Consider the following 57,372-nt stretch of genomic DNA (forward strand, 5'->3'; position numbering starts at 1 on the left):
CGCCGATGGTACTGCACCCGACAGGGTGTGGGAGAGTAGGACACCGCCGAACATCCGTTACCGAAAGCCCCCCAACCACGTTGGGGGGCTTTCGGCATTCCCAGGGACTTTCGCCGACCGCAACTTGATAACGCTGCGGTAACGTCCCCTCGGTTCCCCTATGGCAGGTCCTTCGCCTGCGTAACGTGGCCCGGGCAGATCCGTTGGGATCGTGCCGTGCGGTGCGCGTCCTCCCGGATCACCCGAGGTGACGAAGGGAATCTGTGGTGACGAGCACGATGTCGAAACAACGTCCGGCGGTCAGAGCGGCTGTCGCCTTCGCAGGCATGATGGTGGCCGCCGGCTCCCTGGCGGGGTGCACGAAGACCGACACGACCAGCGGCGGATCGCTCCTCCAGCAACTGCAGGACAGCGGAACGGTGACCGTCGGCTTCGCCGGCGAGGCGCCGTACAGCTTCGAGCAGGACGGCCAGTTGACCGGCGCCACCGTGGCCCTGCACCGCGAGATCTTCAAGAACCTGGGCATCGACAACGTCGAGGGTGTGAGTACCGACTTCGGAGCGCTCATACCCGGACTGCAGGCCCGCCGCTTCGACGTCGTCAGCGCGGGTATGTCGATCCTGCCGCAGCGGTGCGAGCAGGCAGCGTTCAGTGAGCCGGAGTTCAACTACACGACCGCGCTGATGGTGCCCAAGGGCAATCCCGCGAACCTCACCGACATGCAGTCGGTGCAGCAGAGCGGGGTGCGGATGGCCGCGATGACCGGGGCGATCGAATCGGACTACGCGCAGCAGCTCGGGATCGATGCAATGCAGGTGGCGTCGCCGCAAGATGGAATGGACGCCGTCGCCAACGGGCGAGCCGATGTCTTTGCGCTCACCGGGATCTCGCTGAACTGGCTGGCGAAAAACAACCCACAGGCCCCGGTGGAGGTGACCAGCTCCTTCGTCGCCGAGATCGACGGGGTACCCCAGGTCGGTGCCGGCGGCACGGTCTTCCGTAAGGAGGACACCGAGTTGCGCGACGCCTACAACGCCGAGCTCGCCAAGATCACCTCCGACAAGGACAAGTACCTGTCCATCGTCGGACCGTTCGGATTCACCGCGGAGGAACTGCCCGATCCGAACCTGACCACCGCCAAACTCTGCGGAGGGGCCGGCTGATCGCCGTAGAGGTCTGCTGCCTGTGAAGGAGAACATCGATGCCTTCCTGGATGCGTGGCCGAGCATCCAGGAAGGCATCGTCGTCACGCTCCAACTGACGGCGGGAGGTGCCCTCCTCGCGTTCGTCCTCGCGCTCGCGCTCGGGTTGGCAGCCCGTGCGCACAACATCGTGATCAGAGGATCGGCTCGCGCGTTCATCGAATTCTTCCGGGGCACTTCGTTGTTGGTGCAGCTTTTCTGGTTGTTCTACGTGGTTCCGCTGTTCGGCTATCTCATCGACCCGGTGCTCTGCGGAATCCTTGCGCTCGGGCTGAACTACGGCGCCTACGGAGCCGAGGTGGTGCGCGGCGCGATCAACTCGGTGCCGCAATCACAATGGGAGGCGGCGACGGCACTGGACTTCAGTCACTGGCAGCGGTTGCGCCGGGTGGTATTCCCGCAGGCCTGGGCCGAGATGATTCCTCCGTTGACGAACCTCCTGATCCAGCTCCTCAAGGGCACGGCGCTCGCGAGTTATATCCTTCTGCAGGACCTGACCTTCGAGATCGACCAGCTCCGGCAGACGACCGGGAACACCCTCTTCGCGTTCGGCGTCGGGCTCGTCATCTACTTCGTCATCGGCTACGTGCTGACACTGGTGATGAACGCGCTGGAGGTGCGGGCGAAGAATCGCCTCGGCACAGGGCCGTCCCTGCGTGAGATCTTCAGCCTCGCGCCCTCCGATCCACGGGGACTGGAGGCCGCGAAGCAATGAGCGTCCAGTGGAGTTGGGACCGAGCGTTCGAGGCGTTGCCCGTGCTGCTCGAGGGTTTCAAGATCACCCTCATCGCCACCGTTCTCGGTTTCCTGATCTCTGTCGTTCTCGGACTCGTCATCGCATTGATCCGGCAGGCCGCGCCGCGATGGGTGAGTGTCCCGGTCCGCGCGATCAGTGAATTCATCCGGCTGACCCCGCTCGTCGTGCAACTTCTGTTCGTGTACTACACGTTCACCGGACTGTCGCCGCTGCAGATCGGTGTCGTCGTACTCGGAGTCCACTATTCGACGTACATGGCCGAGGTGTACCGGGCGGGTATCGAAGCAGTGCCCGTCGGCCAGTGGGAGGCCGCGCGGGCGCTGTCCATCGCGCCCACTCGGACGTGGCGGGCGATCATCCTGCCGCAGGCCATCCGTCGCGTCGTCCCCGCGCTGGGCAACTATGCGGTGTCGATGTTCAAGGACACCCCGTTCCTGTTCGCCATCACGGTGGTGGAGATGGTGACGGCTGCGCAACAGTTCGGTGCCCGGCATTTCCAATACCTCGAACCGTTGACGCTGGCGGGTGTGATCTTCCTCGTCGCCAGCTACCCGACGTCCCTGCTCATACGGCGATTGGAGAGACGTCTTGCCCGATGACGCGAGCGCAGCAACCCCGATGATCCGATTCGACGACGTCGTGAAGCAGTTCGGCGACCACGTCGTGCTCGACCACCTGGATTTTCAGGTCGCGCGCGGCGACCGGGTGACCCTGATCGGTCCGAGCGGATCGGGGAAGACGACGATCCTGCGGCTGCTCATGACGCTGGAGAAGGTGAACGAGGGTGTCATCTGGGTCGACGGGACACCGTTGACGCACGAGGAGAAGGGAAGCAAACTCGTGCCGGCGTCGGAGAAGTACGTGCGCCGGATACGACGCCGGATCGGCATGGTCTTCCAACAGTTCAACCTGTTCCCCAACATGAACGTGATCGAGAACATCACCGAAGCGCCGATCCACGTTCTCGGACTCGACAAGGCCGCGGCCGTGAAGCGGGCTCGCGAGTTGCTGGAGACGGTCGGGCTCTCGGACAAGGAGACCGCGCATCCGACGCAACTGTCCGGTGGCCAGCAGCAGCGGGTCGCGATCGCGAGGGCACTGGCCATGGACCCCGACATTCTGCTGCTCGACGAGGTCACGTCGGCGCTGGATCCGGAGTTGGTGGCGGACGTCCTCGACGTGCTGAGGAACGTCGCGCGCACCACGGACATCACGATGCTGATCGTCACGCATGAGATGCAGTTCGCGCGGGACGTGTCGAACCGGGTGATGATGTTCGACGCCGGGCGGATCGTGGAGGAAGGCGACCCGGCGACGATCTTCACCGCGCCGAAGAACGAGCGCACCAAGACCTTCCTGAAGGCCGTGCTGGCCGACTGATTCCGGGCTAGCTCGAACTGGTCGCGAGTTCCGTCTCCTCGGCTGCGGCGCGTCGGGCCAGCCGGCCCGCCATCCACGCGCACACCAGCAACTGCAGTTGGTGGAACAGCATGAGCGGCAGCACGATCAGGCCGATCGGCTGGCTGGCGAAGAGGACGGTGGCCATCGGAAGACCGGTGGCGAGGCTCTTCTTCGACCCGCAGAACGTGATCGTGATCTGATCGGCCCGGTCGAAACCGAGTCGCTTCGACCCGAACCAGGTGACGGACAGGATGATCGCGAGCAGCACCGCGCACACCGCGAGCAGAGCCAGGAGCCGGCCGGCGGACAGCGTGCCCCAGATCCCCTCGTTCATTCCCTCACTGAATGCGACGTAGACGACCAGCAGGATCGATCCCCGGTCGACGAGCTTGAGCGGTGCGCCGTGCTTCTTCACCCAGGGACCGATCCACCGCCGCACTGCCTGGCCGGCGATGAACGGGAGCAGGAGCATGACGAGGATGCCGATCGCGGAGGACGCGTCGAAGCCTGCCCCCTCGCTCGTCATCAGCAATGCGACGAGGAGTGGGGTGACGAAGATGCCGAGGATGTTGGAGAACGAGGCGCTGACGATGGCGCCGGGCACGTTGCCTCGGGCGATCGACACGAAGGCGATCGACGACTGGACGGTCGACGGCAGCAGGCAGACGTAGAGGAGGCCCAGGTACAGCGGTTGGGTCAGGATCGTCGGGACCAGCACGCGCGCAGCGATTCCGAGCAGCGGGAAGATCACGAACGTCGCCGCGAGGATGGTGACGTGCAGACGCCAGTGACGCAGACCGTGCAGCGCCTCCTGCGTGGAGAGTCGGGCGCCGTAGAGGAAGAACAGAATTCCGACGGCCACCTTCGTGGCCCAGGTGAACGCGGTCAGGGCCGTGCCGTCCGCGGGGACCAGGCTGGCGATCCCGACGGTGATCAGGATGCCGAGAATGAACGGATCGAGTCTTCTGAGCAGCGGAATCTTCGTCAGCATGGTTCGACCGTAAGGAACACGCGGATATTTCGAAAGACGATAGTTACGTTTACTGTAATGCTGAACCGTGATAACAATGGGTGATGTTCGATCCCGTTCATCTGCGGAGCTTTCTCGCGGTCGCGCGCACCCGGAGTTTCACCGCCGCGGCCCGGCGACTGAACCTGCGGCAGTCGACGGTCAGCCAGCACGTCGGAAAGCTCGAACTGGCCGCCGGGCGCCGCCTGTTTCTGCGGGACACGCATTCGGTCGAGCTGACCGCGGACGGCTCGGTGATGGTGGGTTTCGCGACGTCGATACTCGAGCGGCAGTCGGACGCCGAGCGCTACTTCACGCAATCCGGTGTGCGAGGACGCGTCCGGTTCGGGGCGTCCGAAGATCTGGTTCTGCACGAGCTTCCTCGGATTCTGGGTGAATTCCGCCGCAGCCATCCGCTCGTGGATCTCGAACTCACGGTGGCGTTGAGCGAAGTGTTGTTCCGGCAACTGCACGAAGGCCGGCTGGACCTGGTCTTCGGGAAGCGTCGCAGAGGAGACCGGCACGGCGAACTGGTGTGGACCGACCGGCTGGCGTTCTTCGCGGCACCCGACTTCGTTCCGGATGTAGAGGGGCCGGTGCCGCTGGTGACGTATCCGCCGCCGTCGATCACGAGGGAAGCGGCGCTCGACGTCCTGGAGAAATCCGGGCGCGGCGCGCGGGTGGCCTGTGTGACGGACAGTTTGAACGGGTTGCGGGCTGCCTGCCTTGCGGGTCTCGGCGTCGTGTTCCATGCGGAGACGCTGCCGCCGGCGGGGCTGGTGCCGGTGCGGATGCGCTCGCGCGACGAATGGGGGCCCAACGTCGACGTCGAATTCGTGCTGGAGGCCCGCCGGAGCGTTCTCAGCGAACCGGAGCAGGCGCTGCGTGCCGCCATCCTCGAGAATGCGGATCGACTGCGCGCGTGACCTCGGCGGGGAAACCGCCCCACCGAGGCCGCCGAGCTGTCAGAAGATGAGCACGGACAGCGCGGTGGACAGCACCAGGCCGGACACCACGGGCACGAAACACTTCCGGGCGAGTTCGAGGACGGGCACACGGGCGAAGCCGGCCACCGCGATCAACGACGACCAGGCGACGAGCGTTCCGCCGCCGGACCAGATGTTCCCCATCTGACCGATCGCCGCCAGGGTTGCGGGGTCCATCCCGACAGCAGGCCCGAGCGCGCCCGCGAGTGAACCGGTGAGCGGCAGCCCGGTGAATCCGGAGCCCTCGAGACCCGCGATCATTCCGATGGCGAGAATGCCGAACGACGTGACGAACGCGTTCTGCGGCAGGTGGGACTGCGCGGCGTTCACCAGGTCGAAGAGCAGCGTCGGTCCGGTCGCGTCCGCGGGAAGTCCCAGAATGGCGGCGGAGAAATCACCGTTGCCGATGAAGAAGAATCCGGCGATCGGGATCACGATGCCCATGGCCTTGAACGCGAAGACCAGGCCGTCGATCAGATGCTCGGACGTCGTCTCGAGGAAGCCCTTCTTGTCGTTGGTCGCGGCCGCGGCGAACAGGATGAGCGCGGCGATGCCGCCGACCATCGCCGCCGCGTCGCCGCCCTTGAGGTCGGGCACCAGATCGGTGAACTTGCCGACCATGAGGTAGACGATGAACGCCAGATACGCGGTGGGCACGAGTACTGCGAAAGTCTTTGCGGCACGGATGCTCTTGAACGTGTCGTCGATGACCTGCCGGGCGGAGGCCGTGACGGGTTCGGCGAGGACGGCCGTCGTCGTCGGGGGAGCGGCACTCGTCGCCGCTTCGGCCGGTGCACGATCGATCGCACCGCCGCCGGTGGGGGTCGCACCGCCCTCGGGGGCGTCGCCGCCGGGCTTGCCGAAGTCGCTCTCCGCGCGTGACTCCCAGTCGGTGAGCAGTTCCGGTGCGGGGCGGCGCATGTGCCTGCGCTGCGTGAAGTAGGCGATGAGAAGCGCGGTGAGACCGACGATCAGGGACATCACCAGGGCGCGGTCCGCGACGACGTCCGGATCGACTCCTGCCGACTTCGCGGACAGACCCGGCGCCACCTTGATGATGTAGTCGGACGACAGCGCCATGCCCTGCCCGCAGATGGCGATCGCCATGCCGACCGCCATCGGGGGAAGGCCGGCGCGGATGGCGACGGGGATGAGGACGGCTCCGATCAACGGAACCGCGGGGGTGGGCCAGAAGAACAGCGAGATCGTGTAGGTGACGACGGCCAGGACGATGAAGCTGCTGGTACCGCCGCGCATGACGCGCCGGAACGGGGCGACCATCAACCGGTCGGCTCCCATCTGCCGGAGGGCGCCGAGCATCGCCGTCACCAACGAGATGATGAGGAAGATGTTGAACAGCTCGCGGGCGGCGACGAGGCTCGCGTTGAAAATCGACGCGAGACCGGTGACGAGGCTGTCGGAGAACACGAAGGCGGTCAGGAACGTGCCGATGACGGCGGGGACGACGATGTTCTTCCGCATGAGCATCGTCCCGAGGATGACGATGATTCCTCCGAGATACACCCAATGTGCGGCGGTGAGACTTACATCCACGGTGCGCCCCTTCGAAATAGGTACAGACTAGTGGCACTAGTCACAGTGCAGTGATACTGCGCGGGGCGTTTTCCAGGGTCAACGTCCAGAGTGCACATCGATAACCAGCGTATTTGTGCATTGTGCCCGGCATTTTTCGCCGGGATTGCTTGTTGTCACGCGCAAGTAAAGGAATGCTCGGCAGAGGCCGTTTCACGGAATCCTGTGTTCATAATTAGGCTTGCCTAACCAAATTTGGCGAGCGGGGTGCGGCAAGGGATCCCGGCGAGAACTGGCATCGCCGGAACGCGAATTCTCGAATGAAAGTGGACTCTATGAACACGGCGGTCGGTCAGGCTCAGAGTGCAACCGCGGGTGACGAACGCGGACCCGGCACGTCGCCCGCGCTGGCGGCGCTGCTCGCCGGAACGTTCGTCGGCACGGTCAGCAACAACATCGTCAACGTCCCGTTGAACTCGATCCTCACGGACTTCGACGCCGGTCTGGGCAGCGGCATCTTCGTCGTCGTCGGATTCCTCCTGACGTTCGCGGCGACGATGCCGCTGGCCGGGTGGGTCGGGGACCGGTTCGGTCGCCGGCGCGTGTACTGCGCCGCCTTGCTGGGAACCGCGGTCTGCTCGCTCGGCGCGGCGTTCGCGCCGTCCCTGCCCGTGCTCGTGATCTGGCGGTCGCTCGGCGGGATCGCCGCGGCCGCGTTCGCGCCCGCTGTCATGGGCCTGATCGCGTGGCTGTTCGGGCCCGCACGTCGGGCGCGTGCGGTCGGCGCCTGGGCGGCGGTGAACGGGATCGGTCAGGCCGTCGGTCCGTCGATGGGCGGAATCGTCAGCGACTGGTGGGGCTGGCGGTGGGCGTTCGTGCCACTGGTGCCGGTGGCGCTGATCGGGTTCGCCGCGACCCTCCGCTACATCCCGCGCTACCCCGGCAAGAAGATGCGGCTCGACGTGATCGGGGCGTTCACCGTCACGCTCGGCGCGGTTCTGCTGATCCTCGGCCTCACGACCGTCTCGATGGAGCAGGTTCCCGTCTGGGTCAGCATCGCGACGATCGGCGGCGGAGCGGTCGTCACGGCCGGGTTCGTGGTCCATTGCCGGCGGGCGGCGAACCCGTTCGTGCCCATCGACCTGGTGATCGAATCACGGTTCCTGCGTAGCGCTCTCGCCGCCTTCACCCAGATGTTCGCGCTGGGCGCGCTGTTGCTCGCGCTTCCGCTCTACCTGACGGGCTCGGGCAGTTCGACCACACAGGCGGGGCTGATGCTCTTCGTGCTGCCGGTCGTCATGACGTGCGTGGCGCCGGTCGTCGGGCGTCTCGTCGACAGGATCGGGGCCCGGGTGGTGATGCGGTCCGGTCTGGCGGTCTTGATCAGTAGTCAAGCCGCACTGGCGATCACGTTGTCCGTCGATGTCCGGAACCCGATCGCCGTCGGCGCCGTGCTCGTCGTCGCCGGAGTGGGGATCGGCATGGTCCAGACGCCCGCCGCGGCCGGTTCGACCCGATCGCCCGCGGGGGCCGTCGGAACGGGTCTGGGACTGTTCAACCTCATCCGCTTCGGCGGCTCCGCCGTGGGCGCCGCCTGGGTGGGCGTGGCCGCACACCTGGCGGCCGATCCGTACGGACTGCTGTTCGCCGTGGCGGCACTCGTCGTGCTCGCCGGATTGGCCGGGACGTTCGCCGGCGAGAACCCGGTGGCCGTCTGAGGGTTAGTGGGTCACGATCTCGTGGTTGACGGTGTCCTGCACCTGGGAGAGCAGATCGAGACGGAGAGCCAGCCACAGGGTGAACTGGTTCTCGGGTTCCCGGATGTCCATGCCGATGAGCCGCGACGTGCGATCGAGCTTGGCGATCATCGTGTTCCGGTGGATCCGGAGGCGCCGTGCGGCCGCGTTGATGTTGCCGCCCTCTTCGAGGTAGGCGAAAAGCAACTCCTCGGTGTCGGCGTGCGAACTCGACGCCCGGAGGGGGCCGAGGACGTCACGGATGAGCCGTCGGCTCTCGTCGGTGTCGGTCGCGCGGGCGAGCACACTGAACCCGCGCAGGTCGTTGTACGCCACCGAACCGGACAGCCCGAGCCGCTGGGCGATGCCCAGAGTGATGCGGGCTTCGCGGTAGCTTTCCCCGATATCGCGGGCGCCCGCCGCGGGACGTCCGTGGGCCACCGGGATCCGCTGACCCAAACGGGTTTCGAGATCGAGCGACATGGCGTGCGCGTACTCGCTGATCTCGGATTCGACGCCGGGTGTGTCGACGGAACTCAACGAACGGATCACCACGAGCACGTCGCCGATGACGGTGACGTGAGAACGTACGCCCGGACGTGGGAGGACGCCGGCGGCGTACCGTGCCAGCCGGACCATGCTCGCGCCGGGACGTCCCGACGCCCGGTCGACGAGGCCGGGCGCGACGAACACGATGTAGTGCAGGTCCAGATCGATCTCGTGCAGCGCCGCCCGGGTGCGCAGGTCGTGGTCGTTGGCGAAGTTGCCGTGCACCAGAGCCTGGACGAAGTCGCCGCGCGCCCGCTCCTCGGCCTCGTCCACGCTCCGCTGCCGGAGCATCTCGGTGCCGATGATCGTCCCGGCCTGTTCGACGACCACCCGGTGCTGTGCGATGTCGTGCCTGCGGGGGTTCGCCCCGGGCACGACGACCACGATCCAGCCCTCGTAGCGACCGGCGAGTTGCATGGCCCCGGCGACTGCCGTCGTGGGCGCGAACAGTCCCTCCGGATGCTCCAGGCGGAACACGTGAACGTTGTGCATCCGTGCCGGTGGTGATTCCTCGAGCCGCGGCAGGGCGTCCGCGAGAGCCTCCAGCAGGGCGACGGTGCCCGTGTCCTCGGCGTCCGGGAGACCCGCATGGGCGAGGAGCCGCCCCCGGACGTCCAGAGCGACGGCGACGTCCGAGGTCAGCGTCGCCACCTCGCGGATCAGCATCGGCAGGCCCGCTCCGCGGTGCAGCAACCCCGCGAGCGACTGGTGCACCGTGAGGGCATAGCGCATCACGTGCGCTTCCTGGGTGAGTGCGCGCTCGGCGAGGAGCCGGTTGAGTGCGGTGAAACCGACGGGAAATCCCAGCTCCACGACCGTGAGTCCGGTCGGCCAGACCGTGCCCGCGGGCGCCGACCCGTCGACGAGAAGGACCCCGGCTCCCCGTGCCACCAGCGATTCGAGTTCGCGTCCGTGCGCGGACAGGGTTTCCGGCCGGGTGTACACAGCGACCTCGGCGAGGGAGTCGGGCCGGCTCATCACCTCACCCCACGGCAGGCACCACGTCACCGGGCCGCTCTGGGCGTCCGTGCCGGACAGCAGCCGGGCCGACGCGAGCAGGGGCTCTTCCAGGAGGCCGCGTAACGACAGTCGTTCGTCCTCCGCGTTCGGTGTCGTGGTGTCGTCCACTGCGGACCCTCCTCGGGTGGCATCGAAAAGTGCAGTATGGCGGAGCGCGCGCCTGCACTGCCTATGCACTATGCCCTGATTTCGCCGAGATTGCCGGATATTGTGACCATGGTTCCTCCGGCGATGCCGGTGATAGAAATCGGTGCATCACTTCCTCCCGAATACGCAACGGAGAAGACAATGCATCAGGTTCACCGAATCACGCTCGACGACGCACTCCCACTGCTCGCAGCGGGACGCGCGAAGGCAGAGGAAATCGGCGTCAAGCAGACCCTGTGCGTCTGCGACGACGGCGGTAACGTGCTCGCCCTGCACCGACTGCCGGGAGCGCGCCTCACCGGCGTCGACATCGCGATCGCCAAAGCGTTCACCGCTGCCGGCCACGAACGGGCGACGCACCTGTTCAACGAGGCTCCCGACGGTCCGGCGTTGCCCGGGAACGAAGCATTCGGCATCAGCCAGATGCTGCCGGGCAAGTTCGCGGTGTTCGTCGGCGGATTTCCCCTCGTCTTCGACGGCCAGATCGTCGGCGGCGTAGGTATCAGCGGCGGAAACGGCAAGCAGGACAAGGCAGTCGGAGCGGCGATGCTGGCCGAGTTCGAAGCCCTCGCCGCAGTACCCGGCTGAATGGCCACGATGTGCCGACAACGTGCACATCGAAACCCTTCCAACGCAGTCACTTCGACCGTGGTCGGGCAGGCCGCGAGTCGATAACGTCGAATTCACTCCAGTCGGAGCATCCCCAACCATTCTCATACTCGAGGAAGACGAGGCACATCATGACCGAACTTCTAGGCAGGGACGATTTCCGCGCAGCTCTGGAGAACGCCATCAAGGGCCGCGAGGCGAAGAACGCCTCGTTCAGCAAGGCGTGGGCCGAGGGCAAGCTCGAGAAGCACCATTTCGCGCGGTGGGCGGAGAACCACTACCACTACGTCGGCCCCTTCGCCGACTACCTCGCGAACATCTACTCGAACACCCCCGACACCTTTACCAATGCAAAGGATTTCACCCTCCAGAACATGTACGAGGAGGAACTGGCCGACATCCGGCACACCGACCTCCTCATCAAGTTCGCCGAGGCGTGCGGCACCACGAAGGAACGTGTCGAGGATCCGTCGAACATGAACGCGATCACCCGCGGTCTGCAGTCCTGGTGCTACGCGGTGTCGCAGCGTGAGCACTTCGTCGTGGCCACCGCCGCGCTCGTCGTCGGACTCGAGTCGCAGGTACCGAGCATCTACAAGAAGCAGATCATCCCTCTGCGCGAGGTGTACGGGTTCACCGAGGACGAGATCGAATTCTTCGACCTGCACATCACGTCGGACGTCGTGCACGGTGAGCGTGGATACCAGATCGTGCTCGACCACGCGGATACCCCGCAGCTGCAGCAGCGCTGCCTGCAACTCGTGCAGTGGGGAGCCGAGATGCGCTTCTCGTACACGAAGGGGCTCTACGACACGTACGTGGCAACCGACCTCGAGCTCGCGACCGCCTGACCGTGTGAAGGGAGGGGCCCGCATCGGGCCCCTCCGGACGCAGGCAACTCGCCCGACAGGAGAGAACGATGGAGACGAACTGGACCCGGCTGGTCACCGTGCGTGAGCTCGGCCGCCGCCGGAAGCTTCGCGTCGAGGTCGGGGACACCGCGGTCGCCCTGTTCCAGGCCGACGACCGGATCTACGCCTTTCGTGATCTGTGCATCCATCAGGATCGGTCACTGGCGAAAGGCACCCTGCTGCACGGGCGGGTCATCTGTCCGGGCCACCAGTGGGCGTTCGACCTCGACACCGGCTACGAGGAAGACCAGGACCTGTGCCAGCCGACCTACGCGGTGAAGGTCGAGGACGACGTCGTCTACGTGGATCTCACCCGCAGCCCCGATTACGCCGAGACCGCGACTTCGCCCGCCGAAGTCGACTGAGAGAGCGAGTGACCCCATGACGTTGAACACCATCGTCACCATCGGCGCCGGCCAGACCGCTGCCGTCGCGGCGCGCACCCTGCGGCGCCGAGGGTTCGACGGCAGGATCCTCCTCGTCGGCGACGAGCCGCACGCGCCGTATCAGCGGCCACCACTGTCCAAGGAATTCCTTGCCGGGCAGGAGGATCGCGAGTCGTTGATGCTGCTTCCCGACGCGTGGCGAGACAAGCAGAACGTCGAACTCCTCACCGGCACGACAGTGACCCGGATCGACGCGAGCGGCGGATCGGTCGACCTGTCCGACGGGCGGAGCATCGCGGCCGACGCGGTGCTCGTCGCGACCGGCGGCAGACCGCGCACGATGCCGGTGAACGGGCCTGCATCCGAACGGGTGCACTACCTGAGGACGATCGACGACGCCGAACGGCTCGCCTCCCACCTTCGTCCCGGCGTCGGTCTGGTCCTGATCGGCGGGGGCTTCGTCGGGCTCGAAATTGCCGCCACTGCACAGGCGCTGGGAGCAGAGGTGACCGTTCTCGAGGCGGACGCGGTGCCACTCGCTCGAATCGTCGGAGCCGAGATGGGCGACGTCTGCACGCGATTGCAGCGGGAGAACGGAGTCACCGTCCGCGCCGGCGTCCGGGTCGACACCGTGACGACCCGGCCGGACGGCGTGCTCATCGCCCTCGACGGCGGAGAGGTGCTTCAGGCCGACGTCGTGGTGGTGGGCATCGGGATCGTCCCCAACGTCGAGGTCGCGCAGGCCTCCGGACTGGCCGTCGACGGCGGAATCCTCGTGGATGCACAGGGGCGGACATCGATTCCACACGTGTACGCCGCCGGCGACGTGGCAGCGCGATTCTCCGACGCGGCAGGCAGGCACGTTCGCGTCGAACACTTCGACAACGCAAGCAAGCAGGGGGCGGCGACTGCGAACCTCATGCTCGGACGCGTCGGGGTGGTGGACCCCGCGCACTGGTTCTGGTCCGATCAGTTCGGCAAGAACATCCAGTTCACCGGCACCGCCCGCTACACCGACCTGGTCTTCCGCGGCAGCACCGACGACGGCGAGTTCACCGCCTTCTATCTGGACAGCGGTGTTGTGCGCGGCGCCTTCTCACTCGACCGCGGCGACGAGATCAGCGCGGCCAGAGAACTGATCGGCCGGTCGATCGCGCCGGCCCGGTTGGCGGATCAGGACGTCGACCTGTTCGACCTGATGGACGACGACGAGGAATTGGTGACGGTGTCATGATCGAGGGACTCAATTTCATTGACGGGCAGTGGGTCCCGTCATCCTCCGGAGCAACGTTCGAGCGGCGCAACCCCGCCGACCACGACGACGTGATCGGCGTGTTCCCGGATTCGACCGAGGCCGACGTGGATGCCGCCGTCAGCGCGCTGGCCAAGGTGGCGCCGCAGTGGGCCGCGACGCCCCCGGAACGCCGCGCGGCAATCCTGGAGGCCGCGGCCGCACACCTCGAGACGCGGGCAGGCGAACTCGTCGACGAACTCGTCCGCGAAGAGGGCAAGACCCGGGCCGAGGCGACCATGGAAGTCGGTCGCACACCGATGAACCTGCGCTTCTACGCCGGTGAAGCGCTCCGCACCACCGGCAGTACATACCCCACCCCGGGTGAGGGACTCGTCATCACCCTGCGCGAACCCGTCGGAATCGTCGGGGCGATCACCCCCTGGAACTTCCCGCTCAACATTCCGTCGCGCAAACTCGGACCGGCGCTGGCTGCCGGCAATGTCGTGGTGTTCAAACCGTCGGAACTCACGCCGCTGATGGGACAGCGACTGGTCGAGGCGCTGCTGGCCGGGGGACTTCCGGCCGGTGCCCTCGCCCTGGTCCAGGGTTCCGGTCGTGCCGGTGCCGCGGTCGCGGCGGACGAACGCGTCGATGCCGTGACGTTCACGGGTTCCACCCACGTGGGCCGCGCGATCCACGCGGCAGTGGGTCCGTCTCGCCGCAGTCAGCTCGAGATGGGCGGCAAGAACCCTGTGGTGGTCCTCGACGACGCCGACGTGGACAAGGCGGCCGCACTGATCGTCAAGGGCGCCTTCGGCTTGTCCGGGCAGGCGTGCACGGGCACCAGCCGGGTGATCGCGGTGGACGCGATCCACGACCGGTTGCTGGACCGCGTGGTGGAACTCGCCGAAGGGATCACCGTCGGCCCGGGCGCCGACCCGGGTGTGGGCATGGGGGCTCTCGCGAGCGCGGGGCAGCTCGCCAAGTTCCTCGAGTACGTGCAGGTCGGCCGCGACGAGGGAGCCGAACTGGTCTGTGGCGGAGTAAGTCTCGACAGTGGAAACGGCTATTTCGCCGTCCCGACCGTGTTCGCCGGTGGCAGCCCCGGCATGCGGGTGGTCACGGAAGAAGTGTTCGGGCCACTGCTGGTCTTCCTGCGGGCGTCCGGCTTCGACGAGGCGGTCGCACTCGCGAACGACACGGAATTCGGGCTCAGCGCGGGAATCGTCACCAACGACGTGACCAAAGCGCTCGCGTTCGCGGGCCGTTCCGAATCGGGTCTGGTGAAGATCAACCAGCCCACCACCGGCATGAGCATGAACGCGCCGTTCGGCGGTTACAAGGCATCGAGCACGCAGACCCACAAGGAGCAGGCGGGCGACTCGATGATGCAGTTCTACCAAGCCGAAAAGACCGTCTACCTCAGCCCTTCGGCCTGAGACCTACCTGTCGACAGAGGGAGAAGACCATGGAATTCACTCGAGTTGCGCGCTCCGGACAGGTTTCCGAAGGCATCGTGCGCCGCTTCTTCGCCGGCGAACACGAGTTCGCCGTGGCCCGCCTGAACGGGAAGGCCTACGCCACCTCCAACTACTGCACACACCTGGACTGCCTGCTCTCGTCCGGGAAACTCGTCGACGACGGCATCGGATGCTCCTGCCACGGAAGCGTATTCGATCTGGAGACCGGGGAACCCGTGTGCCCACCGGCGACGGTGGCCATCAAGACCTACCCGGTCGAGGAACGTGACGGCGAGATCTTCGTCGGCATCGACCCCGACGACACCAGTTCCATCCCGCGCCGGCGGGCCGCGCGGGGGTGCATGAAGTGAACCGTCGACCGTCCACTCTCTCCGCCGACGGCATGGTCTCGTCCAGTCATCCCGCGGCGAGCACCGTAGGTGCCCGCGTACTGGCCGACGGAGGCAACGCCATCGACGCGACGTTGGCCATGGCCGCGATGACCTGGCTGACGTTGCCGGGGCAATGCGGGATCGGCGGTGACGCGTTCGCCGTCGTCCGCGAACCGGACGGATCGGTGTGGACGATCGGGGGCAGCGGCTTCGGGCCCGACGGCGGTGACGTGGACTTCTACACCGAACGCGGGCTGCGGTCGATTCCCCTCGACGGGGCACTGGCGGTGGCGGTTCCCGGGGCGCCGGCCGCCCTCGGTGCGTTGCACGCGGGTGGCGCCACGCGCTCGCTGACGGACCTCTGGGCACCGGCCGTGCGTGCGGCGGAGAAGGGGCTTCCCTGCTCGGCCAAGACTCGCGACGACGTGCGAGAAGCGCAGACCGCGATCGCCGCCGACCCCGGACTGCGTGCGGTGTATCTCCCCGGCGGGCGGTTGCCGCAGGTCGGGGAGCTGCTGCCGCAGCGCGACCTGGCCCGGTCCATTCGTGCACTGGCGCGCGACGTGCATGGTTTCTACACCGGTTCGTTCGCTCGGCAGGCTGTCGAGGCGCTCCGCGCCGGTGGGGCGCCGTTCGGCGGGGACGAGTGGGCGGCAGGCGCCGACGTGCGACCGGAGGCCGCGATCAGCGGAAACTACGCCGGTGCTGTCGTTCACCAGACACCCCTGCCCACCCCTGGATGGATGGTGCTCCAGCAGGCGGCGCTGAACGACAGCGTCGTCGGCTTCTCCCCGTGGCTCACCGCTCCGGCCGTCGATCGCATGGCGAGAGCAGCCCGTCTGGCCTTCGAGGATCGGTTCGCGACGTGCGGTGCCGGCAACGACGGGTGGAGGGACGTGCTCCAGCCGGCCGCGATCGGGGAGGCGAGAGACCGGCTGGACGGCCGGCGGGCGTCGTCGGGCGCCTTCAGCGTCAGCGCCGGAGACACCACCTCGACCGTCGCGGTGGACTCCGACGGCCGTGCCGTCAGCTTCATCCACTCGCTCGCCTTCACGTTCGGCGCCAAGATGACCGTCCCCGGCACCGGAGTGGTGCTGAACAACCGATACGGCCGCGGGTCCTACTTGATCCCGGGACATCCCAACGCCGCGGCGCCGCGGCGTAAACCGCTGCACACCCTCAATGCGTGGGTGATCACCGATACGTCCGGGAATCTCCTGCACGTCGGGAACACCCCGGGCGGGGACGGGCAGGTGCAATGGAACATGCAACTGATCTCGCACCTGCTCGATCACGGGCTCGACCCGGCGGAGGCCGTCGCGGCACCCCGCTTCACCGTCTTCCCCGGCAGTGACGCCGATGTGGTCGGTCGCCCGGCGGAGCTGCGCTGCGAGTCCCGCATTCCGGAGGAGGTGCGCACCGAGTTGGAGCGCCTGGGTCACGACGTCGCACTGCAGGGTCCGTGGGCCGCCGGTGGAAGCGCGCAGATCATCACCCTCGACGCCGCGCGCGGCCTGCTGTCCGGCGCCGCCGACCCCCGCCAGGAAGGAATTGCACTCGGTGTCTGAGCAGGAATCCATCGCCGCCGCCCCACGGCCACAGGGCCGCTACATTCCCGCTGTCGTGCACGACGGGATCGCGTACAGCGCCGGCATGACGCCACGCCGCGACGGGGTGCTGACGGTTACCGGCATCGTCGGACGGGACCTGGACATCCCGCGGGCCCGGGAGGCGGCCGGGGTGGCGGCGAGAAACGCGATCGCCGCCGTCGCCGCGGCTGTCGGCGGAACGGCGGCCATCTCCCGGTGCCTGCGCATGAGCGTCTTCGTCGCGTGTACCCCGGACTTCCGCGAGCTGTCCGCGGTGGCCGACGGCGCGTCGGACGTGCTGGTCGAATGCCTGGGATTCGACGCGTTGCCGGTGCGCAGCGCGATCGGCGTGTACGCCCTGCCGTCCGGCGCACCCGTGGAGATAGAGCTCACAGTGGCTGTTCGCGCATAGACCCGCACCCATCTCCGGAGTATAAATACATCTTGTGTCTATGTTGTATTCCGCCGCGGAGCAGGCCTATCGCGAGGTCAAGGAGCTCATCCTGTCGGGCGGTCTGCCCGGCGGTGAGCTGATCAGCGAGGGCGAGATCGCCGGGCGCATGGGGCTCAGCCGTACCCCGGTGCGCGAAGCCTTCCTCCGGCTCGAGTCCGAGGGCTGGATGCGGCTGTACCCGAAGCGGGGCGCGCTCATCGTGCCCGTCGCGGACGGCGAGGCGGAACACGTGGTCGACGCCCGGCAGCTCGTCGAGACGCACAGCGTCCGGGTGCTGGCCGACCAGCCCCACGCCCGCGAACTCCTCGTCGCCCGCCTGCGCGAGAACCTCGTGGAGCAGCGGGAGATCGCCGAGCGCGGCGACGTCGCCGCCTTCAGCGCCGCCGACGCCGACTTCCATCGGATGATCGTCGAGGCGGGCGAGAATCCGCTGCTCGCGACGTTCTACTCCAGCATCCGCGAGCGTCAGCGCCGCATGACGGCACACTCGATCACCCGTGATCCGGGACAGCTGCCCAGGATCATCGCCGACCACCAGCAGCTGACCGAACTCGTCGAAGCGGGCGACGCCGCCGGGTTCGACGCCGCGGTGCTCGTCCACATGCGCCAGGTCCACGCCCTCAACCCGAGAGGAGTTGCGCGATGACCGTCGTCCGCGAATCCCCGATGGAGGTGCCGGAGGCCCTCGCGTCGCCGCGCGCCTGGCTGCTGGTGGCCGCGACCATGTTCGCGGTCGCGTGGGGCGGCAACGAATTCACGCCGCTGCTCGGCATGTACCGCGCCGATCGCGGCTTCTCGCCGGTCACGGTCGATCTGTTCCTGTTCGCCTACGTTGTCGGGATCGTCCCCGCCCTGCTCCTCGGCGGACCACTCTCCGACCGACTGGGACGGCGGCCGATCCTGCTCCCGGCACCGTTCCTGACGATCGCCGGTTCCGCGCTCCTGGCCCTCGGCGCCGACTCCGCGGCGATGCTCATCGTCGGCCGCGTCCTGTGCGGTATCGCGCTCGGCCTCGGCATGGCCGTCGGTGGCAGCTGGGTGAAGGAACTGTCCTCCGCGCCGTGGGATCCCGCGGCCACGGAGGGTGCCGGTGCGCGACGGGCAGCGATGAGCCTGACCGGCGGATTCGGCCTCGGCGCGGGCGTCGCCGGCGTCCTCGCGCAGTGGGCGCCACTGCCGAGTGTCCTGTCCTACGTCGTGCACAGCGCGATCGCCGTCGCCGCTGCCGTCGCACTGTGGCGGGCCCCCGAGACCCGGGCGGCCCAGCCGGTCTCCGAACGCGTCTCGCTCGCCCGCGACCTCGCGATCCCGTCCGCCGCCCACAAGCGATTCCTGTTCGTGATCGCACCGCTCGCACCATGGGTGTTCGGTACGGCGGCCGCCGCCTACGCGGTGCTGCCGTCGCTGATGTCCGGGAACACCGGTGGGCTGCCGCTCGCGTTCTCGGCGCTCATGTGCATGGTCGGTCTCGGGGCGGGATTCGCGATCCAGGCACTCGGCCGCAAGATCGACACCCCCCGCAACGCGCGTGCCGTCGTGGTGTCACTCGTCGTCGTCCTCGCCGGAATGGGCGTCGCCGCCGTTGCCGCATCGGCGCTGACCGTTCCGCCCGCGCTCGCCGCCGCCGTCGTGCTCGGCTGCGGATACGGCATGGCCATGGTGTCGGGACTGCAGGAGATTCAGCGGATCGCAGGACCGGACGACCTGGCCGGACTGACCGCCGTCTTCTACTCGCTCACGTACCTGGGATTCGGGACGCCCGCCGTGATGGCCTATCTGTCCGAGACGTTCCCGGCGGTGACGTACCCGAGAATGTTCGTCTTCGGCACGGTCGCGGCCGCGGGCTGTCTTGCGCTCGCCCTCACGAAGTGGCGCGCGCACCTGCCGCACCCGGAGTGAGCGCAGCTCACATCGGCGGCAGAGTCTTCTCGCCGAGCCAGGAATCCCACAGCCGGCGCAGCGGCTCGTCGGTGAAGTGGGTGGCCAGGTCGGTGAATTGCTCGCTCGTGACGGTGGAGTGGCGATGGGCCAGCGTCCACTGCCGCAGCAACCCGAAGAACTTGTCGTCGCCGAGCCGGCGTCGCAAGGCGTGGAGTGTGAGAGCGCCGCGCTTGTAGACGCGGTCGTCGAACATCAGCTGCGGTCCCGGATCGGCGATCACCAGGTCCTGCGGTTTGCGGGCCAGGCCCTGATGCGCCTGCAGGGCGAGCTGGTGCGCGGAATGTCCACCGGAGTTCTCCGACCAGATCCACTCCGCGTAACAGGCGAAGCCTTCGTGCAGCCAGATGTCCCGCCACTGGCCGAGCGTCAGGCTGTTGCCGAACCACTGATGGGCCAGTTCGTGCGCCACCAGACGTTCGGACCAGCGCCGCCCGGTGCAATGGTTGGCGCCGAAAATCGACAGTCCCTGCGCCTCGAGCGGGATCTCCAGCTCGTCGTCCGTCACGACCACCGTGTAGTCGGCGAACGGGTAGGGACCGAACAACCGGGAGAACACGTCCATCATCTGAGGCTGCCGGCCGAAGTCCACGTCGAACGTCGGACGCAGCCGCGGCGGATGGACGGCGAACATGGGAACACCGCCGGAACCGAGGCTCCGGCGTTCGTACGGTCCGATCTGGATGGTGGCCAGGTAGCTCGCCATCGGCTCGGTCTGCTCGTACACCCACGTCGTCTGGCTGGCCCGAGTCTGCTTGCTGACCAGCGCACCGTTGGCCACCGTGTAATACGGCGAATCGGTCGTGATCGCGATGCGGTAACTCGCCTTCGAACTCGGGTGGTCGTCGCACGGGAACCAGGACGCCGCCCCGTTGGGCTGACTGGCGACGAGCGCGCCCTCGGACAGCTCCTCCCAGCCGACCTCGCCCCACACGCTGCGGATCGGTTTCGGCGAACCCCCGTACTGGACGGTGAGCACGAGGGCGCCGCCCGCGGGGATCGCCTGCGCAGGCGTGACGATCAGCTTGCCGTTCCGGTGTAACCACTTCGTGTTGCGGGAACCGTTGGTCGCGACCTTCGTGACGTGCAGGTTGGACGCCAGATCCAGGGCGAATCGGGAGCGAGCCTCCGTGGTGACCGCGGTGATCGTGGCCTTGCCTGTCAGCCGGTTGCTGTGAACCTTGTAGGTGAGGTCGAGTTCGTACCGGGACACCCGGTATCCGCGGTTGCCGTTCTGGGGGAGGTACGGGTCGACCGGCTCGTCGATCCCCTTCTCGGCCTTCACGTCGCCGCCCAGGGGGCGATCGGATTCCCCTGCCAGCGCGTGGACTGCGGCACGGTGTCGCCGCGCATGACGAGTGAGGCAGGGCCGACCGTGGCGCCTTCGCCGATCCGGGCGGCGGGCAACGCGACACAATGCGGCCCGAGGGTGGCGCCGGCTCCGAGGATGACGGTGTCCATGGACATGATCCGATCATGGAACAGGTGAGTCTGCACGACACACCCCCGTTCCACGGTCGCGCCGTCGCCCAGCGTCACCAGATCCGCCTCGGGGAGCCAATAGGTTTCACACCACACACCCTTGCCGATGGTGGCGCCGAGACCCCGCAACCAGACGTTGAGCACGGCGGTGCCGGTGGCGGCACGGGCGAACCAGGGTGCGGCGACGGTCTCCACGAAGGCGTCCGACACCTCGTTCCGCCACACGAACGAACTCCACAGCGGGTGTTCGATCTTCCCGATCCGACCCACCACCAGCCACTTCGCGATCACGGAGATCAGCCCGGCGACCGCGCCCGCGACGAGGAGGACGACACCGCTGGCCAGCGCCGCGAGCCAGAAGCCGATGTGGTGAGCCATCACCTGCAGCGCGAACAGCACGCCGAGGCCGATTCCGAACGTCACCGTCACCGGGATGAGGCGGCACGTCTCCACGACCGCACGGGCGATCTTGAGCCGGACCGGGGGGCGGAACGTGCGGGAGGCGTCGGTGTCGCCGGGCGCCCTGCGGAGACGGACCGGGGGACTGCCCAGCCAGGAGGAACCGGATTTCGCCTTCGACGGCGTGGCCGAGAGCACCGCGACGAGACCGTTCTTGGGCACGCGCCGACCCGGACCGGTCATTCCGGAGTTGCCGAGGAAGGCGCGCTTGCCGACCTTCGCGTGTTCGATGTGCATCCAGCCGCCGCCGAGTTCGTAACTCGCGATCATCGTGTCGTCGGCGAGGAATGCGCCGTCCGCCACGGTGGTGAACTTCGGCAGCATGAGGACGGTCGACGCTTCCACGTTCTTGCCGATCCGGGCGCCGAGCAGCCGCAGCCATCCCGGCGTCAGGAGACTCGCATACAGCGGGAACAGGAACGTGCGGGCGGAGTCCATGAGTCGTTCGGTGGCCCACACCTGCCAGCCGATGCGACTGCGGACCGGGTGATACCCCTCGTGCAGCCCGATGGACAGCAGCCGGACGGACACGACCGTGAGGAGGGCGAATACGGCGAGGCTGACGAGCGTCGCGACGGGAAGGATCACCAGCGACTGGAGTACGGCGGATCCGATCGTGCCGGCGTCGCGGATCCACCAGCCGATGACTACGATGCCGGCGACGAGGGCGAAGATCGGCAGTCCGGCGATGAGCATCGACGTCACGCCGAACGCGGGAACCCAATAGGCCGCGCGGCGCGGGGTCTCCTCGGGCCACGGGTGGACGGCCTTGCCGACCTTGACCGCCGGTGAACCGGCCCAGTGCTGATTGGCCTTGACGCGTCCGAACACGGCGGAACCGGCCTCGACTTCGGCGTTTCGCCCGATGGTGGCGCCGGGAATCAGCGTGGACCGGGCGCCGACCGACGCACCCGGACCGATCTTGATCGCACCGATGTGGACGACGTCGCCGTCCACCCAGTGCCCGGACAGGTCGACCTCGGGTTCGATGGAGCAACCGTCGCCGAGCTCGAGCATGCCGGTGACCGGCGGGAGCGTGTGCAGGTCGACCCCCTTGCCGACCTTGGCGCCGAGCGCCCGCGCGTAGTAGAGCATCCACGGCGCGCCAGACAGGTTCGCGGCGCCGCTGGCCTCGGTCAGGCGCAGCGCCACCCACAGTCGCAGGTGTTCGCTGCCGCCTCGGGGATACGTTCCCGGCTCGAGTCCGCGCAGCAGGATCCGTGAGCCGATCACCGAGATCGCCATCCGGCCGACCGGGCTGATGAACGCGAAGAACGCGAGCAGAATCCACCACCACGACACCGTGGGCGCCCACGACACCGTCGTGAACCACGAGAAGACGTTGTTGGCGATGGCCAGCCACGTGACCCACTGCAGGCCGGTGAGCGTGGTGAGCGGAACCGTGGCCGCGATCTGCGCGAGCTGGCTCCGACGCGGAGTCGGCGTGACGATGCGGGGTTCGGCGGCGTCGATCGGCGCCAGCTCGTCGAGGTATTCCGCGAGCGAACCGAGCCGCGGATGGTCGTAGAGTTGCGCGACCGTCACTTCGGGGAACCGTTCGCGCAGTGCCGTGACCAGCTGGGCTGCCGAGAGGGATCCGCCGCCGAGCTCGAAGAAGTCGTCGTCGGGGCCCGTGATCTCGGCGCCGAGAATCGCCGTCCACAGCCCCGCGACCCAGGCCTGCGTGCCCTCGAGACCCAGTTTCTCCGCGGCGTCGTCGATACCCGGCGGGGGCCAGGGCAGGGCGTTCCGGTCGACCTTGCCCGACGTGCGGGTGGGCAGTTCGTCGACCAGGACCAACCGGGGAACCAGCGCCCCCGGCAGCTGCTCGGTGAGCGCCGCGTGCGCCGCCTTGAGGTCGAAGTCGGGGTTGGTGCTGACCAGGTAGCCGACGAGTACCTGGTGACCGGCTCCGGTCCGGCGCACGGCCGCGGCGGCGCCGCCGACGCCGGGAAGGTTCTGCAGAGCGTTGTCGACCTCGCCCAGTTCGATCCGCCTGCCGCCCAGCTTCACCTGATCGTCCGCGCGACCCTGGAACAGCAGTCCGCGTCGGTCGAGGCGGACGAGGTCGCCGCTGCGGTAGGCGCGATCCCAGCCGAGGGTCGGCATCGGCGCGTACTTCTCGGCGTCCTTCGCGGGGTCCAGGTAGCGGGCCAGGCCGACACCACCGATCACCAGTTCGCCCACCTCGCCCTCGGGTACGGGTTCACCGGATCCGTCGACCACTGCGAGATCCCAGCCGTCCAGCGGCAGACCGATGCTGACCGGACCCCTGCCGTCCATCAGGGCGCCGCACGCCACGACGGTCGCCTCGGTGGGGCCGTACGTGTTCCACACCTCGCGTCCGTCGACGGCGAGGCGTTCCGCCAGCTCCGGTGGGCAGGCCTCGCCGCCGAAGATCAGCAGGCGCACGGCCTCGAGGGCCTCGGCGGGCCACAATGACGCGAGGGTCGGCACCGTCGAGACGATGCTGACGTCGCGCGCGACGAGCCACGGGCCCAGGTCCATGCCGCTGCGCACCAGGGACCGGGGCGCGGGCACGAGGCAGGCGCCGTGACGCCACGCCAGCCACATCTCCTCGCAGGACGCGTCGAACGCGACCGACAGTCCGGCCAGCACCCGGTCGCCGGGCCGGATCGGGTCTTCCTGCAGGAACATCCGGGCTTCGGCATCCACGAACGCCGCCGCGTTGCGATGGTTCACCGCGACACCCTTGGGGGTGCCGGTGGAACCGGAGGTGAAGATGATCCAGGCGTCGTCGTCGACGGTGGGCGGGCGGGCGCTCGGCGAGTCCTCCCGGGCCGGCGCGGTGCCGGCGGTGATGCCCGACCCGGTCATCACACACCGGACCAGTGCCTCACCGAACACGAGTTCGGCGCGTTCGTCGGGGTCGTCCGCGTCGACCGGCACGTAGGCGGCGCCGACGGCGAGAGTCGACAGGATGGCGACGTAGAGCGAGCAGGACCCGGACGGCATGCGGATTCCGACGCGATCGCCGGCCCCGACTCCCGACTCGGCCAGGACCTCCGCGGTCTGCCGGATCTCCTCGAGCAGTTCCTGGTAGGTGAGCGACGTCGAGCCGTCGTCGATCGCCGGGGCTTCGGGGTTCGCCTCGGCCGTCGCGAACAGGATGTCGACGAGGGTGCGCGGCGCCGGTGCGAATTCACGGCGGAGGAATTCCCGGGGTATACGGAGCGACAGGTCCGAATCCGTCGGCGACTGGAGAGACAATCCAGAATTCCTTCTCTGAGCGGGTGGTGGTGCGTACGGCTCGTTATCTCACGATCAAGTGGCCAGATGGTGAACAGTTGGTGGTTCGTAGGGCTTCGTCGTCCATTCTTCACCCGCAGGTGCCGGTTCTCTCGCCGCACGTGTCGAAGTTCGTCCCTCTTCTTCGTCGTCTGGTCAGAAGGAGCACCCGAGTTCCTTCTTTTCGAGGAAGGATGACCTCATGTACTACCTGGCATTGCTGGCGGACGAGAAGAACGCCACCGAATGGGCACCGGACAGTCCGGAGTTCGCGGTGGCCGTTGCGCGCCACGAGGCGTTCACGGAGAGAGCGGGCTCCGCGATCGTCGGAGGTGGTGCCCTGTATCCGAGCGCGGAGGCGGCGACCATTCGGAACGAGGGCGGCCGGACGCTGATCACGGACGGTCCGTTCGCGGAGACCGCGGAGGTGATCGGCGGTTACTACGTCCTCGAGGGATCGGACCTGGACGAGGTGCTGAATGTCGCGCGGCACATCCCCGAGGCGATCATCGAGTTGTGGCCGATGTTCGAGTGGATGCCCGTGACCGATCAGAAAGGCTGCTGGATGGCGCTGCTCCGCGAACCGGTGGCGGCGGCGGTGGCGCCGGGCACACCCCAGTGGGACGAGGGAATGGCCGAGCACGAGAAGTTCGGTCGGCTTGCCGGGTCCGCGGTGCGTGGCGGCGGAGCCCTCTATCCGCCGGACTCCGCGACGACGATCCGCGTTCGCGACGGGGAACTCCTTCTCACCGACGGCCCCTTCGCCGAGACAGCCGAGGTCGCGAACGGCCTGTACGTGCTCGCAGCCGACGACCGGGAGAGTGCGATCGCGTTGTCGGCGAAGATCCCGGTGACGCCGAAGGGCTGCATCGAACTCCGGCAGATCGTCGCCTACTCCGAGTAATGGACGGCGACACGCTGAGCCGCGTCTTCCGGGAGGAGTCCGGTCGGGCGCTGGCCACCGTGGCACGGATGGTCGGCGACCTGTCCCTCGCGGAAGACGCGGTGCAGGAGGCGTTCGCCGAGGCGATCCGCAGCTGGCCGGAGGCGGGTCTGCCGAAGAACCCGGGAGCCTGGATCACGACCGTCGCCCGCAACCGGGCACTGGACCGGTTGCGCCGGGAGTCGTTGCGCGGCGACAAGGAGCACGATGCGGCGCGGCTCGTTCCCCCTCCGGACGAGGAAGAGGTGTGGCCGGTGCGTGACGATCAGTTGCGGCTCATGTTCACCTGCTGCCATCCCGCGCTGTCCCCGGAGTCGCAGGTCGCGTTGACTCTCCGCCTGGTGGCCGGGCTGCGGCCGGCGGAGATCGCCCGGTTGTTTCTCGCCCCGGAACCGACCGTGTCCCAACGGCTCAGCCGTGCGAAGTCGAAGATCCGGACGGCCGGTATCCCGTTCCGGGTCCCGCCCGACCATCTGCTGCCCGAGCGCACCCCGCAGGTGCTCGCCTGCATCTATCTGGTGTTCACCGAGGGCTATTCGGCGACGTCCGGCGACACCGCGATCCGGGACGAACTCTGCGAGGAGGCGCTGCGCCTCGGCCGGTTGCTGTGTGAGCTGATGCCGGACGAGGGTGAGGCGTGGGCGCTGATGGCGCTCATGCTGTTTCACGACAGCAGGCGCGCTCAGCGAACGGACGTCGTGGGTGATCTCGTCCCCCTCGAGGAGCAGGACCGTCGGCGCTGGGACCGGGCGAAGATCGAGGAAGGTGTCGTGTGCCTGCAGGCCGCACGGCGCAGGGGAGGTGGTCCGTACGGCGCGCAGGCCACGATCGCGGCCGCCCACGCGACGGCGCCGAACTGGGCGGCCACCGATTGGAACGCCGTCGTCGCCGGATACGACGAACTCGGCACGTACGGTGACTCGCCCGCCGTTCGTCTCAATCGCGCTGTCGCAGTGAGCTTCCGCGACGGCCCCGACGCCGGACTCGCCGAGTTGGACGCGCTCGCCGGTGAGCCGAGGCTGGCGCGAACGCACAACGTGCACGCGACCCGCGCCGACCTGCTGCGCCGAGCGGGCAGGCCCGCGGAGGCGAGCGCGGAGTACCGCGCCGCGATCGGCCTGGCGGCGAACGAACCGACCCGGCGATTCCTGGCGAGGCGGCTCGCGGAAGTGGACAGCGAGAACGGTGCCCGCTAGATCCGCCCGCGAGGCTGGTGCTGGGTGATGCAGTGGATGCCGCCGCCCCGCGCGAAGATCTGCCGGGCATCGACCGTGACGACGCGGCGACCGGGGTAGACGCTCGACAGGATGTCGCGGGCGAGGGCATCGTGAGGGTCGTCGAAGCCGCACGCGATGACGCCGCCGTTGACGACGAGATGATTGATGTAGCTGTAGTCGACCCAGCCCTCCTCGTCACGCAGGACCGTCGGGGCAGGCACCTCGACGATCCGCCACGGCGCACCGGAACGGTCACGGCTGTCGGACAGAACTTTCAGGATCTCGGCGGACACCTCGTGGTCGGGGTGGGATCGGTCGCGCTGGGAGTGCACGAGAGCCACACCGGGTGCGGGCAGCGCTGCGACGATGTCGACGTGCCCCTTGGTGCCGAACTTCTCGGAATCTCGCGCGAGGCCGCGGGGGAGCCAGACGACGTGCTCGGCGCCGATCGTGCGCGCGAGTTCCGCCTCGACTCCCGCCGCGTCCAGGCCGGGGTTGCGCAGCGGGTCCAGTTGCACGGTCTCGGTGACGAGCACGGTTCCGCGACCGTCGACCTGGATCCCGCCGCCCTCGTTGACCATCGACGACGGGACCGCTTGCGCACCGGACCACCCGGTGACGGCCGCGCCGATCGACCGGTCGCGATCCCAGGTGGCCCACTCCTGCTGTCCCCAGCCGTTGAACGTCCAGTCGACGGCACCGAGTCGGTCGTCCTCGTCGAGGACGAACGTGGGTCCGATGTCGCGCATCCAGGCGTCGTCGAGGGGAGCCTCGACCACATCGATGTCCGCGGACAGATACTGCCGGGCGACGTCCCGATCCGCCGGATCGACGACCATGGTGACCGGCTCGAATTCGGCGATCGTGTGGGCGACTGCCGTCCACGCGGTCCGCGCCTCGTGCGCGTCGTCCGCGGTCGCGGTCATCGAGGCCCCGAGGGGCGGGAACGCCATCCACACCCGTTCCTGCGGTTCGGTCTCGCTCGGCATCCGCCAGGTCATGACCGGGTCTCCGCGGCCGATACCGTCGTCGGAAGGCCGTAGGGGTGCTCGTGGTCCACGGGATCGGTCAGCCGGGTGTAGGTGTCCGGCCTGCGGGTGGTCAGGAACGGGAAGAGATCGAGCCAGTCCTTCCTCTGATCGAGGTCGAGATCGGCCACCAGGACCGCCTCCTCGTCGCGGGGAGCCGACACGAGCACGCGGCCGTACGGGTCGGAGATGAACGAGGAACCGTAGAAGTCGATGCCGCCCTCGTTGCCGCAGCGGTTCGGGACCACCATGAATGTGCCACTGGTGATGCCGTTTCCGACGATCACGTGCTGCCAGATCGGCTGGGTGTCGAAGGACGGGGCGCTCGGCTCCGACCCGATCGCCGTGGGGTAGACGAGGATCTCGGCGCCGCCGAGCGAATACATCCGCGCGACTTCGGGGAACCATTCGTCCCAGCACGTCGGCAAACCGAGTGCGGCACCGTCCAGTTCGGCCGGGCGGTAGACGGGGTAGGCGTCGTGGGCGGGACCGCCGCGGAAGTAGGTGTCCTCGTAGTAGCCGGCGCTGACCGGGATGTGCAGCTTGCGGGTCCGGGAGAGCAATTCACCGGACGGGGCGACGAGGATGGCGGTGTTGAAACCGAGACCGTCGGGGCCGTCGGCTCGTTCGTAGAGGGAGGCGTGGACGCAGACCCCGTGCCGGGCAGCAGCCGCGGCCGCGAAACTGTACGTGGGTCCGGTCGTGAGGTCCTCGGCGTCGCGGCCGGGGGTCCCGGTCGCGCGGGTGTCGGCGGGGTACTTCGACAACGTGAGTTCCGGCAGGAACACCACCGCAGCGCCGAGTGCGGCCGCCTCGCCGATCGCGTCGGTCAATTCGGTGCGCAATGCGTCCGCATCGGGACGCCAGCGGTGCTGCACCAGCCCGACCCGCAGCGGCGTGCGGGCAGATTCGGTGAAGCGCGCCGGTGAGGACGGCGCGGGCAGTGCGGTGATCGTGCGAATGGTCATCGTTATTCCTTCGGTCTGGATGTGATGGGAGTGTGGGGGGTGGGCTCGGACATCACGACGTCGATCGCGCCGAGCAGATGGGAGCGGGCGTCCTCGGTGGAGATCTCCTTGCAGAGCCACCGCCCGGACAGGCCTTCGACGAGGGCGGTCATCGTGACCGCGGTGGGCTGGGGGTCGAGCGAGCGGGAGATCTCGCCGGTGACCTGCGCCTGCGCGATCGCGTCGGCGATCTCCGACACCCACGCCGCGGTGGTCCGTGCGAGCGGCTCCCGCAGCGCCTCCTCGTACACGGCGGAGGCGCGTAACTCGTTCCAGGCCAACGAGTTTTCCACGACCTCGGGGCGGTCCTGGATCTCGCCGAGGAGGGAGCGGGTGAGCCGGTCGCGGGCGGAGTCGCCGGATCCCTCACCCTCGCTGCGGTAGGCGCGGGCACGGTCGTTGATGTAGTTCAGGGCGGCCTCGAGGAGGCCGATGCGATCCTTGAAGTGGTAGTACAGCAGTCCCGGCGACACGCCCGCGACCTCCGCGACATCGTTGACGCGAAGCCCGCGGATACCTCGTTGGGCAATGGCGGTGGCGCTGGCCTTCAGAATCGCATCGCGTCGCTCGCTCATCGGTGAATCTCCTTCGGTTCGTGTCGTCCTAGGACGTCGGCGCCTCGACCGGGGCCACGTGTTCGGGCCACAGTCGCAGCGCGACGAGGTAGCCGGCCACTGCGATGGCCGACGATCCGACAAGACTGACATCGACACCGTGCGCGATGTCGGCAAGGGGCCCGGAGTACAGCGACGTGTCGACGGCGAGGACGCCGAACACGGATCCGGCCGCCCACGGGATGACAGCGCGCAGATTCCAGCCGCCGGTGAACCAGTACCGCCCGCCCTTGCGGCCCAGGTTGAAGACCTGGAGGTCGACCGCGTCGTACTGCCCTCGCCTCGCAACAAGGAAGCCGGCGACGTTGATCGCCACCCACGGCGCGGCGAAACCGTTGAGCACCAAGGTCATCGCGGTGATCGAATCGACGGCGTCGACGACGAACACGCCGATGTAGAGCAGGGCGACCGCGAGCGCCGACGTGATCAGCGTGGTGTGGACGCGGCGCAACCGGGGGATCAGCGCCTCCAGGTCGAGGCCGCTGGCGTAGACGTTGAGTACGCCCTGCCCGAGTCCTCCCGCGAGAGCGACGAGGACGATCGGCAGCACGTACCAACCGGGCGCCTCCGCCACCAGGTCGGCAACGTAGGAGTTGCTCAGCGTGGTGAAGGTCGACGCGGTGAACGATCCGAAAGCGGCGGTCAGGAACAGCCCGAAGAAGATGCCTGCCATGGTGGCCGCGACGATCGAACGGTCGCTGAACCGCGCCCGGGAGATCCGCCTGCTGTAGTCGCCGAGCGTCGGGGCGTACGACAGCGGACCGCCGACGGCGAGGACCACGGCCAGAATCCAGGTGGGCCAGAATCCGCCGAGGAGATAGTCGCCGCTGCCCGCCCCGCCGTCGAAGCGACCACCGAACGCGAGCACACCGAGCAGGAGCAGCGCGGCGACGACGGGCAGCACGAACTTCTGGAGCGCGACCACCGTGCCGTGACCGAACAGCGCGACGGCCACGATCTCGGCGGCGATGATGCCGTAGCCGAGGGCGAGCATGCCGTTGTCGACCGGTGTGCCGAGTAGGCGGTGGGCGGCGGCGATCAGCGCGTCACCCGAGGTCCAGACCGCGATCGCGGCGTACGCGAGGGCGAAGAGCAATGTGAGCCCCGAGCCGATCATCCGTCCGCTCACTCCGAAGTGCGCACCACTCGACACGGTGTTGTTCGTGCCGGTGCGCGGGCCCAGGAGTGACAGGGGCGCGATGAGGAGCGTGCCGAGCCCGATGCCGACCGCGCTGGCCGCGATCGCGCTGCCGAACCCGAGTCCGAACGTGATGGGGAGCCAGCCGAACACGATCACCGAGAACGCCAGGTTGCCGCCGAAGAACACGGCGAGCAGGTTGAGCGGTCGCGAATCGCGTTCCGATTCGGGGATGTATTCCACGCCGATCGTCTCGACGTGTCCGAAGCGGTCCTCCGGTGGGGAGGGGGCGGTGTCGTCGAGGGGCGTCGTCGGGTCGAGATTCGTGGACACTGCGGACCTCACATTCCGGGGCGGAGGTGACTGTCATCACGTCCTGGTGGGTACCGAAGATATTCCAAACTGAAAATTCAGTCAATACCGGTGAGTGACGTGCGCCACCGAGCGTGGTTCGGAGTTTGCGCTGCTACGGCGACTGGACTAGATATATGTGTGACCGCTTGTCTCACGTATCCCTCTGTCATCGGAGTGCCTGTGTCTGCCGCCGCCATCAACAGTCGTTTCGCGAACCGGTGCCGGCTCGCCGCCGCGGGGACGGCGTTCGGGCTACGCGACGTCGAGGGTGGACGGTGAGGTCGCCGCTCGTCCGGTGGCAGCTGATCGGCTTCGTTCTCGTGGCCCTCATGGGCCTCGTCTACGTGGGTGCCAACTACGTGCGCCTGGGCAATATCCTCGGATTCGGCGAATACACCGTGCAACTCGAATTGGAGACGTCGGGCGGCATCTTCACCAATGCGGAAGTCACGTACCGCGGCGTGCCGGTCGGCCGCGTCGGGGCCATGTCCCTGACCGCGGACGGCGTCGTCGTCGAACTGAGGATCGACACGAGCACACCCGGCATTCCCGCCTCCGCGAAAGCCGTCGTGGCCAACAGGTCGGCGATCGGCGAGCAGTACGTCGACCTTCAGCCTGCCACCGATCGCGGGCCGTACCTGGCGGGCGGATCCCGTATCGCCGCCGTCGACACGTCGACGCCGGTTCCCGTCGAAGAATTGCTCGCCGGCACACAGGGATTGACGGAATCCGTGCCGATCGACGCGCTCCACACCGTCGTGACGGAACTCGGGGCGGCGTTGGACGGCAAGGGCGAAGACCTTCGGTCGCTCGCGGATTCGTTGTCCGGACTGTCGGCGTCGGGCGCCGAATCGCTCGATCGGACAGTGGCTTTGGTGCGCGACGGCCGCAGCGTTCTGGGAACGCAGTCCGAACAGTCTTCGGCGATCAAGGGTTTCAGTGCCGACCTGGACTCGCTCGCGGACCGGCTGCGCAGCAGCGACCCGGACGTCCGGCGGCTGATCGGCAACGGCAATCCGGCGAGCGATGAACTGGGGCAACTCGTCTCGGAGGCCGGGCCGGGTATCGCGACGAACCTCGCCAACCTGTCCGCTACGGCGAAGGCGGTCTCGGTGCAGGCCACGGCCCTGCGGACACTGTTCGTGTATCTGCCGGGGGTGGCGGCGGCGTCCTCGACCATTGCGCCCGACGACGGAACCGTGCACCTGGGTCTGGTGGCAGAGGCCAACAATCCGCCGTCGTGCACCGTCGGCTACGAGGGCACCCAGGCGATCCTCCGGGAGATGAAGCGGAACGATCCGAACTTCGACGACACGCAGCAGGACTTCCCGCAGAACACTGCCGCGTCCTGTGCGGCTCCGCAGGGCAGCCTCACCGGTGTCCGCAGCGCGAACCGGATCGTGTTCGGAGACCCCGCCACCGTGCAGCCGTGGGACTCCACACCCAAGAAGGACCCGAACAAGTTGGACCTCAACCCGATTGCGAATCAGCTCGCCCCGCTCCTCGGGGTGACCCCCAACTGACGCGAGTTCTCGGCCCGGATCCCGGACCCTCCCGGGCTCCGGGTTGACAACTGCGCGTCGATCCTGCAATCTTCGAAACAGGTCACGAGTACCAGCGTCAAGCCCCGGCTTGCTGGTCGGCAACCCTCCACCGCGGCGGGGTGCTCCGGGTGACGACCAGGCTGAGGTCCATACCGGACCCGGCAAGCGCGGACTCCGAGAGGGCACCGACCCTGCGACGAGTCCCTGACTACGAGGGATGTCGTGATGACTGCTGTATTGACCGCCGACGTGTGTGTTGCCCCCCTGGCTCAGGTTTCGGGCTCCGACCTGCGGGTTCCGCTCGTCCAGGGCGGCAATTGCACCTACGTCAACTTCGACTACGCCGCCAGCGCTCCGGCGTTGGCGCAGGTGACCGACCGAATCGGGGCACTGCTCCCGACGTACTCCAGCGTGCACCGCGGCGCCGGCTACGCGTCGCGGGTGTCGACCGAATGCTACGAGAAGGCCCGCGACTCGGTCGCCCGGTTCGTCGGAGCGGGTGAGGACCAGGTGGTGGTCTTCACCCGGAACACGACCGACTCGCTGAATCTGCTCGCCGGCTGCGTCCCTGGCAGCACCGTGGTCCTCGACATCGAGCACCACGCGAACCTGCTGCCGTGGAAGAACTCTCGCGTCGTGCGGGCGGCGGACACGCTGGACGAGACCGTCCGCCGGCTCGTCGCCGAACTGTGCTCCAAGCCCACCGCCCTGCTCGCGGTGACCGGAGCGTCCAACGTGACCGGCGAGGTGCTGCCGATCGCAGCCCTCGCCGAGGTAGCGCATCGTTGCGGCGCACGGATTCTCGTCGACGCCGCTCAGCTCGCACCGCACCGCCGCATCGACGTCGAGGAGTGGGGCGTCGACTACCTCGCCTTCTCCGGGCACAAGTTGTACGCGCCCTTCGGCGCCGGCGTGCTGGTCGGCCGCCGGGACTGGCTCGACGCCGCCGAGCCCTACCTCGCAGGCGGCGGCGCGGTCCGGAACGTGACCGTCGAATCCACCCAGTGGGCGCCCGCCCCGGCCCGGCACGAGGCGGGCACCCCTAACGTGCTCGGCGCAGCAGCGCTCGCCGCCGCGTGCGATGCGCTGTCCGAGCTGGACTTCGGCACGGTGGCCGAACACGAGGCGGCGCTCACCGGCCGCCTCCTCGACGGCCTCGGCTCCGTCGACGGCCTGGAGTTCCTGCGGCTGTGGTCGGACGCCCCCGACACCGTGGGGATTGTGACGTTCACGATCGACGGGTTCGAACCGGGAGAGATCGCCGCCTACCTGTCCGCCGAACACGGAATCGGAGTTCGCGACGGGCGTTTCTGCGCCCATCCGCTGCTGGGACGCCTCGGCAGGCCCGACGGCGCCGTGCGGGTGAGTGTGGGTCTCGGAAGCTGCTCCGAGGACGTGGATCGGCTGGTCGACGCGGTGCGCACGCTGGTGGCGGGGCGCCGGAACTGGACCTACGCCAAGGAGAGCGGCCAGTGGAATCCGGTGCCGGAGACGCGTTTTTCGCGGGACGCGCTAGTATGACCGCATGGCATCGCAGGCTGGGAGCGCAATGATTGCTCACTGGTGCCGTCGGCATGTCGATCTGTGCCGAACCGCCTCGGGTATGTGTTCGAGCTGACCGTTCTTCCAGCTCCGTTTCATTCACACGTCATTCCCGAGGAACCCTTATGTCTCGAGACAATGCCTTCGTTTCCCGTCCCCTTCGCGTCGCCGTCGAACTGACCGGCTCCGGCCACCACCCGGCGGCCGAGGGTGCCCCGGGCACGCGGCCGATCAACGGTGCGGACTACTGGGTGGACCTGACCGCCGACTCGACGGATCAGCTCGACCTCACGTCGTTCCCGCCGAACGTCGTCCGGATCCGGGCGTCCGATCTGCGTGAGGCGCAGCAGGAACGCGCGCGGATCCGCGCCGAACTCGTCGCCGACGGGCGCGACCCCGACAGCGTCACCGTCCTGGTGGACCTCGAGGTGCTCATCGCCGGAGAGGCCCGCGCCGCGCGCAAGGAGCTGGCCCTCCTCGACAGCGCACTGGATGCACCGCGTGCTCCGGTGTCGTTGCAGTACATCGGAACTCCGGTCGGCCTCGCCGGGCTCATCGCCGACATCCAGGCGGCCGGCGTCGCCGACGGTGTGACCCTGCTGCCGCTGTCACTGCCCAGGGTTCTGGAGCAGCTCGTCGACGGCACCCTCCCGTGGCTGGAGGAGCGAGGTCTCGTCACCTCCGCCGACGCCGTCGACGAAGCGCTGCGCCGCTTCGGCCTCCCCCTCCGCGAGCGGGTACTGGCGTCCTGACCAGGTCAGTTGCCGTTGTTCGCTGAACCGAGCGGAGTGGGCCGGTAGTACCGGCCCTCGTGATACAGCAGGGGAGCTGACGCGGAATCGTCGTCTGCCTCGGCATGGACGCGGGTGACGAGGCCGATGACGAGTGTGTGATCGCCGACGGGAATCAGCTGGTCCACGATGACCCGCAACCAGCTGGGAGTTCCGTGGAGGACCGGTTCGCCGGTGTCGAGTCGCGCCCAGAGCGACTCGTCGGTGAACCTCTGGTCGGCGCTTCGGGAGAATCGCTGAGCCAGGTGCTGCTGGTGCTCCCCGAGCAGATGGATCACCAGCGAATCCGCGGAATGCAGTGCCTCGATGCTGGACGAGGTGTTCGCGATGTTGAACGACACCAACGGCGGGTCCAATGACACGGACGAGAACGAGGACGCGGTGAACCCGACCGGGCCGGACCCCGAGTCGAGAGTCACGATGGTGACGCCCGCCGGGTGACGACGCAGGGCTGCGCGGTAATCCTCGGCGCAGATTCCGGGGGCGAGTTCAGGGTCGCGGGGGAGGTCCGAACCATCGACGGTTTCGGCGTTCTCGGCTCTGTCGGACAAATCATTCTCCGGGTCGGCCCGTGTGGGCACTGTGTCATTCTCGTTCACGTCACCCTTGTTCACGAGATCTGACGTCAACTATAGGGGCGTGAACCGCCCGGGATTCAGTCGACGTCGATCGCCAGGCCCGCGGTGATCCGCACCAACTCCGAGAAGGACGTGCGGAAGACCGTGTCCGGGTGCCCGGCGGCCGCCCACAGTTCCGCGTACTCGGACAGGGCGTTGTCGACGTACGTCGGAAGGTTCGTGGGATGTCCGAGCGGAGCGATACCCCCGATCGGCTGGCCGGTCGCGATCCGCACCATGTCGAGGGGCGCCCGGGTCAGATTTCCCTGCAGCCGTTTGCCCGTGTTCGCCAGATCCACCTCGTGCGCCCCCGACACGAGGAGCAGGATCGGATCGTCGTCCAGGAGGAACACCAGCGACTTGGTGATGGCCCCGATATCGACCCCCAGCGACTCCGCCGCCTCGGCCGCGGAGTGGGTGGAGTCGGGCTGGGTCACGATCACCCCATGGTGCCCTCGCGCGATCAGAGTCTCGGCGACATGCGCGGCGTGGGGGTGCAGGGGCGTCGGCATGAACCAAGAGTAGGTCCATTCCCCCGGTACGACATCAAGAAGCGTCGTCCGACACGACATCGGAACGGGGCGTAGTCGATTCCGGCTTCCGGAGGCGCCGGGCGGTGAACCCGAACAGCAGTCCGAGCCCGACCGCCGAGTAGAGCGCGAGGGCGAGCGCGGGCTGTCCGAGCCCCACGTCGTCGAAGTACACGATGCTGCGAATTCCCTCGGTGCCGGCGCCCGGGGTGATCCAGCGTCCGATGGCCGCGTAGAAGGCGGGGATGACGTTCGAACCGAACGCCCCGCCGGCGCTGGGATTGCCCAGAATGACGAAGACGGCGATCGCGAGAGGGACGGCGAGGATGCCGACCGAGGCGCGCAACCCCAGCGTGAACACGGCGGTGCCGAAGACGACGCCGGTTCCGAGGAGCCACAGCGGGAACCAGTGTCCTGCGAACGTGCCGAGCACGTGAGTGGTGATCAGGGCGCCGAGGGCGCCGGACAGCACGGCGTACCCGAGCAGGACAGCCGTGTGCGCGGACGCCTGACGCAGGGTTCGCGGGGCGCCGATGAACAGGCCGATCGCCGCCGCGAGCAGGTAGCCGCCGACCACCCAGCCGACCGCCAGATAGAAGCCGGAGAGTCCACGGTTGTCGTGCGCACCGACCGGAATTTCGTCGCGGACCGTGAACTGACGGCCCTGACTGTTCTCCACCTGGGCGAAGACCGATTCGAGCGCGCTGGAGATGGAGCTGCCGCCCGCGCTCGCCGTGATCAGGGTGTCGGGGCCGACGGGGTTCACGACGAACGCACCCTGGATCTCGCGGTCGTGAAGGAGCCGCCGGGCTTCCGCGGTGTCCGAGACGACACGGGCCCGCAGCGGCCGGCCGTCGATCGCGTCGAGCCGGTCGGCGACCTGCTGGTCCGTGCCTGTGGGCAGTCCCTCCGCTGCGACGACACCGATCTCGATGTCGCGGGGCGTGGGCTGATGGAACGCGGCCACGTAGCTGAGGATGAAGCCGAGCTGGAGGAGCAGAACGCCGAAGACCAGCGCGACCATCACCTTGGGCGCGCCGTACTTCGACACCGGACTGTCGTGGTGCACGGGAGCCTGGGTGGGGGATTCGCTGTCGGTCATGGTCATCGGACGTCCTCGATCCTTGTCGATACCGTGGGTATTGAATACCCTAGGTATCGTGACTGAAGATCGTCAACGGGACAGTCGTCACACCGAATGGGCGCCCACGCCGCGTCCCGGTCGTGACGTCGTGCGTCAGCGCCTCCTCGACGCGGCGGCGGAGGAATTCGCGGAACGGGGCTTCAGCGCGGCCAGGCTCGCCGAGGTGGCGCGCCGGGCCGGGTTCACCAAGGGGGCGGTCTATTCGAACTTCGAGTCGAAGCAGGACCTGTTCGCCGAACTCTTCGCGGCACGCTCACTCGAACTGGCGGGACGGGTCCTCGCCGAGATCGCCGGCATGAACCCCTCGGACGCCGCGGGCAAAGGCGGCGAGGCCGTCGCGTCGTGGATGGTGCGCGAACCGGGCTGGTCGCTGCTGGTGCTCGAATTCGGCGTGCTCGCCGCACGCGACCCGCAGATCGCCCAGGCCTACCTGCGGGAGCGGCGGCAATTGCGGGGAAAGCTCGTCGAATTGATCGGCGAGCGCGCGCGGGAGTGGGGGGTCGACGACACGTTCGACGTCCGCACCACGGCCATCTCGCTGATGGCGCTCATCTCCGGCCTCGTGCTCGAACACTCCGTCGACCCCGAGGAAGTGGATCAGTCGACGATGGGCGCCGCGGTCACCGCACTGTTCGCGGGCGCCGTCGCCAGGGCCGGGCTGACCTGATCTCAGGCGGTCTGGGCGACGACCCCGTCGAGGAAGCCGTCTATGTGGGCCCACGTGGAGTCCTTGGCCTTCGGGCCCGCGACGAGCCCGAGGTGGCTGCCCGGCGCGGACTCGAACCGCACCGACGGAGAACCTGTGAGCACGTCCGTCGCCGCCCGGACCGACGGGATCGGCGCGATGACGTCCTCGGTGCCGCCGATCGCGAGAACCGGCACCGCGAGATCGGCCAGCGCGATCGCGCCGTTCCGGGTCTGGAAACTCCCCGCGGCGAGCGCGTTCCCGAGGATCAGCTCGGTGCAGACCTGGCGGAAGAACCGCGCGGGATAACCCGGCATGTCGGCCATGAACCGGTCGATGGACTCCATGCGTGCCAGGGTCTCGGTGTCGTGCAGGTTCCGGGCGATGAACCACGGCTTGGTGAGCTCGCGCTGCAGTGCGGTGAAACGGTAGCTCGCCTGGACCAGCGGCGCGGGCAGCCCGCCCATCGCCCGCGTCGCGGTGGTGAGGGGGCGATCGCCCGTGAACCGGCCGACCATCCGCAGCGGCGCGATCATGGTCACCGACTCGTAGTCGATCGGCGTGCCGATCGCCGTCACCGAACCGATCGGCAGATAGTTTCGGCCCGCCGCCGTGAGCAGCGACATCGTTCCCCCGAGGCTCCAGCCGATCAGGTCGACGGGTGCACCGTCGTGGAGTCGGGACACGCGATCGACCGCCGTCGGGATGAAGTCGTCGATCCAATCCTCGAATCCGAGGCCGCGGTCCGAGTAGCCCATCGTGCCGTAGTCGACGAGATACGCCGCCTTGCCCGAACCGACCAGGTGCGCGGCCAGGCTCTGGCCCGGCCGGAGGTCGAAGCAGTGTGCGGGCGCCGCGAGCGGGGGCACGAGGAGGACGGGCCGGCCGCCGTCGGTCTCGGTGCTGTCGAATCGGTACAGGTCCTGATGGGGCGCCTCGTGGATGCGCGTCGACGGGGTTCGCTGGACCGGTGCGATTCCGCCGCCGAAGGACAGTCGCCAGGCGTTGCGGGTCAGCGTGTTCAGCGTCGGGTTCCAGGCGATGTCGAGCACGGATTTCCTCTCGTGGCGGCGCAGATCCTTCAGGTATCTGTGACGTCAACATACAGGTAATCTCGCGGTCGTCCGTCAGTGGGAGGCGAGCAGAACCCGCAGCACCGTCGCGGGCCGGAGCAGCGACCCCGGGCGGTCGAGCAGATGCGTCACCCGGAGGAACGCGGACCCCACGGCCGGGTCGACGGACGCCGCCCGATCGAGCCGGGACGTGTACGCATTGACCAACCGGACCCGCGCCGACCGCCGACCTGGCACGGCCGGGATCCGGAGGTCGTTGTCCACGGTGAGCGTCCACGCGGCATCGATACACCGGTTCGCCCCGCGGAGGAACCGGCGAGCGAGATGCGCGCGCCCCGACTGCAGGCAGTCCCGCAGGATCGTCGCCTCCACCGCGGCGACGCTCATGCCCTGGCCGTAGATCGGGTTGAACGAGCAGATGGCGTCCGCGAACGGCAAGTAATTCGACGGCAGATCGTCCGCGGAATAGTGCCGGCGGACGGTCGTCGGGATCCGGTAGCGCACGCCGTCGTCCACCGGCTCGGCCGTGCGCAGCGCGTCGTACATGTCCGGGGCGGGAAACGACTTCACGAAGTCGAGGAAGCCGTCCGGATCCAGCGGAGGCACGTCGTCCCCGTACCCGGCGAGAGTGACGATCCAGGTGCCGTCCTCCTGCACGCCCATGAAACCGCTGCGCGGACTCGACGGTCCCGGCGCCATCCCGATGCCGGAATCCCCGTCCAGGTGCGGCGGGTCGAGCCGGAAATGCCTCGTCGCGTAGCTGACGTCGACGGCCACCTGCGACTCGGACGGGGGCGCGAACCCCAGCTCCCCGAGCCGGGCGACGCTCTGCGAACTCCGGCCGGACGAGTCCACGACGAGATCGGCCGGGGCGACCTCCGGCGGGACGCCGCCCCGGTGCTGCACGGTCACGCCGGTCACCCTCGCGCCGTCGGCGGTGAGACCGGTGCCGTCGGACCGGTCCAGGATCCGCACGTTCGGCAGGGCCCCCACCCGCCGGCGCACCTGCCACTCGACGAGCGCCCGGCTCGCGAGAATCCCGGGAACCCCGCTGGTCTCGCGTGCCATCCGGTGTCCGTCGACGATCCACCGGATGTCGCCGAGCGCGTCGCCGCCGGTGGCGCCGAGGGCGAGGAGTTCGGCCACGAAACCCGGCAGGAGGTCCTCCATCGCGGACTGCCCGCCGGCGAGCAGGGCGTGCACGTGCCGGGCCTGCGGCACGCACCGGCGTGGGGTGGCCGTCTCGGGCAGGACGTCGCGCTCGAGGACGACGACGCTCCGGAACGCTCCGGCGAGAGCCGCCGCGGCAAGCAGTCCCCCCATTCCGGCGCCGACGACCACGGCGTTGCCGGCCGGGGTCGTCCGGTGCGTCATGGCGGCTGTCCGTTCACAAGACGGTGCAGAGACCTCCAGGGTATTTCGCCTGACCTCGAACAGCGGTGGTTACTCTGGAGTAATGACCGAACAGAAGACCTGGAATGCGTTCACCGTCGAGCGCAAGGATCACGTCGCGCAGGTGACGCTCATCGGACCCGGAAAGGGCAACGCGATGGGCCCGGATTTCTGGAGCGAGCTCCCCGAGATCTTCGGTGAACTCGACGCCGATCCGGACGTGCGGGCCGTGGTGATCGCCGGCTCCGGCAAGAACTTCTCCTTCGGTCTCGATCTTCCCGCCATGAGCGGCAGCTTCGGTTCCGTCCTCGCCGACAAGGCGCAGGCCGGCCCGCGTACCGCGTTCCACGACATGATCAAGCGGATGCAGTCCGGCATCAACGCGGTCGCCGACTGCCGCAAACCGGTGGTCGCGGCCATCCAGGGCTGGTGCATCGGCGGTGGCGTCGACCTGATCTCTGCGTGCGACATCCGCTACGCCAGCACCGACGCGAAGTTCAGCATCCGTGAGGTCAAGGTCGCGATCGTCGCCGACATGGGCAGCTTCGCCAGGCTTCCCGCCATCATCGGCGACGGCCATCTGCGGGAACTCGCGCTCACCGGCAAGGACATCGACTCCGGGCGCGCCGAGAAGATCGGTCTCGTCAACGGCGTCTTCGCGGACGCCGACGCCGTCCTCGCCGCCGCGCAGGAGACCGCGGCCGAGATCGCGGCGAACCCGCCGCTCGTCGTCCACGGCATCAAAGACGTCCTCGACCACTCCCGCGCGGCCGCCGTCGACGACAGCCTGCGCTACGTCGCCGCATGGAACGCCGCGTTCCTGCCGTCGCAGGACCTGACCGAGGCGATCACCGCCGTCTTCGAGAAGCGCGCCCCCGAATTCACAGGCGAATAGTCCGTCCGTCGGTACAGCCGCACTTCCGGAACGGGTGCGGTTGTACCGGTCGCAGAGGATTATCCGCAGGTAAAGCCCAGTTCATCAGTTGCCCGAAACCTCGCCGCGCTCGCATACTTGCGGACTACAAGTAAACGACAGCGCAGCGAGGAAACAGTGTCGAATTCGGTCGAAACGCCGGTGGCCTACACCCACCGGCAGATCCTGGCTGTACTCAGTGGGTTGATGCTCGGCATGTTCCTCGCCGCGCTCGACCAGACGATCGTGGCGACGGCGATCCGCACCATCGCCGACGACCTCGACGGGTACTCGCTGCAGGCGTGGGCCACCACGGCGTACCTCGTCACCGCCACCCTGGCGACGCCGCTCTACGGCAAACTGTCCGACATCTACGGCCGCAAGCCGTTCTTCATGTTCGCGATCACGGTGTTCGTGATCGGCTCGGTCCTGTGCACGTTCTCGACGTCGATGTACATGCTCGCTGCCTTCCGTGCGGTCCAGGGACTCGGTGCGGGCGGTCTGTTCTCGTTGGCGCTCACCATCATCGGCGACATCGTCTCCCCGCGTGAACGGGCCAAGTACCAGGGCTACTTCCTGGCCGTGTTCGGCACGTCCAGCGTCCTCGGTCCGGTCCTCGGCGGAGTGTTCGCCGGACAGGACGAGATCCTCGGAATCGACGGCTGGCGTTGGGTTTTCCTCGTCAACGTGCCGGTGGGACTGGTCGCGCTCACCGTCGTCTCGCGGGTATTGCACCTCCCGCGACGACCGAGCGGAAGCCGGCGGATCGACTGGTGGGGTGCGATCGCCCTCGCGGTGGGTGTGGTGCCGTTGCTCGTTGTCGCCGAACAGGGGCACAGCTGGGGATGGGACAGCTCGAAGTCGCTGGCGTGCTATGTCATCGGCGTCATCGGCGTGCTGGCCTTCGTGCTCGTGGAACTGGCGATGAAAGACGACGCGCTCATCCCGATGCGCTTCTTCCGCAACAGCACCTTCGCGCTCGGCGTCGTGATCAGCCTCGTCGTGGGCGCCGTCATGTTCGGCGGCATCACCCTCCTACCTCAGTACCTGCAGGTGGTGAAGGGCTCGAGCCCCACCCTCGCCGGGTTCCAGATCCTGCCGATGGTCCTCGGTCTCATGGCCGGCTCGGTGGTCAGCGGTCAGATGATCTCGCGGACCGGACGGTACCGGTACTTCCCGATCCTGGGCACCGCCCTGATCGCGGTCGGCGCGTTCCTGCTGCACACGCTGGCCGCCGACACCCCGATGCCCGTCGTGATGGTGTTCATGCTGATCCTCGGCCTCGGTCTCGGAAACTTGATGCAGCCCCTCACCCTCGCCATTCAGAACGCGCTGCCCCCACAGGACATGGGGGTGTCGACCGGGGCGGCCACGTTCTTCCGGCAGATCGGCGGCACCGCCGGCGTCGCGATCTTCCTGTCGATCCTCTTCTCCCGCCTCACCCCGGCCATCGGCGAGCGGGTGACGGCCGCCGCAGGCACATCCGACTTCCGTCGAGCCGTGGTCGCAGCAGCGCAGAGCAACGACCCGGCCGAGGCCGCCATGGGCCAGGGAATGCTCAGCCCCGACCACGCCGGCGTCAGCGGAGTCCTCACGGACAGTTCGGTGATCGGGAAACTCGACGACGTGCTGGCCCTGCCCTTCCGGGAAGGATTCGCCGACGCCATCGGATCCGTCTTCCTCAGCGTGTCGATGCTCGCCGTCGTCGCCTTCGTCCTCACCGTGCTGTGGAAGGAAGTACCGCTCCGGAGCGAGTCCGGACTCCAGGCCGCAGCGCGGGGAGAAGCGGAGGAGTGAGAGACGACAACGGCGCCCACCCCCCCGCGGGGGATGGACGCCGTTACCGTGAACGTCGGGAGGCTCAGTGCCAGACGTTTCGCCGCCGGCTCAGTGCCAGACGATTCGCCGCCGGCTCGGTGCCAGACGATTCGCCGCCGGCTCGGTGCCAGACGATTCGCCGCCGGCTCGGTGCCAGACGATTCGCCGCCGGCTCAGTGCCCGCCGTTGTCCTTCAGTCGCTTGAGCGAAGCCTCGACCTCGGCCTTCGCCTCGGCGAGCCCGACCCAGTCGGCTGCCTCGACGTGCTTGCCCGGCTCGAGGTCCTTGTAGTGGACGAAGAAGTGCTTGATGGCGTCCAGCTCGAACTGCGGGACGTCGCCGATGTCCTGGATGTGGTCCCAGCGCGGGTCGCCGGCCGGCACGCACAGCACCTTGTCGTCGCCGCCGGCCTCGTCGACCATCTTGAACATGCCGACGGGACGTGCCTCGACGATGACGCCGGGGAACACGGACTCGGGGAGCAGGACCAGCGCGTCCAGCGGATCGCCGTCCTCGCCGAGGGTGTTCTCGATGAAGCCGTAGTCGGCCGGGTAGCCGAACGCGGTGTAGAGGTAGCGGTCCAGCTTCACGCGACCGGTCACGTGGTCGACCTCGTACTTGTTTCGCTGACCCTTGGGGATCTCGATGGTGACGTCGAACTCCACGCCGATTCCTCGCTGTCGTGTCGATGATGATTCGGGGAGAGGATATCGGGTCGAGGATAAGGTTGGTTGTCTGACCACCCACGAATCACAGTGAAGACGGAGGCGCGTTGCCGGGCCAGGGAAAGAAGAAGATGGGCTCGTTGGCGGGACGCCACCGTCGGAACATGCGAATTCTGTTCGCGTCGGTCGTCGTCGTGGTGCTCGCGATGGCGGCTGTTCTGGTGGTCGCGGTGACGGCGCACAACGCGTCGGCGGGCCGCGGTGAACTGACGATCGCGCCCGAACCGGCACCGATCACGGCGGCCCCGCAGGTCACGCCGGTGCCGGACGACGCGCCGATGCCGACGGCGCAGGGGATCGCCGCCGCGGTCGGTCCGGCCGCCGCCAACCCCGACCTCGGCAAGTTCAGCGGAACGGTCGCCGACGCGGTCACGGGTCAGGTCCTGTGGAGCGTCAACCCGCAGACCCCGATGACCCCGGCGTCGACCACCAAGGTCCTCACCGCGGGATCCGCGCTGCTGGCGCTGCCGTCCGACCGTCGTGTGACGACGAAGGTGGTGCAGGGGGCGACTCCCGGCGAGATCGTCCTCGTCGGCGGTGGTGATCCCACTCTCACCGCGAAGCCGGTCGGGGAGAACGGCTACTACCCGGGTGCGGCGCACATCTCGCAGCTGGTCGATCAGATCCGGAACGCGGGCGTCCAGGTGACGAGCATCGTGGTCGACACCAGCATCTACTCGGGCGACACCATGGCGCAGGGGTGGTTCCCGACGGACGTCGGCGCCGGATTCATCACCCCCACCGAACCGATCATGATCGACGGCGGGCGGGCCGACCCGCTCGTGGACGAGTCGCCGCGCAGTTCGACACCCGCGCTCGACGCCGGGCGGACGCTCGCCGGTGCGCTCGGCGTCGCCCCGTCGGCGGTCACGTCGGGGGTCGCGGCGCCCGGTGCGGCTACCGTGGCGAGTGTGCAGTCCGCGCCGCTGCGCGACCGGTTGCGGCAGATGATGGAACACTCGGACAATGTGCTTGCCGAAGCGATCGGGCGGGAGGTTGCCATGAATGCCGGCGCGGAAGCATCGTTCGAGGGCGCCGTCGCGACCATCGGCCAGACGCTGACCGCGGCAGGATTCGATCTGTCGGGGTTCACCCTGCACGACGCGAGCGGGTTGTCCGTCGACGACCGCATCGCGCCGCACACACTCGACCAGGTCCTCACGGCGGCCGCGGGCGACGGCAATCCCGCCCTGCGGCCGATGCTCGACTACCTGCCGGTGGCCGGCGCCACGGGCAGCCTGTCCGACCGCTACGCGTCGGGGAACCGCACGGGCGCCGGGTGGGTGCGGGCGAAGACCGGCACCCTGTCCACGGCCAGCGCGCTCGCCGGCTACGTGGTGGACCAGAACGGGCGGGTGCTGACGTTCGCGCTGATGTCCAACGACCGCCCGCCGGAGGTCAGCCGTCCCGCACTCGACGCACTTGCCGCTGCGCTCCGCACGTGCGGGTGCCAGTGATGGCCGCCGAGGGAAACGCCTTCAGTGGTGCCGTCGACTGGAAGCTCGCAGCCAGGACGGGGGTGAAGCTCGCGCGCAGCGGACCGGTGACGTCGCGGTACACGGCCGAAACCGTGGTCGCGGAACTGGCCGACGCGTCGATGCGCGCGGAACTGCCCGTCCGGGAAGTCACCGGCCTCGCCGACGGACTTCCGGTGCCGACCGCCCAGATTCTCGACCGGGCCGGGTGGATCCACGCCGCCGCGCATTCGATGTCGCAACTCACGGGCGGCGACGCCGCTCCCGGCATGCTGCTCGGCAAGCCGGCGGGCCTTCAGGCCGGGGCGATGCTCGCGTACTTGTCGTCGGCGATCCTCGGCCAGTACGACCCGTTCACCGGCGACAACGGAACCCTGCTGCTGGTGGCGCCCAACGTGGTGTCCGTCGAGCGTACGTTGCGGGTGCGGCCCAGCGACTTCCGGCTCTGGGTGTGCCTCCACGAGGTGACGCACCGGGTGCAGTTCTCGTCGTCACCGTGGCTCACCGGGTACATGCAGGAGTCGGTGGAGACGCTCGGATCCGCCGAGGACGAGTCCGTCACCGACATGGTCGGCCGGTTGTCCTCCGCGCTGCGCGACCGCGGGCGCACAGAGCCGGACGAGTCGGGCGCACCGGGCGGCATCGTCGGGCTGCTGCGCGCCACCCAGGCGGAGCCGCAACGCGAGGCACTCGACCGTCTGCTGGTGCTCGGCACCCTCCTCGAGGGACATGCGGACCACGTGATGGATGCCGTCGGACCTGCGGTCGTGCCGTCGGTGGCCGCCATCCGGGCCGCGTTCGATCAGCGGCGCCGCCGCAAGAGCAACCCGGTGCAGCGTCTCGTCCGGGCGCTGCTCGGGATGGACGCCAAGATGGCGCAATACGTGCGCGGCAAGGCGTTCGTCGATGCCGTCGTGGACAAGGTCGGGATGGACCGGTTCAACGTCGTGTGGACCGGCCCCGACACGTTGCCCCGGCTCGCGGAGATCGACGCGCCGGACGCCTGGGTGTCCCGGGTACTGGGCTGATTCGAGAAGGGCTGAGCCGGTGACGCTGCTTCCCGAGGAGCCGGCGATCCTCGAGGTTCGTCACGCCGTGCGGCGCTGGATCGCGGCGCACGCCCCGGACGGCGAGATCGCGGTCGCGTTGTCGGGCGGTGCCGACTCACTGGCGCTGACCGCGGCGGCCGCCGCGGAGGCGCGTTCGGTGTGTGCCCTCGTCGTCGACCATCGGCTGCAGCCGGGGTCGGCCGACGTGGCCGACGAGGCCGCGGCCCGTGCCCGGGCGCTCGGCTGCGTGTCCGCCGAGGTGCTTCCCGTCGATGTGACCGGGTCGGGCGGGCTCGAGGCGGCGGCCCGGCAGGCCCGTTACCGCGCCCTCGACGCGGCGCGCGGAACCCGCCCGGTGCTGTTGGGACACACCCTCGACGACCAGGCCGAAACAGTGCTGCTGGGGTTGTCGCGCGGTTCGGGTGGTCGATCCATCTGGGGGATGAGCGCGTACGACAGCCCGTGGGGGCGACCGCTGCTGGACGTGAAACGCGCGGTGACCCGGCAGGCCTGCGCGGAACTGGCACTCAGCCCGCACGAGGATCCGCACAACGCCTCACCCGACTTCGTGCGGGTGCGGCTGCGCACCGAGGTGCTGCCGCTGCTCGAGGACGTCCTGGGCGGCGGCGTCGCCGGGGCCCTCGCCCGCACCGGGGAACACCTGCGCGAGGAAGGGGCGGTCCTCGACGCGATGGCCGCCGACGCCGAGGCGAAAGTCGTGGTGAACGGCGAAATCGACGCGGCCCTACTCGTTCTGTCGGCGCCACCCGTCCGCAGGCGGGTGCTGCGCAGCTGGCTCCTCGCAGCCGGTGCGCGCGGTCTCGGAGACAGACAACTGCGGGCCGTGGACGACCTCGTCGCACGGTGGCGGGGACAGGGACAGGTGGCGATCGGGGGCGGAACACCGGACGCGAGGTTGGTGGTCCGCCGACGACGTGGCAGGCTGAACGTCGGATTGGACGACCGACGAAGGGTTTGATCGCGTGTACGAAGGCGACATCGCATCGGTACTGATCTCCGAGGACGAGATTCGTCGACGTACCGTCGAACTGGCCGAGGAGATCGCCAAGCGCTACCCGGAGGGTGCCCCGGAAGGGGATCTGCTCCTGGTGGGTGTCCTCAAGGGCGCCATCTTCTTCATGACCGACTTCGCGCGGGCCCTCCCCATCCCCACCCAGATGGAGTTCATGGCCGTCAGCTCCTACGGGTCGTCGACGTCGTCCTCCGGCGTCGTGCGCATCCTCAAGGACCTCGACAAGGACATCGCCGGCCGGCACGTGCTGATCGTCGAGGACATCATCGACTCCGGTCTGACGCTGTCCTGGCTGATGCGCAACCTGTCGAGCCGCAACCCGGCGTCCCTCGAGGTCGTCACGCTGCTGCGCAAGCCCGACGCCATCAAGGTCGACGTCAACGTCGCGAACGTCGGCTTCGACATCCCCAACGAATTCGTCGTCGGCTACGGCCTCGACTATGCCGAGCGGTACCGCGACCTGCCGTACATCGGGACCCTCGAGCCTTCCGTCTACGGCGGCTGATCTCCGCGCTGCTCGTCAGCGGACGGGTTCGTGCGACACGGCGAGCTCCAGCGCCCGCAGGTCCTGCTCCAGTTGCCGGAACAGCCAGTACACGCCGACGAACGCGAAGATGCCGCCGACGCACAGGATGCGGACCGCGATGATCACGAGCGTGATCTCGTCGGGCGACAGGAACGTCACCCCGGCCACACCGGCCAGCGGAACCGAGGCGGCCACCGCGAGATAGAGCGTGCTCCGGCGGTCGAGGCCCCGCAGTTTGTGCGCGTCGGCGCTGCTGGCGATGTCCTGAGGCAGCAGGGTCGGGTAGATGCAGCGCACCGCGAAGAACGCGACCACGAAGAACGGGTACGCCACCGAAACGGCACCGCACACGATCAGTGACGCGATGAAGTGCACGTACGCGCCCGGCGGAACGTTCCCCGCCGCGAGTTGCAGGGAAATCGGATAGGCGATGCCCGCGATGACCCACAACCCGAACACCACCAGCACGACGCGGTCGCCGAGCAGCAGCGTGTCGGTGCGGGCCCGGGCCAGTGTCTGGCGGTCGTACGTTTTCCCCTTGCGCAGACCACGCGGAACGAGAAGCGGATATCGGCACCAGTAGAGCAGCATGATCGCGCCCAGTGGGAACGCAATCGAATTGATCACCAATTGGATCGATTCGAACGAGTGCTGGGCCTCCGGCGTCAGATTGCTGATGATCAGCATCTTGTTGTGGTGGTAGTTGTACGCGCCGGCGAGAGCGTTCGGCACCGCGATACCGATCACCAGAATCGGGAGCGCGAAGCGGCGCAGCCGCATGCGCCAACTGTTCGGCGGCGGATCGACGAGGTCGCGGGCCCGGGGATTCAGGCACAGGTCGAATTGCTGGGCCAGTTCGGCACCGGACGACCACCGGTCCTCCGGCTTCGGTGCCAGACACGTCAGGAGTACCCGTCGTAGCGACGGCGGGCAGTCGTAGGGCAACTGGTCGAGAAACTCCGGGTCGATGTCGCGGCTGCGGCGGTCCAGCATCGCTTCCAGTGCGACGAGCGACTCGCTCGACACCTCCTCGTCCTCGAACGGACGCCGCCCGCACATCAGCTCCCACAACATCACGCCGAGCGCGAAGATGTCGCTGCGGGTGTCGAGGTCCGCCGCCGTCCCCGGCATTCCGCGGTGACACGCCTCGAGTTGTTCCGGGGACATGTAGGCCAGGGACCCGCCGAAGTAGGCGAGCGGTGACGCCCCGGTGACGGTGTCGCTGAAACTGATGTTGAAATCGGCGAGCTTCGGCACACCCTCGGCCGTGAGCAGGATGTTGGCGGGCTTGATGTCGCGGTGCAGGACGCCGCGCTTGCCGGCGTAGTCGAGGGCTTCGGCCAGTCGCCGCCCCAGCCACGCGATCGTCTCCGGCCAGGTGAGCGACGCGATCTCGTCCCGCACACTCGAGTCGGTGGGCCTGATCTCGCCCTTCTCCCGCATCTCCTCGTCGACCACGTCCAGCAGCAGGCTGCCCGTCCGGTCTTGTTCCGGGGTGACGCGTACGCGGCGCAGAACCCGCAGCAGGGTGCCACCCGGCAGGTACTGCATGTAGAGAAGGCGCAGTTGGCGGTCCTCGAGCAACCGCTGGTCGAACACGCGCACGATGTAGTTGTGGTCGAGCTGAGCGAGGGTCTGCGGCTCGTTCCCCTTGTCGTGCGAGATCTTCACCGCGACGAGTCGCTGCATCGACCGCTGCCGTGCCAGGAACACGCGGCCGAACGCGCCGCTGCCCAGGCCCATCAGCAGATCGAAGTCGTCGACCTGCTGTCCGACCTCCACATCGTCGAGCGCCGCATTGCCCGGCGGCGTGGTGATGAGCGTGTCCGGCTGCCGGGCGGTCACGGTCGGACTGGCGGCCGCGGTCTGGTCGGCGGGTGCGGTGTGCTCAGCGGCGGCGGTCTGCTCGGCGGGTGCGGTCTGCTCGGCGGGTGCGGTCTGCTCGGCCGCCGCGGTGTGTTCGGCGGCGGCGGTCTGCTCGGCGGTCATCGTCCGTGCGGACATGGTTTGCTCAGCAACCACCGTCGACGGTCCGGCCGCGACCGTCGCTTCGCTGCTCTCGTGTTCGGAGTTCGTGACTCCGACGGTCCGTTCGGCAGAGTCCGATCCAGCGGCCGATCCGTCTCTGCCCGACCCGTTTCCTCTGGTCATTGCACATCGAGGGTTCTACTGGGCGGGTTCTCTGGGCACATCGAGGTTGTCTGGAGCGGTGTGAAGAGTCCCATCCAGGGACAAGCGAATGGTAACCCCGCAGACCTACTGTATCCAGCGCGAATACTCGAAATGACTGCTTCCCTGCACCATATACTCGGGTGATGGGGGACTCCCCGTTCACCTCAGCCGTCGTCGTCGCCGAGCAGGTTCGCTCGGGCGTCTCGAGCCCGATGGAGCATGTCGAGGCCGCGCTCGCGGCCATCGAAGAGCGTGAACCGAAGATTCAGGCGTTCGTCGCCGTCCTCGCCGAACAGGCCCGAGCCGACGCTCTCGCCCTCTCTCACCGGCCGGATCTGTCCACACTCCCGCTGGCAGGAGTGCCCGTCGCGATCAAGGACGTCATTTCCGTGGCCGGACTGCCGATGCGCGAGGGATCGGGTGCGACCAGTGCCGAACCGAAGGTTTCCGATCACCCGGTCGTCGCGCGACTGCGGGCGGCGGGAGCGGTGGTCGTCGGCCTGACCACCCTCCCCGAACTGGCGGTGTGGGGAACCACCGACGCGCCCGGCCACATCACCCGCAATCCGTGGAATCCGTCGCGGACCTGCGGGGGTTCGTCCGGGGGAGCGGCCGCCGCCGTCGCCGCGGGGATGGTGCCCCTGGCCCACGGGACCGACGGTCTGGGGTCGATCCGCATCCCCTCGGCGAACTGCGGAGTGTTCGGTATCAAACCGGGCAGGGGAGTGGTGCCGTCCGAACTCGGCGCCACCTCGTGGTTCGGGATGGCCGAGAACGGGCCCATCGCCACGACCGTCGACGACGCCGCTCTCATGCTGTCCGTCCTCGCCGACCGGCCCGAACTCGCGCGGATCGGTGCGTCGGAACCACTGCGGATCGCGGTGGCGGCAGGGTCGCCGACGTTCCTGGCCACGGTCGACCCGCAGTGGCGGGATGCGGCCGTGCGCGCGGGCAGGGAACTGACCGGCTCGGGCCACGACGTCGAGCCTGCGACGTTGCCGTACCCGGTCAACCTGCTTCCCGTTCTCGCCCGCTGGACCGCGGGAACGGCCGCCGACGCGAAGGGCCTCGATCTGCGGCTACTGCAGCCCCGGACGCGCAGGCACGTCGCGGTGGGCCGCGCGCTGGGCCGGTTCGTCCGCCCCGAGCAGGTGGGCAGGCTCGAAGAGTCGCTGCGCGCATTCTTCGAGAACTACGACGTGGTGATCACACCCGCTCTCGCGCAGCCGCCGCTCGCAGCGACGACGTGGAGCGAGCGGTCGTGGCTGTCGAACATCGTGGCCAACGTGCGGTACGCCCCGTTGAGCGCGCTGTGGAATCTCGTCGGGTGGCCTGCGGCGAGTGTGCCCGTCGGCACGCACTCGCACTCGGGCACCCCGCTGGCCGTGCAGATCGCGGCACCGCCCGGAGGAGAGGCCAGGATTCTGGCCCTGGCCGCTCACATCGAGCGGGTGGGCGGCGGCTGGCCGAGGGTCGCGCCCGCGCGGTGAACTCCCGCACATTCGGACCCGGATCGAGTCCGAGGGAACCGATGGGCAACCGCATGCGTTGAAAAGAAAGAGACCGCTCCCTACAGCGGTTGGCTGCTACCTGGAGTCGCCGGGGTGCCTTCGCGGTAACCTGGTTTGTCCGGTTGGCAGCCGGAAGGCGCACCCGGAAGACCCGCACTCTCGAAAGGACCGGCCATATCGGCCGACCTGTATGAACCGTAAGACTGTGTTTCGAAACCTGGCGATAGTTGCCGGCATCCTGCTGGTGATCTACGCCTTCAGCTACTTCGGCAACGACACGCGCGGATTCAAGGGTGTCGACACCTCCGTGGCGATCGCGCAGCTCGACGCGAACAACGTCGACAAGGCGCAGATCGACGACCGGGAGCAGCAGGTCCGCCTGTGGCTGAAGGACGGCAACGACGCGACCGACGGCAAGACCGAAATCCTCGCGAAGTATCCGGCATCGGCTTCCGAGCAGATCTTCAACGAGATCTCCGACAAGGGCCTTCAGAGCTACAACACCACGGTCACGCAGGAGAGCTGGCTCACGTCCATCCTGCTGTTCGTCCTGCCGATGGTGATCCTGCTCGGCATCTTCTTCTTCGTGATGAGCCGCATGCAGGGCGGTGGTCGCGGCGGCGTCATGGGCTTCGGCAAGTCGAAGGCCAAGCAGCTCAACAAGGACATGCCGAAGACCACGTTCGCCGACGTCGCGGGTGCGGACGAGGCCGTCGAAGAGCTGTACGAGATCAAGGACTTCCTGCAGAACCCGATGCGCTACCAGTCGCTGGGAGCGAAGATCCCGCGCGGTGTGCTGCTGTACGGGCCGCCCGGAACCGGTAAGACCCTGCTCGCCCGCGCCGTGGCAGGCGAGGCCGGTGTCCCGTTCTTCACGATCTCTGGTTCGGACTTCGTCGAGATGTTCGTCGGTGTGGGTGCGTCCCGCGTGCGCGACATGTTCGACCAGGCCAAGCAGAACAGCCCCTGCATCATCTTCGTCGACGAGATCGACGCCGTCGGACGCCAGCGTGGCGCCGGCCTCGGTGGCGGTCACGACGAGCGTGAGCAGACCCTCAACCAGTTGCTGGTGGAGATGGACGGTTTCGGTGACCGCACCGGCGTCATCCTCATCGCCGCCACCAACCGCCCCGACATCCTGGACCCGGCGCTGCTGCGCCCGGGCCGCTTCGACCGGCAGATCCCCGTCGGCGCCCCCGACCTCGCCGGTCGTCGCGCCATCCTGAAGGTTCACTCGCAGGGCAAGCCGATCGATCAGCACGCCGACCTCGAGGGCCTGGCCAAGCGCACCGTCGGAATGTCGGGTGCCGATCTGGCCAACGTCATCAACGAGGCCGCGCTGCTCACGGCACGCGAGAACGGCACCGTCATCACGGAGGCCGCACTCGAGGAGTCCGTCGACCGTGTCGTCGGCGGTCCCCGCCGCAAGAGCCGCATCATCAGCGAGCACGAGAAGAAGATCACCGCGTACCACGAGGGTGGGCACACGCTCGCCGCGTGGGCGATGCCCGACATCGAGCCCGTCTACAAGGTCACAATCCTCGCCCGCGGCCGCACCGGCGGTCACGCGATGACGGTGCCCGAGGACGACAAGGGCCTGATGACGCGGTCCGAGATGATCGCTCGACTCGTCATGGCGATGGGTGGCCGCGCGGCCGAGGAACTCGTGTTCCACGAGCCGACCACCGGTGCATCGTCCGACATCGACATGGCGACGAAGATCGCCCGGTCGATGGTCACCGAGTACGGCATGAGCGCCAAGCTGGGTGCGGTGCGGTACGGCCAGGAGGGCGGAGACCCGTTCCTGGGCCGGTCGATGGGTCAGCAGTCCGACTACTCCCACGAGGTCGCGCGCGAGATCGACGAAGAGGTCCGCAACCTCATCGAGGCCGCGCACACCGAGGCGTGGGCGATCCTCAACGAATACCGCGACGTGCTGGACATCCTGGCCACCGAGCTGCTCGAACGTGAGACGCTCACCCGCAAGGATCTCGAGAAGATCTTCCACAGTGTCGAGAAGCGCCCGCGCATCACCGCGTTCAACGACTTCGGCCACCGGACCCCGTCCGACAAGCCGCCGGTCAAGACGCCGCGAGAACTCGCCGTCGAGCGCGGCGAGCCGTGGCCCCAGCAGCCCGAGCCGGTGTTCGCCCAGCAGCAGTCGCAGCAGGCTCCGCAGCAGCAGCAGTTCCCGCAGCCGGCACCCGCCAACGGTTACTCGCAGCCGGCACCGGCCAGGCCGCAGGGTGGGATGACGCAGCCGCGTCCGGACTACGGCGCCCCCGCGGGTTGGTCGGCTCCGGGCTGGCCGCCTCGCGATCCGGGCAACCAGAATCCGGAGGGTCAGTACTCCGGAAACCAGGGTCCGGGGAACCAGTGGAACCCACCGCACGAGCAGCGTGGCACCGGCGACGACGACGCGCAGACGAGGGCCTGGAAAGGACCGGACGGATCGAACTGATCCGCCCGACACTAGGCTGTTGCTTCGGGACGATCGGTCCCGGTACTGGAGGAGTTTCGGTTGTCGGTGAATCATCTCGGTAGTGAGCCCGTGGCACTCGAGACAGGCCGGGTGTTCGATCAGCCGCGTGCCGAAGCTGCGGTGCGCGAACTGCTGATCGCGATCGGTGAAAACCCGGACCGTCCCGGACTCCGGGATACGCCCGCCCGCGTGGCGCGGTCGTACCGCGAGGTCTTCGCGGGCCTCTACACCGACCCGGACACCGTGCTGAACACGACGTTCGACGAGGGGCACCAGGAGCTGGTGCTCGTTCGCGACATTCCGTTGTACTCCACGTGTGAGCACCATCTCGTGTCGTTCCACGGGGTCGCCCACGTCGGGTACATCCCCGGTAAGACGGGCAAGGTGACCGGCCTGTCGAAGCTGGCGCGCGTGGTCGACCTCTACGCCAAGCGTCCGCAGGTGCAGGAACGTCTGACCAGCCAGATCGCCGACGCCGTCATGCGCAAGCTCGACCCGCGGGGTGCGATCGTGGTCATCGAGGCGGAGCACCTGTGCATGGCGATGCGGGGGATCCGCAAGCCTGGTGCGAGTACCACCACCTCCGCGGTGCGTGGTCTGCTCCAGTCCAGCGCGGCCTCACGTTCCGAGGCTCTGGACCTTATTCTGCGGAAGTGACCGTGATCGAGTTGCCCGCGCCAGGCCGAACCGTGGTGATGGGCGTGCTGAACGTCACCACCGATTCCTTTTCCGACGGCGGGCGTTTCCTCGATCGTGACGCGGCGCTCGCGCGCGGTCTGGAACTGAAGCGTCTCGGCGTCGACATCGTCGACGTCGGCGGCGAGTCCACCCGGCCGGGCGCGGCGCGGGTCGATCCCGACGTCGAAGCCGGTCGCGTCGCACCCGTGATCGCGGACCTGGTGGGCGAGGGCATCTGCGTCAGCGTGGACACGATGCGGGCGTCGGTCGCGGAGGCCGCGATCGAGGCGGGTGCGTCGATCATCAACGACGTCGCCGGTGGCCGTGCGGATGCCGCGATGGCATCGGTCGTCGCGGACGCCGGAGTGCCGTGGATCCTGATGCACTGGCGTTCGGCTGCCGACTACGTGCACCGCGGCACAGCCGACCACTACGAGGACGTGGTCCGTGAGGTCCGGGACGAACTGATGACCCAGGTCGAACTGGCCGTGAAGGCCGGGGTGGATCCGGGTTCACTGGTGCTGGATCCGGGTCTCGGTTTCGCGAAGAACGCCGACCACAACTGGGCTCTGCTGAAGGCGCTGCCCGAGTTCAACGCGCTGGGATTCCCCGTCCTGATCGGCGCGTCCCGCAAGCGGTTCCTGGGTTCGCTGCTGGCGGATGCGGACGGGGAACCGCGCCCGCCCGCCGGCCGGGAGATCGCGACCGCCGTCGTCTCGGCGCTCGCCGCGACCCACGGAGCGTGGGGAGTGCGCGTGCACGACGCGCAGGGTTCTCTGGACGCCATCGCGGTCGCCGAGGCCTGGGCAAAGGGTGCAGCCGGACGTGAGTGATCGAATAGAGTTGCGCGGCTTGAAGGTTCGTGGCAATCATGGCGTGTTCGAACACGAGAAGCGGGACGGTCAGGACTTCTACGTCGACATCACCGTGTGGATGGACCTCGCCCCGGCGGCCGCGTCCGACGACCTCGACGACACCCTCGACTACGGCGGTTTGGCCGAGCGCGCGGCCGCGATCGTCGCGGGACCCTCACGGGATCTCATCGAGACCGTCGCCGCGGAGATCGCGGACGGGGTGATGACCGACCCTCGTGTCCGGCGCACCGAGGTGGTGTTGCACAAGCCGTCCGCGCCGATCCCGCTGACCTTCGCGGACGTCGCGGTGGTCGCGCACAGGTCGCGGCCATGAGTCGCGCGGTGTTGTCGATCGGGTCGAACGTCGGCGACAGCCTTGCCCATCTGCAGTCCGTTCTCGACGGTCTGGGCGACGCGGTCGTGGCGGTCTCTCCGGTGTATTCGACGGCGCCGTGGGGCGGTGTCGAGCAGCAGGACTTCCTCAACGCGGTCCTCGTCGTCGACGATCCCGCCCTCGACGGTTACGGCTGGCTGCGGCGCGGGCAGGAACTCGAGACCGCCGCCGACCGGGTGCGGATCGAACGGTGGGGCCCGCGCACGCTCGACGTCGACGTCGTCACGTGCGACGACGTCCGCAGCGACGACCCGGAACTGACGTTGCCGCATCCGAGAGCGCACGAGCGTGCCTTCGTGCTGATTCCGTGGCTGGACGTCGAACCCGACGCCGTGCTGCCGGTCGCCGGGACGACGACCCGGGTGGACGCGCTGCTGCCACTGCTGGGCGAAGACGAACGGGCCGGTGTGCGCCGGACGCAGCTCGTTCTGGACCGGCGGTCGCGATGAAGCCGGAACCGACGGGCACGATGAAGCCCACCCGGATCTGGGATCTGCTGTTCCTGGCCGCTCTCGCCGTCGCCGCCACCTGGATTCTGGTCCGTGTGTTCTACGGCTCGTTTCCGCCGATTCCCGTGTACGCCGGGGCGTCGCTGTACCCGGTCGCGCTGATCGAGGTCGTCCTCGCGTTCATGGTGCGATCCCGGGTCAGCAATCATCAGGTGGGCGACGGACCGCGTCAGCTGCACCCGATCACCGCCGCCCGGGTGGCGGCGCTCGCCAAGGCGTCCGCGCTCGTCGGTGCCGCGACGGCCGGGGTGTGGGGCGGCTTCCTGCTGTACCTGCTTCCGCAGCGTTCGGTGCTCCGGGCCGCGGGCTCGGACACTCCCGGCGCGTGGGTGGGCCTCGTCGCCGCACTGGCCCTCGTCGGCGCGGCACTGTGGCTGGAACACTGCTGCCGCACCCCCGACGACCCCACGGACGAGCCGGCGCATTGAGGACATGGAGGATCACCGCAGGTCCGATGGAATGCGCGGTGCACCCTTCGCGGCCAAGTACCCTGGCACCATGACGAATCCTGGTCGCCTCAAGTCTGCGCGCCGCAACAAGCGCAGCGCGAGCCAGATGATCGTTGCGGGGTTGCTCGCCCTCGCGGTGATCGCGTCCCTCTTCCTGATCTTCAGCGACAGCGTCCAACTCCTGCGGGTGGGCCTGGTTGCCGCGCTGTGGGCTGCCACGGTCGGTGCCATCGCCATGACGAAGTACCGGCGCGAGTCGGCGCTCGACAAGGCGAAGGTCAACGACCTGCAGACCGTCTACGAGTTGCAGCTCGAGCGGGAGATCTCGGCACGGCGCGAATACGAGCTCACCGTCGAGAAGCGGGTGCGCAGCGAGGTGCGCGCCGACGCCGAAGAACTCGCGGCGCTGCGTGCCGAACTCTCGTCGCTCCGCAAGAATCTCGAGGCCCTGTTCGACGGCGCGATGCCGACCGAACGGATCGCGCTGCGGGCGGATTCGACGCGTGTGCAGGAACTCGCAGGCGGGTCGTACAGCAGCTACCAGCCTGCTGCGTCGGGCCTGTACATCCCGGGAGCAGGGCATGCCGCCGGGGCGGGGCATCAGAGCGGTTCCGCCCAGACTTCTCACCATTTCGCGAATCCGGACGACGATCCGGTCACCG

53 protein-coding genes and 1 riboswitch (1 of these 54 only partly in view) are annotated in these 57,372 nt (G+C 68.3%); of the genes, 37 read left to right on the top strand and 16 right to left on the bottom strand.

The features are described 5' to 3' along the window. Positions 1 to 278 precede the first annotated feature (278 nt). The 4 genes from ehuB to ehuA are packed head-to-tail and all read left to right on the top strand — an operon-like array spanning position 279 to position 3,339. A complete protein-coding gene (gene ehuB, locus CJ177_RS24380; protein WP_005245037.1) occupies positions 279 to 1,163 on the top strand; it encodes an ectoine/hydroxyectoine ABC transporter substrate-binding protein EhuB in 885 nt (294 codons plus the stop codon). Positions 1,164 to 1,185: 22 nt separating this feature from the next. Next, complete coding sequence (ehuC, locus tag CJ177_RS24385) at positions 1,186 to 1,917, top strand: ectoine/hydroxyectoine ABC transporter permease subunit EhuC (protein WP_005245036.1); 732 nt, start codon at positions 1,186 to 1,188, stop codon at positions 1,915 to 1,917. After that, positions 1,914 to 2,558 carry an ectoine/hydroxyectoine ABC transporter permease subunit EhuD gene (gene ehuD, locus CJ177_RS24390; RefSeq protein WP_005245035.1) on the top strand — a complete coding sequence of 215 codons (645 nt, stop codon included), beginning with the start codon at positions 1,914 to 1,916 and terminating at the stop codon, positions 2,556 to 2,558. Before ehuC ends, ehuD begins: the two co-directional genes overlap by 4 nt. A 19-nt stretch (positions 2,559 to 2,577) precedes the next feature. Further along, positions 2,578 to 3,339 (top strand): ectoine/hydroxyectoine ABC transporter ATP-binding protein EhuA, encoded by a 762-nt coding sequence (gene ehuA / locus CJ177_RS24395; protein ID WP_025431732.1) that lies wholly within the window; start codon positions 2,578 to 2,580, stop codon positions 3,337 to 3,339. Between the two features lie 7 nt (positions 3,340 to 3,346). Here the strand turns inward: ehuA and CJ177_RS24400 are convergent, their stop codons facing one another. Beyond that, entirely contained in the window at positions 3,347 to 4,351 is a 1,005-nt protein-coding gene (locus CJ177_RS24400; protein WP_095868843.1) for a bile acid:sodium symporter family protein, read from the bottom strand. Between the two features lie 83 nt (positions 4,352 to 4,434). Between CJ177_RS24400 and CJ177_RS24405 the strand changes: the two genes are divergently transcribed. Then, complete coding sequence (locus tag CJ177_RS24405; RefSeq protein ID WP_095868844.1) at positions 4,435 to 5,295, top strand: LysR family transcriptional regulator; 861 nt, start codon at positions 4,435 to 4,437, stop codon at positions 5,293 to 5,295. 39 nt (positions 5,296 to 5,334) lie between these two features. Here the strand turns inward: CJ177_RS24405 and CJ177_RS24410 are convergent, their stop codons facing one another. Further along, positions 5,335 to 6,909 carry a hypothetical protein gene (locus CJ177_RS24410; protein WP_005245028.1) on the bottom strand — a complete coding sequence of 525 codons (1,575 nt, stop codon included), beginning with the start codon at positions 6,907 to 6,909 and terminating at the stop codon, positions 5,335 to 5,337. Between the two features lie 314 nt (positions 6,910 to 7,223). Here CJ177_RS24410 and CJ177_RS24415 point away from each other — a divergent pair, with 314 nt between their 5' ends. Then, positions 7,224 to 8,606 (top strand): MFS transporter, encoded by a 1,383-nt coding sequence (locus CJ177_RS24415; RefSeq protein ID WP_095868845.1) that lies wholly within the window; start codon positions 7,224 to 7,226, stop codon positions 8,604 to 8,606. Positions 8,607 to 8,609: 3 nt separating this feature from the next. Here the strand turns inward: CJ177_RS24415 and CJ177_RS24420 are convergent, their stop codons facing one another. Then, positions 8,610 to 10,301: a CdaR family transcriptional regulator gene (locus CJ177_RS24420; protein ID WP_005245026.1), complete on the bottom strand. Its 1,692-nt coding sequence runs from the start codon at positions 10,299 to 10,301 to the stop codon at positions 8,610 to 8,612. Between the two features lie 180 nt (positions 10,302 to 10,481). Between CJ177_RS24420 and CJ177_RS24425 the strand changes: the two genes are divergently transcribed. The 10 genes from CJ177_RS24425 (at position 10,482) to CJ177_RS24470 (ending at position 19,274) form a co-directional block, all read left to right on the top strand. Beyond that, positions 10,482 to 10,928 (top strand): heme-binding protein, encoded by a 447-nt coding sequence (locus CJ177_RS24425; RefSeq protein WP_005245025.1) that lies wholly within the window; start codon positions 10,482 to 10,484, stop codon positions 10,926 to 10,928. A gap of 152 nt (positions 10,929 to 11,080) precedes the next feature. Continuing rightward, entirely contained in the window at positions 11,081 to 11,800 is a 720-nt protein-coding gene (locus CJ177_RS24430) for a TenA family transcriptional regulator (RefSeq protein WP_005245024.1), read from the top strand. A 68-nt stretch (positions 11,801 to 11,868) separates the two neighbouring features. Continuing rightward, positions 11,869 to 12,225 (top strand): Rieske (2Fe-2S) protein, encoded by a 357-nt coding sequence (locus tag CJ177_RS24435; RefSeq protein WP_005245022.1) that lies wholly within the window; start codon positions 11,869 to 11,871, stop codon positions 12,223 to 12,225. A gap of 16 nt (positions 12,226 to 12,241) precedes the next feature. Next, a complete protein-coding gene (locus CJ177_RS24440; protein ID WP_095868846.1) occupies positions 12,242 to 13,480 on the top strand; it encodes an NAD(P)/FAD-dependent oxidoreductase in 1,239 nt (412 codons plus the stop codon). Further along, entirely contained in the window at positions 13,477 to 14,919 is a 1,443-nt protein-coding gene (locus CJ177_RS24445) for an aldehyde dehydrogenase family protein (RefSeq protein WP_061700380.1), read from the top strand. The genes CJ177_RS24440 and CJ177_RS24445 overlap by 4 nt, the downstream gene beginning before the upstream one ends. Positions 14,920 to 14,948: 29 nt before the next feature. Then, entirely contained in the window at positions 14,949 to 15,311 is a 363-nt protein-coding gene (locus tag CJ177_RS24450) for a non-heme iron oxygenase ferredoxin subunit (protein WP_005245019.1), read from the top strand. Continuing rightward, positions 15,308 to 16,900, top strand: a complete 1,593-nt coding sequence (locus tag CJ177_RS24455; RefSeq protein ID WP_095868847.1) for a gamma-glutamyltransferase family protein — start codon at positions 15,308 to 15,310, stop codon at positions 16,898 to 16,900. The genes CJ177_RS24450 and CJ177_RS24455 overlap by 4 nt, the downstream gene beginning before the upstream one ends. Beyond that, the gene (locus tag CJ177_RS24460; RefSeq protein ID WP_095868848.1) at positions 16,893 to 17,333 is read left to right on the top strand and encodes a RidA family protein; all 441 of its coding nucleotides are present in this window, start codon (positions 16,893 to 16,895) and stop codon (positions 17,331 to 17,333) included. The genes CJ177_RS24455 and CJ177_RS24460 overlap by 8 nt, the downstream gene beginning before the upstream one ends. 40 nt (positions 17,334 to 17,373) lie before the next feature. Continuing rightward, the gene (locus CJ177_RS24465) at positions 17,374 to 18,021 is read left to right on the top strand and encodes a GntR family transcriptional regulator (RefSeq protein ID WP_025431735.1); all 648 of its coding nucleotides are present in this window, start codon (positions 17,374 to 17,376) and stop codon (positions 18,019 to 18,021) included. Continuing rightward, a complete protein-coding gene (locus tag CJ177_RS24470; RefSeq protein ID WP_095868849.1) occupies positions 18,018 to 19,274 on the top strand; it encodes an MFS transporter in 1,257 nt (418 codons plus the stop codon). The genes CJ177_RS24465 and CJ177_RS24470 overlap by 4 nt, the downstream gene beginning before the upstream one ends. A gap of 7 nt (positions 19,275 to 19,281) precedes the next feature. On the opposite strand, the gene CJ177_RS24475 is transcribed toward CJ177_RS24470, so the two are convergent. Further along, the gene (locus CJ177_RS24475) at positions 19,282 to 20,598 is read right to left on the bottom strand and encodes a M1 family metallopeptidase (protein WP_179443279.1); all 1,317 of its coding nucleotides are present in this window, start codon (positions 20,596 to 20,598) and stop codon (positions 19,282 to 19,284) included. After that, positions 20,595 to 24,485: a Pls/PosA family non-ribosomal peptide synthetase gene (locus CJ177_RS24480; RefSeq protein ID WP_095868850.1), complete on the bottom strand. Its 3,891-nt coding sequence runs from the start codon at positions 24,483 to 24,485 to the stop codon at positions 20,595 to 20,597. Before CJ177_RS24480 ends, CJ177_RS24475 begins: the two co-directional genes overlap by 4 nt. Before the next feature lie 220 nt (positions 24,486 to 24,705). Here CJ177_RS24480 and CJ177_RS24485 point away from each other — a divergent pair, with 220 nt between their 5' ends. Further along, positions 24,706 to 25,407 (top strand): YciI family protein, encoded by a 702-nt coding sequence (locus CJ177_RS24485; RefSeq protein WP_005245010.1) that lies wholly within the window; start codon positions 24,706 to 24,708, stop codon positions 25,405 to 25,407. Further along, positions 25,407 to 26,642 carry an RNA polymerase sigma factor gene (locus CJ177_RS24490; RefSeq protein ID WP_095868851.1) on the top strand — a complete coding sequence of 412 codons (1,236 nt, stop codon included), beginning with the start codon at positions 25,407 to 25,409 and terminating at the stop codon, positions 26,640 to 26,642. Before CJ177_RS24485 ends, CJ177_RS24490 begins: the two co-directional genes overlap by 1 nt. On the opposite strand, the gene CJ177_RS24495 is transcribed toward CJ177_RS24490, so the two are convergent. From CJ177_RS24495 to CJ177_RS24510, 4 genes are read right to left on the bottom strand one after another with little or no spacing between them, the layout of a single operon-like run. Further along, positions 26,639 to 27,664 (bottom strand): agmatine/peptidylarginine deiminase, encoded by a 1,026-nt coding sequence (locus CJ177_RS24495; protein WP_095868852.1) that lies wholly within the window; start codon positions 27,662 to 27,664, stop codon positions 26,639 to 26,641. The two genes, CJ177_RS24490 and CJ177_RS24495, sit on opposite strands and share 4 nt — an antisense overlap. Continuing rightward, on the bottom strand, positions 27,661 to 28,659 hold the full coding sequence (locus tag CJ177_RS24500) for a nitrilase-related carbon-nitrogen hydrolase (RefSeq protein WP_061044551.1): 999 nt from the start codon (positions 28,657 to 28,659) through the stop codon (positions 27,661 to 27,663). Before CJ177_RS24500 ends, CJ177_RS24495 begins: the two co-directional genes overlap by 4 nt. 2 nt (positions 28,660 to 28,661) lie before the next feature. Further along, positions 28,662 to 29,273: a TetR/AcrR family transcriptional regulator gene (locus CJ177_RS24505; RefSeq protein ID WP_061044550.1), complete on the bottom strand. Its 612-nt coding sequence runs from the start codon at positions 29,271 to 29,273 to the stop codon at positions 28,662 to 28,664. Between the two features lie 28 nt (positions 29,274 to 29,301). Further along, positions 29,302 to 30,783 carry a cytosine permease gene (locus tag CJ177_RS24510; protein WP_095868853.1) on the bottom strand — a complete coding sequence of 494 codons (1,482 nt, stop codon included), beginning with the start codon at positions 30,781 to 30,783 and terminating at the stop codon, positions 29,302 to 29,304. A gap of 296 nt (positions 30,784 to 31,079) precedes the next feature. Here CJ177_RS24510 and CJ177_RS24515 point away from each other — a divergent pair, with 296 nt between their 5' ends. From CJ177_RS24515 to CJ177_RS24525, 4 genes are all read left to right on the top strand, one after another. Beyond that, positions 31,080 to 32,327, top strand: coding sequence for an MCE family protein (locus tag CJ177_RS24515; protein ID WP_095868854.1), 1,248 nt, complete (start codon positions 31,080 to 31,082; stop codon positions 32,325 to 32,327). 80 nt (positions 32,328 to 32,407) lie between these two features. Continuing rightward, positions 32,408 to 32,522, top strand: a riboswitch (SAM riboswitch). Positions 32,523 to 32,573: 51 nt separating this feature from the next. Continuing rightward, entirely contained in the window at positions 32,574 to 33,869 is a 1,296-nt protein-coding gene (locus CJ177_RS24520; RefSeq protein ID WP_095868855.1) for an aminotransferase class V-fold PLP-dependent enzyme, read from the top strand. Between the two features lie 28 nt (positions 33,870 to 33,897). Then, positions 33,898 to 33,966, top strand: coding sequence for a putative leader peptide (locus CJ177_RS49435; RefSeq protein WP_369325290.1), 69 nt, complete (start codon positions 33,898 to 33,900; stop codon positions 33,964 to 33,966). Positions 33,967 to 34,015: 49 nt separating this feature from the next. Further along, positions 34,016 to 34,642 (top strand): hypothetical protein, encoded by a 627-nt coding sequence (locus CJ177_RS24525; RefSeq protein WP_005244993.1) that lies wholly within the window; start codon positions 34,016 to 34,018, stop codon positions 34,640 to 34,642. 5 nt (positions 34,643 to 34,647) lie between these two features. Here CJ177_RS24525 and dszD read toward each other — a convergent pair whose 3' ends face one another. The 3 genes from dszD to CJ177_RS24540 all read right to left on the bottom strand — a co-directional run bounded on the left by dszD (position 34,648) and on the right by CJ177_RS24540 (position 36,936). Continuing rightward, positions 34,648 to 35,232 (bottom strand): NADH:FMN oxidoreductase DszD, encoded by a 585-nt coding sequence (gene dszD, locus CJ177_RS24530; protein WP_257014671.1) that lies wholly within the window; start codon positions 35,230 to 35,232, stop codon positions 34,648 to 34,650. Between the two features lie 104 nt (positions 35,233 to 35,336). Next, positions 35,337 to 35,810 carry a YbaK/EbsC family protein gene (locus CJ177_RS24535; RefSeq protein ID WP_005244991.1) on the bottom strand — a complete coding sequence of 158 codons (474 nt, stop codon included), beginning with the start codon at positions 35,808 to 35,810 and terminating at the stop codon, positions 35,337 to 35,339. 34 nt (positions 35,811 to 35,844) lie between these two features. Beyond that, positions 35,845 to 36,936 carry a hypothetical protein gene (locus CJ177_RS24540; RefSeq protein ID WP_095868856.1) on the bottom strand — a complete coding sequence of 364 codons (1,092 nt, stop codon included), beginning with the start codon at positions 36,934 to 36,936 and terminating at the stop codon, positions 35,845 to 35,847. Between CJ177_RS24540 and CJ177_RS24545 the strand changes: the two genes are divergently transcribed. After that, the gene (locus tag CJ177_RS24545) at positions 36,929 to 37,639 is read left to right on the top strand and encodes a TetR/AcrR family transcriptional regulator (RefSeq protein WP_005244989.1); all 711 of its coding nucleotides are present in this window, start codon (positions 36,929 to 36,931) and stop codon (positions 37,637 to 37,639) included. The genes CJ177_RS24540 and CJ177_RS24545 overlap by 8 nt on opposite strands. A 2-nt stretch (positions 37,640 to 37,641) precedes the next feature. Here CJ177_RS24545 and CJ177_RS24550 read toward each other — a convergent pair whose 3' ends face one another. Both CJ177_RS24550 and CJ177_RS24555 read right to left on the bottom strand, forming a co-directional pair. Beyond that, complete coding sequence (locus tag CJ177_RS24550) at positions 37,642 to 38,709, bottom strand: alpha/beta fold hydrolase (protein WP_005244988.1); 1,068 nt, start codon at positions 38,707 to 38,709, stop codon at positions 37,642 to 37,644. Between the two features lie 75 nt (positions 38,710 to 38,784). Then, positions 38,785 to 40,104, bottom strand: a complete 1,320-nt coding sequence (locus CJ177_RS24555; RefSeq protein WP_095868857.1) for a monooxygenase — start codon at positions 40,102 to 40,104, stop codon at positions 38,785 to 38,787. A gap of 82 nt (positions 40,105 to 40,186) precedes the next feature. Here CJ177_RS24555 and CJ177_RS24560 point away from each other — a divergent pair, with 82 nt between their 5' ends. Then, entirely contained in the window at positions 40,187 to 41,017 is an 831-nt protein-coding gene (locus tag CJ177_RS24560) for a crotonase/enoyl-CoA hydratase family protein (RefSeq protein WP_005244985.1), read from the top strand. Positions 41,018 to 41,134: 117 nt separating this feature from the next. After that, positions 41,135 to 42,832: an MDR family MFS transporter gene (locus tag CJ177_RS24565; protein ID WP_095868858.1), complete on the top strand. Its 1,698-nt coding sequence runs from the start codon at positions 41,135 to 41,137 to the stop codon at positions 42,830 to 42,832. Between the two features lie 194 nt (positions 42,833 to 43,026). Here the strand turns inward: CJ177_RS24565 and CJ177_RS24570 are convergent, their stop codons facing one another. Continuing rightward, positions 43,027 to 43,518: an inorganic diphosphatase gene (locus CJ177_RS24570; protein WP_005244982.1), complete on the bottom strand. Its 492-nt coding sequence runs from the start codon at positions 43,516 to 43,518 to the stop codon at positions 43,027 to 43,029. A gap of 131 nt (positions 43,519 to 43,649) precedes the next feature. On the opposite strand from CJ177_RS24570, the gene dacB reads away from it, so the two are divergent. From dacB to hpt, 4 genes are read left to right on the top strand one after another with little or no spacing between them, the layout of a single operon-like run. Next, positions 43,650 to 45,035, top strand: coding sequence for a D-alanyl-D-alanine carboxypeptidase/D-alanyl-D-alanine-endopeptidase (dacB, locus tag CJ177_RS24575; protein ID WP_095868859.1), 1,386 nt, complete (start codon positions 43,650 to 43,652; stop codon positions 45,033 to 45,035). Then, entirely contained in the window at positions 45,035 to 46,081 is a 1,047-nt protein-coding gene (locus CJ177_RS24580; RefSeq protein ID WP_005244978.1) for a zinc-dependent metalloprotease, read from the top strand. Before dacB ends, CJ177_RS24580 begins: the two co-directional genes overlap by 1 nt. Positions 46,082 to 46,100: 19 nt before the next feature. Continuing rightward, on the top strand, positions 46,101 to 47,081 hold the full coding sequence (gene tilS / locus CJ177_RS24585) for a tRNA lysidine(34) synthetase TilS (protein ID WP_095868860.1): 981 nt from the start codon (positions 46,101 to 46,103) through the stop codon (positions 47,079 to 47,081). A 4-nt stretch (positions 47,082 to 47,085) separates the two neighbouring features. Next, a complete protein-coding gene (hpt, locus tag CJ177_RS24590) occupies positions 47,086 to 47,640 on the top strand; it encodes a hypoxanthine phosphoribosyltransferase (RefSeq protein WP_005244976.1) in 555 nt (184 codons plus the stop codon). A gap of 15 nt (positions 47,641 to 47,655) precedes the next feature. Here hpt and CJ177_RS24595 read toward each other — a convergent pair whose 3' ends face one another. Continuing rightward, on the bottom strand, positions 47,656 to 49,812 hold the full coding sequence (locus CJ177_RS24595) for a serine/threonine-protein kinase (protein WP_095868861.1): 2,157 nt from the start codon (positions 49,810 to 49,812) through the stop codon (positions 47,656 to 47,658). A gap of 164 nt (positions 49,813 to 49,976) precedes the next feature. Between CJ177_RS24595 and CJ177_RS24600 the strand changes: the two genes are divergently transcribed. The 8 genes from CJ177_RS24600 to CJ177_RS24635 all read left to right on the top strand — a co-directional run. After that, positions 49,977 to 51,323: an amidase gene (locus tag CJ177_RS24600; protein WP_025431745.1), complete on the top strand. Its 1,347-nt coding sequence runs from the start codon at positions 49,977 to 49,979 to the stop codon at positions 51,321 to 51,323. A 211-nt stretch (positions 51,324 to 51,534) separates the two neighbouring features. Then, entirely contained in the window at positions 51,535 to 53,805 is a 2,271-nt protein-coding gene (gene ftsH / locus CJ177_RS24605) for an ATP-dependent zinc metalloprotease FtsH (protein ID WP_095868862.1), read from the top strand. Between the two features lie 60 nt (positions 53,806 to 53,865). After that, positions 53,866 to 54,483 carry a GTP cyclohydrolase I FolE gene (folE, locus tag CJ177_RS24610; RefSeq protein ID WP_025431746.1) on the top strand — a complete coding sequence of 206 codons (618 nt, stop codon included), beginning with the start codon at positions 53,866 to 53,868 and terminating at the stop codon, positions 54,481 to 54,483. Further along, positions 54,480 to 55,337, top strand: coding sequence for a dihydropteroate synthase (folP, locus tag CJ177_RS24615; protein ID WP_095868863.1), 858 nt, complete (start codon positions 54,480 to 54,482; stop codon positions 55,335 to 55,337). The genes folE and folP overlap by 4 nt, the downstream gene beginning before the upstream one ends. After that, complete coding sequence (gene folB, locus CJ177_RS24620; RefSeq protein WP_005262144.1) at positions 55,330 to 55,692, top strand: dihydroneopterin aldolase; 363 nt, start codon at positions 55,330 to 55,332, stop codon at positions 55,690 to 55,692. Before folP ends, folB begins: the two co-directional genes overlap by 8 nt. Continuing rightward, on the top strand, positions 55,689 to 56,201 hold the full coding sequence (folK, locus tag CJ177_RS24625) for a 2-amino-4-hydroxy-6-hydroxymethyldihydropteridine diphosphokinase (RefSeq protein WP_095868864.1): 513 nt from the start codon (positions 55,689 to 55,691) through the stop codon (positions 56,199 to 56,201). Before folB ends, folK begins: the two co-directional genes overlap by 4 nt. Before the next feature lie 20 nt (positions 56,202 to 56,221). After that, a complete protein-coding gene (locus CJ177_RS24630) occupies positions 56,222 to 56,689 on the top strand; it encodes a DUF3180 domain-containing protein (protein ID WP_179443299.1) in 468 nt (155 codons plus the stop codon). Positions 56,690 to 56,759: 70 nt separating this feature from the next. Beyond that, positions 56,760 to 57,372: the 5' portion of a DUF6779 domain-containing protein gene (locus CJ177_RS24635; RefSeq protein ID WP_179443280.1), read on the top strand. Its footprint extends 374 nt past the window's final position; the window shows 613 of its 987 coding nt (coding positions 1–613); it begins with the start codon at positions 56,760 to 56,762; the stop codon falls past the right edge of the window.

The organism is Rhodococcus sp. ACPA1 (genome assembly GCF_002300195.1).
GTDB classification, from domain to species: domain Bacteria; phylum Actinomycetota; class Actinomycetes; order Mycobacteriales; family Mycobacteriaceae; genus Rhodococcus_F; species Rhodococcus_F opacus.

Excerpts from the sequence above, each read along its gene's own strand:
- ehuB (WP_005245037.1), top strand. The coding sequence starts at position 279 with ATGTCGAAACAACGTCCGGCGGTCAGAGCGGCTGTCGCCTTCGCAGGC.
- ehuD (WP_005245035.1), top strand. The coding sequence starts at position 1,914 with ATGAGCGTCCAGTGGAGTTGGGACCGAGCGTTCGAGGCGTTGCCCGTG.
- ehuA (WP_025431732.1), top strand. The coding sequence starts at position 2,578 with ATGATCCGATTCGACGACGTCGTGAAGCAGTTCGGCGACCACGTCGTG.
- CJ177_RS24400 (WP_095868843.1), bottom strand. The coding sequence starts at position 4,351 with ATGCTGACGAAGATTCCGCTGCTCAGAAGACTCGATCCGTTCATTCTC.
- CJ177_RS24405 (WP_095868844.1), top strand. The coding sequence starts at position 4,435 with ATGTTCGATCCCGTTCATCTGCGGAGCTTTCTCGCGGTCGCGCGCACC.
- CJ177_RS24415 (WP_095868845.1), top strand. The coding sequence starts at position 7,224 with ATGAACACGGCGGTCGGTCAGGCTCAGAGTGCAACCGCGGGTGACGAA.
- CJ177_RS24425 (WP_005245025.1), top strand. The coding sequence starts at position 10,482 with ATGCATCAGGTTCACCGAATCACGCTCGACGACGCACTCCCACTGCTC.
- CJ177_RS24430 (WP_005245024.1), top strand. The coding sequence starts at position 11,081 with ATGACCGAACTTCTAGGCAGGGACGATTTCCGCGCAGCTCTGGAGAAC.
- CJ177_RS24435 (WP_005245022.1), top strand. The coding sequence starts at position 11,869 with ATGGAGACGAACTGGACCCGGCTGGTCACCGTGCGTGAGCTCGGCCGC.
- CJ177_RS24440 (WP_095868846.1), top strand. The coding sequence starts at position 12,242 with ATGACGTTGAACACCATCGTCACCATCGGCGCCGGCCAGACCGCTGCC.
- CJ177_RS24445 (WP_061700380.1), top strand. The coding sequence starts at position 13,477 with ATGATCGAGGGACTCAATTTCATTGACGGGCAGTGGGTCCCGTCATCC.
- CJ177_RS24450 (WP_005245019.1), top strand. The coding sequence starts at position 14,949 with ATGGAATTCACTCGAGTTGCGCGCTCCGGACAGGTTTCCGAAGGCATC.
- CJ177_RS24465 (WP_025431735.1), top strand. The coding sequence starts at position 17,374 with ATGTTGTATTCCGCCGCGGAGCAGGCCTATCGCGAGGTCAAGGAGCTC.
- CJ177_RS24470 (WP_095868849.1), top strand. The coding sequence starts at position 18,018 with ATGACCGTCGTCCGCGAATCCCCGATGGAGGTGCCGGAGGCCCTCGCG.
- CJ177_RS24485 (WP_005245010.1), top strand. The coding sequence starts at position 24,706 with ATGTACTACCTGGCATTGCTGGCGGACGAGAAGAACGCCACCGAATGG.
- CJ177_RS24490 (WP_095868851.1), top strand. The coding sequence starts at position 25,407 with ATGGACGGCGACACGCTGAGCCGCGTCTTCCGGGAGGAGTCCGGTCGG.
- CJ177_RS24495 (WP_095868852.1), bottom strand. The coding sequence starts at position 27,664 with ATGACCTGGCGGATGCCGAGCGAGACCGAACCGCAGGAACGGGTGTGG.
- CJ177_RS24500 (WP_061044551.1), bottom strand. The coding sequence starts at position 28,659 with ATGACCATTCGCACGATCACCGCACTGCCCGCGCCGTCCTCACCGGCG.
- CJ177_RS24505 (WP_061044550.1), bottom strand. The coding sequence starts at position 29,273 with ATGAGCGAGCGACGCGATGCGATTCTGAAGGCCAGCGCCACCGCCATT.
- CJ177_RS24520 (WP_095868855.1), top strand. The coding sequence starts at position 32,574 with ATGACTGCTGTATTGACCGCCGACGTGTGTGTTGCCCCCCTGGCTCAG.
- CJ177_RS24525 (WP_005244993.1), top strand. The coding sequence starts at position 34,016 with ATGTCTCGAGACAATGCCTTCGTTTCCCGTCCCCTTCGCGTCGCCGTC.
- CJ177_RS24535 (WP_005244991.1), bottom strand. The coding sequence starts at position 35,810 with ATGCCGACGCCCCTGCACCCCCACGCCGCGCATGTCGCCGAGACTCTG.
- CJ177_RS24545 (WP_005244989.1), top strand. The coding sequence starts at position 36,929 with ATGGTCATCGGACGTCCTCGATCCTTGTCGATACCGTGGGTATTGAAT.
- CJ177_RS24540 (WP_095868856.1), bottom strand. The coding sequence starts at position 36,936 with ATGACCATGACCGACAGCGAATCCCCCACCCAGGCTCCCGTGCACCAC.
- CJ177_RS24555 (WP_095868857.1), bottom strand. The coding sequence starts at position 40,104 with ATGACGCACCGGACGACCCCGGCCGGCAACGCCGTGGTCGTCGGCGCC.
- CJ177_RS24560 (WP_005244985.1), top strand. The coding sequence starts at position 40,187 with ATGACCGAACAGAAGACCTGGAATGCGTTCACCGTCGAGCGCAAGGAT.
- dacB (WP_095868859.1), top strand. The coding sequence starts at position 43,650 with ATGGGCTCGTTGGCGGGACGCCACCGTCGGAACATGCGAATTCTGTTC.
- CJ177_RS24580 (WP_005244978.1), top strand. The coding sequence starts at position 45,035 with ATGGCCGCCGAGGGAAACGCCTTCAGTGGTGCCGTCGACTGGAAGCTC.
- CJ177_RS24595 (WP_095868861.1), bottom strand. The coding sequence starts at position 49,812 with ATGACCAGAGGAAACGGGTCGGGCAGAGACGGATCGGCCGCTGGATCG.
- CJ177_RS24600 (WP_025431745.1), top strand. The coding sequence starts at position 49,977 with ATGGGGGACTCCCCGTTCACCTCAGCCGTCGTCGTCGCCGAGCAGGTT.
- ftsH (WP_095868862.1), top strand. The coding sequence starts at position 51,535 with ATGAACCGTAAGACTGTGTTTCGAAACCTGGCGATAGTTGCCGGCATC.
- folK (WP_095868864.1), top strand. The coding sequence starts at position 55,689 with ATGAGTCGCGCGGTGTTGTCGATCGGGTCGAACGTCGGCGACAGCCTT.
- CJ177_RS24630 (WP_179443299.1), top strand. The coding sequence starts at position 56,222 with ATGAAGCCCACCCGGATCTGGGATCTGCTGTTCCTGGCCGCTCTCGCC.